Raw genomic sequence first — 55,605 nt, 5'->3', positions numbered from 1 at the left:
TCAGCTCCACCGTGATCCCCGCCGAGCTGCCCGAGGCCGTGAGCGAGAGCCTGCGCGCCATGGCACTTCAGGCCTGTGCCGCCGTCGCGGCCGAGGGGCTGGCGCGGGTGGATTTCTTCTACGACGAAGCGGCGCAGCAACTCTGGCTGAACGAGATCAACACCATGCCCGGCTTCACCAGCCAGAGCATGTATCCGATGCTTTGGGCCGCCAGCGGGGTTCCACTGGCCGACCTCGTGCACCAGTTGGTGGAGAGCGCGGGAGAATGGGACCGTGAATCATCTCGAGAGGACCCGGCGGAATGAGTCACGGCTTGCTCTGGCTGCCACTGCTGGTGGTTTTTGTGCTGCTCACGGCCCTCGGCTGGCTAGAGCGGCGCCGTCAACGACTCTTCCGCGACTGGGCGGCCGGCTCGGAACTCTCGAAACTCGATGGCTGCGGTGCGGCGCGGCTCGCCGAAGGGGTCCTGACCTGGAGCACCTTTGAGGCCGGGGTGCTCAAGCCCCAGGGATCGTTCGTCATCAGCAAGCTCGAACTGCTGGAGCTGATGTCCCTGGGCTCGGGTGATGCTCCCCTCACCGATGAAAGCCAGGGCAGCTGCCGTGTTCGGCTGGTGGGCGATGGCCAGCAAAAAGACCTGCCCTTCTCCGATGCCGAGCGGGCCCGGCGCTGGATGGATGAGCTGATGGCCCGATCCCGTTGTGAGCTGTGAGTCCCGGTCCTCAGGCGCCAGGGGTTGAGCGACGGCGGCAGCTGCGGCTGCAGCGCCGGCAGGAGCGCCTGCGCAACTTCTGGAGGCTTGTGGTCTTCTCAGCGGCAGCCGCGGGCCTTGGCTACGGACTGCTGCGCCAGGGCTGGAGCCTGAGCGGCCCGTCCCAGGTGGAGGTGAGCGGCAGCGAACGGGTGAGCCGTGAACAGGTGATCACCGCAGCCGAACTGCGCTTCCCCATGCCCCTGCTGACCCTCGACCCCCGGCGAATGCGCTCCGAACTCCTGGACGCCCTGCCGGTGGAGCAGGTGACGGTGCAGCGGCTGATCCTGCCGCCCCGCCTGCGCATCGAGCTGATGGACCGCCAGGTGGTGGCGCGGGCGGAGCGGCGGACAGCCAAGGGGAACGAGCAGGGCTACATCGACCGCCTCGGCAACTGGATCAGCAGCAGCCAGAAGGCCATCGGATCCAGCGGCAGCCAGCCCGAAACAGCGATCCGGGTGCAGGGATGGCAGGCCCGGTTCAAGCCGACCATCGTGCAGCTCATCGACCGCCGCAACGACCTTGGCAGCCCGCTCCAAACGATCCGATTCGAACCCGACGGCACCCTCTTTCTGACCACTGGCAGCCTCGGGGAGGTCAAGCTCGGTGGCCCTGACGGCGACCTCTCCCGCCGGCTGGATGTGTTGCGTTACTTGTCCGGAGAACTGCCGAAGCGGGTCAAGGGCCAGGGGGTGCGCTCCATCGATCTGAGCGACCCGAACCAACCCGAACTGGGGCTGCCAGCTGCGGCTGTCGATTCCGCTCAGCCGAAACGACCAGGGCAAGGAGTGGACTAGGGGCCACAAGCTCCCAATCGGAGCGCAAACCCTCACCGGAGCATTGCGAGAAAACCGATTTCACGCAAAAGTGCCGCATCGCACAGGAATTTTCCAGCCCGCCACAGACATAATGCTGCCCGAGATGAGTGCCAACGGTTCCCCGGGCGTACAGCTCACCGCAGGAATCCTCCCCATCCCACAAGACGCCTTACTCGGATCCCCATTGACCTCCTCGCCCTCCAGTAACGGCATTGTTCCCAGCCAGAGCGCCAGGATCGAAGTGATCGGCGTCGGCGGTGGCGGCAGCAACGCGGTCAATCGGATGATCGCCTCGGATCTCGAAGGGGTCGGTTACTGGGTGCTCAACACCGACGCCCAGGCCCTGTTGCAATCGGCCGCCCAGCGTCGGGTGCAGCTTGGCCAGAAGCTCACCCGGGGCCTGGGGGCTGGCGGCAACCCGATGATCGGTCAGAAGGCGGCCGAAGAATCCCGCAACGACCTCCAGGCAGCCCTCGAAGGGGCCGACCTGGTGTTCATCGCCGCCGGCATGGGGGGCGGCACCGGCACCGGAGCGGCCCCGATCCTCGCGGAGGTGGCCAAGGAATGCGGTGCCCTGACCGTGGGCATCGTCACCAAGCCATTCAGCTTTGAGGGACGCAAGCGCATGAAGCAGGCCGAGGAAGGCATCGCCCGGCTGGCTGAGCACGTCGACACCCTGATCGTGATCCCCAACGACCGCCTGCGTGATGCCATCTCCGGCGCTCCCCTCCAGGAGGCCTTCCGCGCCGCCGACGACGTGCTCCGTCAGGGCGTCAAGGGGATCAGCGACATCATCACCCGTCCTGGCCTGGTCAACGTCGACTTTGCCGATGTGCGCTCCGTCATGACCCTGGCGGGCACGGCCCTGCTGGGCATCGGCGTGGGCTCGGGCCGCTCTCGGGCCGTGGAAGCCGCCCAGGCCGCCATCAGCAGCCCTCTCCTGGAAGCCGCCAGGATCGACGGGGCCAAGGGCTGCGTGATCAATATCAGCGGCGGCAAGGACATGACCCTCGAGGACATGACCACCGCCTCCGAGGTGATCTACGACGTGGTCGACCCCGACGCCAACATCATTGTGGGCGCCGTTGTGGATGAGAAGCTCGAAGGCGAGATCCACGTGACCGTGATCGCCACAGGCTTCGAGGCGGGCAGCACATACCGCATCGAGCGCCCCCGCGAGAAATTTGCCGCCAGCCCCGAGCTCACCCACACCGAAGCCGAAGCCGACCAGCGCGGCGCCAAGATTCCTCCCTTCCTGCTCAACCGCCAGAGCCGTTCCACCAACCCCTGATCCGTCAGCTCGGCCAGGCCTGAGGGCTCCCGTTCTTGAAGAGGGTGACCCGGAGTCCACGCCTGCCTGGAGCATCCCGTGTGGCTGCTACCTTCCGGTCCTGACCAGATTTGGGCGTCCGGGCCGCGTGGGTCCGAGTCGAGTCAATGGTAGCAATGGAGGCCCGAGATGCTTCTGCCCGTGCCCCTGAGACCCGGTGATCTGGTGGCCCGCAAACAGGCGGGGAGGCCGATCCTGATGCTCACCGCCTGGGATGCCCTCTCGGGGGCGCTGGTGGAGGAGGCCGGTGCCGAGGTGGTGCTGGTGGGCGACTCCCTGGCGATGGTGGTGCTCGGCCATGCCACAACCCTGCCGGTGACCCTGGCGGAGATGATCGGCCACACCCAGGCCGTGGCCAGGGGTCTGCGGCGGCCCCGGGGCCAGCAACCGCTGCTGATCTGCGATCTTCCCTTCCTCAGCTACCAGTGCGGCACTGATCAGGCGGTGGCGGCCGCTGGGCGGGTGCTCAAGGAAAGCGCGGCGGCCGCCGTGAAGCTGGAGGGCGGTGAGCCGGAAACCGTGGCCGTGATCGACCGGCTGGTGCGCAGCGGGATCCCGGTGATGGGCCACCTCGGCCTGACCCCGCAGTCGGTGCACCGGCTGGGCTACCGGCGCCAGGCCAGGGACCCAATCAGCCAGGAGCGCCTGCGGCGCCAGGCGCTGGATCTGGAGGCCGCCGGCTGCTTCGCCCTGGTGCTTGAACACGTGCCGGCGGATCTGGCCGGCAGCCTGCGCCGGCAGCTGGCCATTCCGGTGATCGGGATCGGCGCCGGCGACGACTGCGATGGCCAGGTCCGGGTCACGGCGGACCTGCTGGGCCTGACCCCGAGCCAACCTCCCTTCAGCGCGCCGCTGCTGGCGGGCCGCGAACTATGCGTGGATGCCCTCAGGGGCTGGCTGCAATCGGCGACTGCGCCAGAGGCGCCTCTTGAGGTTGATGGGCGCCCCACCAGGCCAGCAACTCCCTCAGCACCGCATTGCTGAGAGCCAGCCCCTGGGGATCCGCCAGCCGCCAGCGCCGGCCCTCCACCAGCAGCAGGCCCCGCTCGCGCCAGGGGGCCATCCAGCCATGCAACGACGTGCAGTCAGCCATGTTCAGACCCGCGGCCCGGGCGAGACGCTCCAGGTTCACCCCTTCGCGCCGGCGCAGACCCACCATCAGCCATTCATCGAACGGCGGCCGCCCTGCCGGCGGGCTGGCCGCTCTGGTCTGCAGCCAGGCGGCATAGGCCTCCCGGGTGCGGGGCCTGGCCAGGCGCTGTCCGTAAGGAGCCGACGTGGCCCCCAGGCCGAAACCCCACCAACCGGCCCCACTCCAGTAGACGCGGTTGTGTCGGGAGGCGTGCCCGGGCAGGGCGTAGTTGGAAATCTCGTAGCGGCCGTAGCCGGCGCTGCGTAGCTGCTCCCCGGTGAGGTCCATCAGGTCGGCCCCCAGATCCGGATCCGGCAGGGGCAGCTGCCCGCGCTGCTGCAGGCGCTCAAACACGGTGCCGGGTTCCACGATCAGGTCGTAGACGGAGAGATGGGGCGGCTCCAGTTCCAGGGCCTGCCGCAGCTGCTGCCGCCAGTGGGACAGATCCTGCTCGGGAAGCCCCTGGATCAGATCCAGACTCCAGCTGGCCAGATCACCAGCGGCCAGGGCCTGGCGCAGCCAGCCGGCGGCCTGGAGCAGGTCCTGGCGGCGATGGCGGCGGCCCAGCCGCTCCAGCACCCCGTCATCGAAGCTCTGTCCCCCCAGGCTAACCCGATTGATGCCCAGAGCCAGCATCCCCTCCAGCCGCGGACGATCGAAGCTGGCCGGATCCATCTCCAGGGTGATCTCAGCCCCGGGGGCGAAGCCGAATCGCTGCCGCAGGCCATCCAGAACCGCCTCCATCTGCCTGGGAGTGAGCAGCGAGGGGGTGCCGCCGCCGATGTAGACGGTGGAGAGCGGGGCAGGGTTCGGGCTGGCGGCGATCTCGGCCTGCAGCAGGGGCAGATAGGCGGCGATCGAGCCGGAATTGGCCCCGTCGGCATGGTCTCCCAGTGGCACCACCGCAAAGTCGCAGTAGAAGCACCGGCGATGGCAGAAGGGGATGTGGAGGTAGGCGGCGCGGGGTGCAGTCACGGGCTGGCGTGGACTTGGGCGCGGCCGCCTTCAGGTTTCGCCACATGTCCGTAGGCAAATGTACGGATACCTTTCCCGGCCAGATGGAGTGGGATCAGCCATGCTGCGAGTTCCCGGTTCTAGGCAGCCCACAACCCATTCATGGTGGACCCGATCATCCTGCTGCTGTTCCTGATCTCCGGCGCAGCCACCGGCTGGCTGGGGGTGGATCTGCTGCCGGAGAACCTGCTGATCGAGGTGACCAACCTCGAGGGCCTGCGCTGGGTGCTGGGCGGCTTCGGGGCCTTCTTCGGGCTGCTGGCCGGATTCTTCTTTCAGCTGCTGCGGCGGCGCCTGATGCGACAGGTGCGTTCGATGCCCACCGACCTGCTGGTGAGCCGTGCGGTGGGGCTGATCCTGGGCCTGCTGGTGGCCAACCTGCTGCTGGCACCGATCCTGCTGCTGCCGCTGCCCTGGGAGGTGATTTTCGTGAAGCCGCTGGCGGCGGTGCTGAGCAACGTGTTCTTCGGGGTGTTGGGTTACAACCTCGCCGAGGTTCACGGCCGCACGCTGCTGCGGCTGTTCAACCCTTCCAGCACCGAGGCGCTGCTGGTCGCCGACGGGGTTCTGCAGCCAGCCACCGCCAAGATTCTCGACACCAGCGTGATCATCGACGGAAGAATCCGCGGGCTGCTGGAGTCGGGCTTGCTGGAAGGTCAGGTGATTGTTGCCCAGGCCGTGATCGATGAGCTGCAGCAGCTGGCCGATTCGGGCAATGCCGAGAAGCGGGGCAAGGGCCGGCGCGGCCTGAACCTGCTGGCCGCCCTGCGCGAAACCTATGGCCGCCGCCTGGTGGTGAACAGCACCCGCTACGAGGGCAACGGCGCCGACGACAAACTGCTCAAGCTCACCGCCGACACCGGCGGCACCCTGCTCACAGCCGACTACAACCTGGCCAAGGTGGCTGAGGTGCAGGCCCTCAAGGTGATGAATCTGAGCGCCCTGGTGATCGCCCTGCGGCCCGAGGTGCAGCCCGGTGATGCCCTGCAGCTCAAGATCGTTCGCGAGGGCAAGGAGGCCAACCAGGGAGTTGGGTACCTGGAGGACGGCACGATGGTGGTGGTGGAATCCGCTCGGGCCCGCATCGGCCAGCGCCTGCCCGTGACCGTGACCGGCGCCCTGCAGACCCCGGCTGGGCGCATGGTCTTCGCCCGCTGCGACCAGGAGGGACCGAAACAGCCCGCCCAGGTCCAGCAGCCGGCTGGCCCCCGCTAGGCTCCCATTCAGGCCCTGTAGAGCGTTTCCAGATGTCGGTGTCGGCCCCTTACTACGGCGATTCCGCCGTGATGCGCACACCGCCGCCCGATCTGCCGTCGCTGATGCTGAAGGAGCGGATCGTGTACCTCGGTCTGCCCCTCTTCTCCGACGACGACGCCAAGCGTCAGATGGGCATCGATGTGACTGAGCTGATCATTGCCCAGCTCCTCTATCTCGAATTCGACAATCCCGAGAAGCCGATCTTCTTTTACATCAACTCCACCGGCACCAGCTGGTACTCGGGCGATGCCATCGGCTTCGAAACCGAGGCCTTCGCCATCTGCGACACGATCCGATACGTGAAGCCGCCGGTGCACACCATCTGCATCGGCCAGGCCATGGGGACGGCCGCGATGATCCTCTCGGCGGGTGCCAAGGGCCATCGGGCCGCCCTGCCCCACGCCTCGATCGTGCTGCACCAGCCCCGCTCCGGCGCCCGCGGCCAGGCCAGCGACATTCAGATTCGCGCCCAGGAAGTCCTGCACAACAAGCGCGTCATGCTGGAGATGCTCTCCGACAACACCGGCCGCAGTGTGGAGCAGCTCTCGAAGGATTCCGACCGCATGACTTACCTCACGCCCAGCGAAGCCCTCGATTACGGACTGATCGACCGGATCCTCACCAGTCAGAAGTCCCTGCCGGTCCCCGTGGCCGGCTCGGTCTGAACCTGGCCCGCTGAGCTTGCTGATCCAAGCCAGCTCGCGACTCCTCTTTCATTGCGTCAACACCCCGTTCCACACCCACCGCCATGCCCATCGGCACCCCCAGCGTTCCCTATCGCCTGCCCGGCAGCCAGTACGAGCGCTGGGTCGACATCTACACCCGTCTGGGCGTTGAGCGCATCCTCTTCCTCGGATCGGAGGTGAACGACAGCATCGCCAACAGCCTCGTCGCTCAGATGCTGTACCTCGATTCCGACGACAGCAGCAAGCCGATCTATCTGTACATCAATTCGCCTGGGGGGTCGGTCACGGCCGGGCTGGCGATCTACGACACGATCCAGTACGTCAAGTCGGATGTGATCACCATCTGTGTGGGGCTTGCGGCCAGCATGGGTGCGTTCCTGCTGGCGGCGGGCACCAAAGGCAAGCGCCTGGCCCTGCCGCATGCGCGGATCATGATCCACCAACCCCTGGGTGGCACCAGCCAGCGACAGGCCAGTGACATCGAGATCGAGGCCCGCGAGATCCTGCGCATCAAGGACATGCTCAACCAGAGCCTGGCCGACATGTGTGGTCAGAGCCTCGAGAAGGTGACCAAGGACACCGACCGCGATTACTTCCTCAGCGCAGCGGAGGCCAAGGACTACGGCCTGATCGACCGGGTGATCTCCCACCCCGGCGAAGCCTGAGCGGTCAGGCGCGACCGTAAAGTCGCTGTTTGCCCTGCCCGATTCGCCGGATGGCCCAGCTCTTCTACGACTCAGACGCTGATCTGAGCCTGCTCGACGGCAAGACGGTGGCCATCATCGGCTACGGCTCCCAGGGCCATGCCCACGCCCTCAACCTCAAGGACAGCGGCGTGAACGTGGTGGTTGGCCTCTACGAAGGCAGCCGCTCGGCGGAGAAGGCCAGGGCCGATGGCCTTGAGGTGCTGAGCGTGGCCGAGGCCGCCGAGCGCGCCGACTGGATCATGGTGCTGCTGCCCGATGAAACCCAGAAGGCCGTCTACGACGCCGAAATCGCACCACATCTCAAGCCCGGCAAAGTGCTGAGCTTTGCCCATGGCTTCAATATCCGCTTTGGGCTGATCCAACCACCCGCGGATGTGGATGTGGTGATGATCGCCCCCAAGGGGCCCGGCCACACAGTGCGCTGGGAATACCAGAACGGCCAGGGTGTGCCTGCACTCTTCGCCATCCACCAGGACGCCAGCGGCAACGCCCGCGCCCTGGCTATGGCCTACGCCAAGGCGATCGGAGGCACCCGTGCCGGCATCCTCGAGACCAATTTCAAGGAAGAGACCGAAACAGACCTCTTCGGCGAGCAGGCCGTACTCTGCGGCGGCCTCAGTGAGCTGGTGAAGGCCGGCTTCGAAACCCTGGTGGATGCGGGCTATCAGCCCGAACTCGCCTATTTCGAGTGCCTGCACGAAGTGAAACTTATTGTTGATTTGATGGTGAAGGGCGGCCTCACCGCCATGCGCGATTCAATCTCCAATACCGCCGAGTACGGCGATTACGTGAGCGGTCCACGCCTGATCACCGCCGACACCAAGGCGGAGATGAAGCGCATCCTTTCCGACATCCAGGACGGCACCTTCGCCCGCAACTTCGTGGCCGAATGCGAGGCCGGCAAGCCTGAGATGATCAAGGCTCGCGATCGCGACGCGGCCCATCCGGTCGAGCAGGTGGGCGTGGGCCTGCGTTCCATGTTCAGCTGGCTCAAGGCCTCCTGAAGCGGGATCATCCCTACGGCGTAAACGTGGCCCCCAGGCTTAACTTGCCTGTGCTGGCCTGGGGCAGTGCCCAGGCCAGCACCAGCCTCACCCTGGCCGCCGCCGCCTGGATGGTGAGTGGCCTGAGCCCTTCACCCCTGGTGAACAGCATGCTGCCGGCCCTGGTCACCCTGCCGGCGCTGCTTCCCCTGATCCACCGTCCCCAGGCCGGGGTGATGCTGCAACTGCTGGCGGTGCTTGTGCTGCTGGGACTGGGGGTGGGCACCAGCCTGGCCGTGGGCGCCCCAGCGACCGAACTCTCGATCCCCGTGCTGCTGGCCATGGCCTCGGTGCTGGCCGTCGCGGTGGGCACCCAGATGGCGGTCCTGCCCGTGCAGCGGACCCTGCTGGCAGTGCACCAGCTGCCGATGGGACAGCTGCGGCGTGTCGGCGAATTAGGTGCCCTGCTTGGCCATGGACTCACGGCGCTGCTGTTTCCGATCGGCCGCGCCCTGCTCCAGTTCAGCCAGGCCCTGGTGCTGCTCCTGCCAGCGCTACCTCTGGCGCGCCAGGCCCGGGGGGAGTATCGCCGCCAGGGAGCAGGCGCAGGAGCCCCGCCTGCGCCTGCGGCGTTCAGCTGGCGCTGCGCCATGCAGGGTGTGCTGTTCGGCGGTCTCTTCGGGCTGCTGCCTCTGTGGGTGCGCCAGGTGGAAGCCGGCACCTGTCTGGATTTCGGCTTGGTGCTGGCCGCCTATGGACTGGGGCGCTGCCTTGGCGGGGACTGGGGTCTGGCTTGGTGGCCGATGGCCCGGCAGCTGGTGGGGCCGCGCCGCGAGGGGGCCTTCCGCTATCTGGTCATGGCCCTGCTGCTGGGTGCGACCCGCTGGCTGCCCGGCTGGGGATCGCTGCTGCTGTTTCTGCCGATGGGCGGCCTTGCCCAGGCCAGCGACCTGGATCAGGTCAGGGGTCTGACTCACCTGGGCGATGAGCCCCTGAGCTGGCAGACCCTGGCGCGATCGGGGGCTATCGGCGGCCTGATCGGCAGCCTGGCCATGGGGCTGGTGGCCCAGCTGCTCGGCCTGCCCGTTGCCCTCCCCCTTCAGCTTGGCCTCTTCATCGGCGCGGCCCTGGTGCTGCCGCCGCGGCCGTGATCTCACCGGCAGGAGCGTTCCAGCTCTGGCTCCTGGTGCTGCTGGCCGCCGGCCTGGATCGGCTGGTGGGGGATCCGATCAGCTGGCCCCATCCGGTGCAGGCGATGGGTTGGGCGATCCAGTTGCTGCGCGCGGCCGGGGAACGCTGGGCCGGAGATCACCCCCGCCGGCTCCGGCTGGTGGGACTGGGCCTCACAACCCTGGTGGTGGGCTTCAGCGGCCTGGCCGGCTGGATCATTGAGCAACTGGCACTTGGCTCAAGTTCACTCCTGCCCCTGCCGGCCCCAGTGGTCTGGCTCGGGTTGCCCGGACTGGTGGTGGCCCTGGCCAGCGCCCTGGCCGCCGGCAGCCTGGAGAAGGCCGTTCGCGCGGTGCTGGAAGCGGTCAGCGGCCCGCAGCCACCGGATGCCGGGGAGGATGGTGAGTTGGGGGAGGCGCGCCGGCGCCTGGCCTGGATCGTGGGCCGGGATGTGGACGAGCTCAGCCGGGCGGAACTGATGCGAGGGGCAGCAGAGACTGCCGCGGAAAATGCTGTCGATGGCCTCTTTGGCCCGCTGTTCTGGATGCTGGTGGGCGCTGGGATCTGGGCGGCGCTGGGGGTTGCTGATGGGGCTCCTGGCCCCCTGAGCCTGGCCTGGATGTACAAGGCCGCCAGCACGCTCGATTCCATGCTCGGCTACCGCCGCGGCCGCCTGCTCTGGCTGGGTACCGCCGGCGCCCGCCTTGATGACCTGCTCACATGGATGCCCGCCCGGCTGGTGGCGTTCACGCTGCCAGCCGTCGCGGGCCGGCTCTGGCGAGGCCTTGAGCTTGGGCGGGAAGCGCTGCGCCAGGGGCGGGCCGATCCCTCTCCCAACGCCGGGGTGTCAATGGCGGCCTTTGCCCTGGCGGGCCGGGTTCAGCTGGGGGGCTTGAACCACTACGGAGGCGTGGCCAGGGCCAAACCGATCCTCGGCCGGGGTTATCCCGCAGCCGATGCCACTGCCGTGGCCCTGATCCTGACGCTGAGCGCCCGCCTGGAGTGCCTCTGGCTGGCCCTGAGCCTGCCCATGCTGCTCTGGCTGAGCCAGCTGCGCGGGCTGGCTTACTGAGGCGAGGGGCTCAGTAGGCGCCGCGATCACGCGGGTAGAGGATCACCCCCACCGTGCGCAGAATGATCGCCAGATCCAGCTGGACAGTGCGGCGGCGGGCATAGCTGACATCAAGCTGGACCCGGGCCTTGTAGCTGAGGTTGTTGCGCCCCGACACCTGCCAGAGACCGGTGAGTCCAGGACGGACCGCCAGCACCTCATCCATCTGGCGGCCGTAGCGCTCCAGTTCATCCCAGACGATCGGCCGCGGCCCGACCACGCTCATCTGGCCCCTGAGCACATTGATGAACTGGGGCAGCTCATCGAGACTGGAGCGGCGCAGGAAGCCCCCGATTGGGGTGATGCGTGGGTCGGCCTTGAGCTTGAAGTCTTTTTTGAACTCCGCCTTGAGTTCCGGCGACTGCTCCAGCAGGGTCTTGAGGATGCGGTCGGCGTCCTTGCGCATCGTGCGGAACTTGATGCAGCCGAAACCCTTGTAACCGCGGCCGATCCGGCGCTGCACATAGAACACCGGCCCGGGCGAGCTGAGCTTCACCAGTACCGCCAGCAGCAGCAGCAGGGGACTGCCCAGGGCCAGAACCGCCAGGGAGAAGACAATGTCGCCACTGCGCTTGAGCACGCGGGAGCGCTTCGACTGCGCCCGGATCAACTGCTCGGCCGTGGGCACCGCGGTGGTCATCGAATCAGCGACCGCGGGCAGGGGAACCAGGTGCAGGGGCCGGGCAACGGGGCCGGCGGCTTGGTAAGCGCTGAGTGACGTTCCGGACATCAACGCCCCCGAGGTGTCGGAATACTAAAAATCGTTTGGTTCACTCACCAGCTTTCGCGGTCACTCACCCCAGAGGCACAGCGCTGCAGACGCCGCTGATGCCCCTGCCAGCGACGCTCCAGAACCACCTGCAGCCTCTGGCGGAACCGTTCCGGCGAAAAGCGCTCGGCCCACTGGCGCTGGCGCTCCGCCGGCAGGCGGTGCCACAACTGTCCCTGCTCGAAATACTCCAGGGCCTGGACCAGGGCTGCGGCGCTCTGCTGCTCGAACAGCAGGCCGGTGGGATGGGGGGTCCCTGAAGCCAGGCAGCGGACCGTGTCGAGCAGCCCCCCCTGACCGAGGCCGATCACAGGAGCCCCGGCGGCCATGGCCTCCACCGGGGCGATGCCGAAATCCTCCAGACCGGCGTAGAGATAGGCCCTGCAGCGCCCCATCAGATCCGTCACCCGCTCGGCAGAGCATGACCCCAGCAGGGTCACGGTGGGGCCGGCCAGGGCCTGCAGGCGGCTGCGCTCCGGACCGTCACCAACCACCAGCAGGGGAAGCCCCAGGCGGTTGCAGGCCTCGATCACCAGATCCACCCGCTTGTATGGCACCAGGCGGCAGAGGGAGAGGTAGAAGTCGTCCCTGGGCAGGTCCGGGCGGAAGCGGTCCACCTCCACCGGCGGATGCAGCACCTGGCTGGAACGGCGCCAGCAGCGCCAGATCCGCCGCGCCGTGAAGCTGGAGTTGGCCAGCAGATGGTCGACCCGGGCACTGCTGCTCACATCCCACTGACGCAGCTGATGCAGCTGCCAGCGGACCCACGGTCCCAGGGGTCCGCGGGCGATGGCGGAACCGGCAAGGTATGCATGCATCTGGTCCCAGGCGTAGCGGACCGGTGTGTGCACATAGCTGATGTGGAGCTGGTCCGGGCCGGTGAGCACCCCCTTGGCCACCAGGTGATTACTGCTGAGCACCAGGGGATAACCGGCCAGATCCAGCTGCTCGATGGCCAGGGGAAGCAGAGGCAGGTAGTGCTGCACATGGCTCACCCCCCAGGGCAGGCGCTGGATGAAGCTGGTCTGGATGCGCCGACCCTGCAGCCAGCTTCCCGGCCGGTCACTTTCCCCATCCACAAGGGCAAAGAGGCTGGCGGCGGGGCGACCCGCACCAAGCAGCCGATCGATCTGCTGCACCACCAGTTCAGAGCCCCCAACCGAGCGGGGCGTGAACCACTCATGCACGAGGGCGATCCGGCTGGGGAGTCCTGACATGGCGGCAGGGTAGAGCCCGCGCCCATGCCATCACATCACGAAAACTCTCAGCTGATTGCGTGCCCAGGCCTGGATCTGGATGCTGAACGGAGCTCAGCCAGCCATGCCGATCCGCGACCTGCTCGAAGACGCCCTCGAGGAACCCTCGATCGGGCTCACCCCATGCTTCAGCTGGCATGCCACCCCCGTGGGAATCGCCGCCCTCTGGCGTGCTGGCGCAGCACCCTCAATCCCCCCTTACGAGGCCGCCCTCAAGGAAGGGCTAGATGTGGGACTGGATCTCAGCCGTGAGGAACGGGAGTTCCACCAGTTGCGCATGGGCCTGGTGCTGCTGTTCCATTCCTGATGATCCTTAACCGATGAGCGATGCCCCCGGCAACACCGCCCCAGCGCCAGGGGCGGTGTCGATCTGGCAGCTCAAACCCTGGTGGTGCCAGCCATGGTCGATCCTGCTCACCGGTGTGCTCATGATCACCGGCAGCTGGTTCTGGCTCGGACGCTGGTGGCTTACCGTTCCAATCGCCACAGGCGTGCTGCTGTGGTGGTGGCTGTTCCTGGTGCTGATGCCCCGTCAGCTGAGCAGCCTGTCAGGACCGGATGACATCGGATGAAATGCAACCGATCCAACAGCGGCAGCGCCAGCCTTTCCGTTGGATGGTTATCCCAGCACGATGCAGAGGGCGTACGCCATTCCGTTCCTTCCCACCCGCGAGTCCCCATGAGTTACGAACCCGGTACCAGTGAATGCCGGTTGCTGATTGACAGCAAGGACCAGATCGAGGCGGTCCTCGCCAACCTGGCCAAGCTTGAGAACACCGATCACATCCGCACGCAGCTGCTGGCGGTCTACAACCAGCTGGAAGGCCTCCACGACCTCAGGCGGACCAAGCCAGCCGCTGCGTCCCCCGGCAGGGATGGAAACGCCTGAGGAACCCATCCAGCTCGATCGGTCCGCAACGCCGCCGCCAGCCCTGCTCAGCGATCGGATGCCGCCAGGCGGTGATCCGCAGCACCCAGCGCCCCTGAGGCCTGTAAACGATCAGATAGCGGTAGCGGCAATCACGGCGAAACTCCGGAGATCCCAGGGGTTCAGCCTGGAGATGGCAGCGCAGGAAACCGGCCACCAGCCCGCCGGGACCGTTCCCATCGGCCTGGCAGGCCTCGAGGGCAGCCCCCAGCCTCAGGGCCGCCCCGGCCGGATCCCCCTGATGGGGGAGATAGAGATGAACAGGTCCCCAGCCGGGAAAACCCAGGAAGGAATACACCGCGGGGATGTCCATGGCAACGGCTCGAAAAGGTCCGCTTCCCCAATGCCCCAGCTGTCCCATCGGGTGCTGGGGCGGCCACTCCCTGGGGGCCGTTCTGTTGCTGGTCCTGCTCGGCGGCGCCGGACTGGCCCTGGCCCAGCAGCGCCGGAGCGACAGCCTGGACCTGGCATCCCTGTTGCGGGTGGGTGAGCCGATCATCGCGGCCGACCAGCGGTTGCTGCAGCTGGGCTGGCGGCCCGCTCCGGCCGCCAGCGCCGATGCCCTTGACCAGGAGCGCTCCGGCAGCACCCTGGCCAGCCTCAGTGGCTGCGCCGGCTCGGGGCGGGGCTATTGCCGCTTCGACTACCGCAGGGGCGGGGCCAGGCTGGCGGTGATCACCGTGCCCGCCGGGCCTGGCAGCCCTGGCGGACCGCAGGTGCTGCGCTGGGTGGATGACGCCAGCGGCCAGCGCTGGGGGCTGTGTCAGAGCGACTCCTCCGGGGAGTTGGTCCCCTGCGCCTCGCAGAAGCCCGGGGATTGACCCGAGTGCCCCATGACGGACGAGCCGATAGGTTTGGGCCGTTGCCGCCGCCAGAGGCCGATGGGTTTGGAGAACAAGCAGCGTCCCCCCTGGCTGAACTGGGTGTTCCTGCTGATCTTTCTCTTGAGCAGCTGGCAGCTGGCAGGCTTCTGGTTCGAGCGGCTCCACTGAGCCGACCTATTGATCGTCGAGGGCCTGCCTGAGACGCGAGAGCAGTGTGCGGCGGGCCACCTCCGGGCTCAGACCCTGGTCGCTTGCGTGCTCCACCCAGTCCTGGGCACCACGGATCAGGGCCTCCAGGTCCTCGGCTCCCGAACGCAGCGCCTGAAAGGAGGCCATCAGCTCCTGGTCCAGGGCCTGGGCTGGATCCCCGCAGACGATGTACTGGCGACCATCGCTGCCCGTGTAGAGCAGGCTGCCCTCGGGACCCCGCAAGGGGGCCGTGGCGGGAACGGTCAGGGCGTCCTCGGATCCTTCGCCGGACCGGGAGGGCTGGGAGGAGTCCGGGCCCGGGGCCGGGTCATCGTCGGAGCTGATCATGGCCAGGGGGCAATGGGGCGGGAGGGCTTGGGGATTCAGTGATAAGCGTTGGGAACGAAGAACTGCTCGTTCATCGGCGGGCGGTGGTAATCACCAACAGTCTTGCGCGGAGGCAGTTCAATGGGTGCAGGGGTCATGTCCTCGTAGGGGATCTTGGAGAGCAGATGGCGAATACAGTTGAGGCGGGCTCGGCGCTTGTCATCTGCCTCAACGGTGAACCACGGCGCCTCCGGGATATTGGTATGCGCGAACATCTGGTCTTTGGCCTTGGAAAACTCCACCCAACGGTCACGTGACTCGAGATCCATCGGTGAAAGCTTCCAGCGACGAGCCGGATCATCCAGCCGGGAGCGGAAACGGACTTCCTGCTCCTCATCGCTGACTGAGAACCAGTATTTGAGCAGAACAATTCCCGAACGCACTAGCATCCGCTCGAACTGGGGGGCCGATTGCATGAACTCCTCGACCTGAGATTCCGTGCAGAAGCCCATCACCCGCTCCACACCAGCCCGGTTGTACCAGCTGCGATCGAACATGACGATCTCTCCGGCTGCCGGGAAGTGCTCGACGTAGCGCTGGAAATACCACTGGGTGCGCTGCTGATCCGAGGGCGTACCCAGGGCGACCACATTGCAGCCCCGGGGATTAAGCGGTTCGGTGATGCGCTTGATCGCTCCACCCTTGCCGGCGGCATCACGGCCTTCAAAGAGAATAATCAGGCGAAAGCCAACGTGCTTCACCCAATACTGCATCTTCACCAGCTCAACCTGGAGTTTCTCCAGCTCTTTCTCGTAGAATTTGCGGCTTAATTTGACAGCTTTATCTTCGGGGGGAGCTCCCAGATCGTCTTCACTTTCCCCCAGCAGGTGGGAGGGGTGGTAGCGATCATTCTCACCGTTGGGGGTGAATGGGGAATGGGAGCTGACCATGGCGGGGACCAGGCCGGAGTCTCCATGGCTCCCTTTCTTTCTCTTGGTCTTGGCAGAGCCGTGCTTGGCGGAGCTGCCCTTTTTACCCTCACTCTTGCTCTTGTCTTTAGCCATCAAACTCAGCTCCGAACCCCCAACGATGCCCCTTGTCTAGAGGCATCCTCTTGAACAGGCTGTGGGTTAAGGACAGATTGTTGAGGCCCTGACACGTCCAGCGACCAGGGAATGGCCGCACAGGCTGACGCAGAACGTGCCGGGAGCCTCCTGGGGCGAGAGATCCACCAGGGGCTCACCCCCCAGCCGCAATTCACCGCCATGGGTGCGGGCCACCCGCTGGGCGATTGCCAGACCCAGGCCGCAGTGGCCGTGGCCGCTGCGAGCCTCGTCAAGGCGCTGGAAGGGCATCAGCGCCTGGGAGCGCTGATCCTCAGCGATGCCCTCCCCCTGATCCCACACCTGCAGCTCGAAACCGTCGTCCTGCCAGGCACGCAGCACCAGCCTCACCGGCGGCTGCCCGTAGCTGAGGGCATTGTCGATCAGGTTGGCCACGGCTCGACCCAGGGCGATCGGCTGAACCGTGGCAGTGACCGGGGCCAGATCCAGCTCCACCGGCTGGCCGTCGTAACGGGCGGCCAGCTCCGCCAGCAGCTCCGCGAGGGGCACGTTCACCGCTGTTTCCCCTCCCCCGCCGCCGGCGAAGAGCAGGAACTGACCGGTGATCCGCTCGAGGTCATCGAGATCGGCACCGGCCCGTGCGCTGGCGGAGGCATCCCCCAGCAGCGACAGGCGCAGCCGCAGGCGCGTGAGCGGAGTCTTGAGGTCGTGGGCGATCCCCGCAAGCATCGTCGCTCGCTCCCGCTCACTCTCCTCCAGGCGCAGGAGCATTGCGTTGAAGCGCTGAGCCAGGCGGCGCACTTCGGGAGCGCCCCGCTGGGGCATCGGCTCCGGCTGGGCCTCGAGGCCCACCCGCGCCAGGGCTCTCTCCAGCTGCCGCAGCGGCCGCTGCACCTCCAGCAGCAGGAACAGGGCCCCCGCCATCAAACTGCCGCTGGCCAGCGAGAGGGTGACCAGCAGCGGGTCGGGTGGCCAGCCGAAACGGGGCCGGATGGAGGCATAGAGCCAGACCGGCTCCAGGGGTGAGGCCAGCTCGATCCAGACACCACGGGCCGCACCATGGTTCGGTACCACCTCAGGGCAGCGGGGCAGACTGCGGCAGAGCTCCAGCTGGAGCTGGTCGGCCTGCCGCTCCAGGCGAACATCATCCCCCTGGCTGAGCAGGCCCCAGCTGCGGGGACGTCGCGGTGGCTGTCCCACCCCCAGCTGCAGCCCGCTGAGCTGGGAGACCGTGGCCGGCGGGAAGCGCTCCAGCGCCAGCTCCGAGAGCCTCAGGTTCAGGGCCACCTGGGGAGCCATCTGGGCGATCTGGGCCTGGCCGATCCGGGTACCGAGCAGGACCTGAAGCAGCACCAGGCTGAGGGCCCATCCCCCCAGAAAAAACACCCCCAGACGCAACGACAGGGCAGCTGGGCGCATCACGGGGGCCATGGCTCAGCGGTTGCGGGGCTGGCCGTCGGGCACGAAGACGTAGCCGTAGCCCCAGACCGTCTGGAGGTAGCGCGGCCGGCTCGGATCGGGCTCCACCAGCCGCCTCACCCGCGACACCTGCACGTCCATGCTGCGGGTGTCGGTGTCGCTGGCGGGACCCCGGGCCAGCTCGATCAGCCGCTCCCGCGAAAGGGGTCGGTGCGGATGCTGCACGAAGGCGGCCAGCAGGCTGAATTCGCCGCTGGTGATCGTCACGGGCTGATTCTGCCGCTCCAGGGTGCGGGCGGAGAGATCCAGCACGTTGTCGCCGAACTGCACCAGCTCGCCATCGGCGAGGGGGGTGCCGGCCGGCAGGGAGCCGCGGCGGCGCAGCACCGCTTCGATGCGGGCCATCAGCTCCCGGGGCAGGAACGGCTTGGCCAGGTAGTCATCGGCGCCCTGCTCCAGGCCGATGATCCGGTCAACGGCCTCGCCGCGGGCCGTGAGCATCACGACGGGCAGATCGTCGCTGGCGTCGCGCAGGCGTCGCAGCAGGGTGAGGCCATCGTCACCAGGCAGCATCAGATCGAGCACCACCAGATCGGGACGCTGGAACTCCAGCCGGGCCATCAGCTGGCGGCCGTCGGTGAGACAGCGCACCTCATAGCCCTGGTCGGTGAGGTATGTACCCAACAACTGGCGTAATTCGGGGTCGTCATCGACGACCCAGATCGTGTGGGTTCGGCTCAAGGCGGGGGCCGCAGCTGGTCTGACTGTATGGAGCGGAACCCACCGCGCCCAGGGGCCACCCCCACGGGGCGCCTTGCCAAAGGTGACTGCCTGGCTCAGTAGACAGGTCCGGTCATGTCTTGGTCCCTGCAGCCGCCGCCGCAGGGGCTGTCCTGGCCCGCGGGCCTCCATAAGGTGATCGCCATGGCGTCGCCCACCAGCTCCAGAACGAGGCCCGACCTGGCTGAGTGCAGCAGCAGCAATCCGCTGCGGCTGGTGCTGCTGCTGGCCTCCCTGCTGCTCAGCCAGGCTGGACCGGGGATCGCCCAGGACGCCCGCTCGCTGCAGTTGTACCACCAGCGGATGCAGGCCTGGTTCGAGCGGCTGGACCGCAATGGCGACGGCAGGCTGTCGCCCCAGGAAATCCGGGGCCAGCCCTACCTGGAAACCAATTTTGAGCGGCTGGATCAGCGGGGCCGGGGCTACCTGCTGCCCACCGACCTGGCCCCCCGTCAGCCGGCCCTCCTGGGGGTGAGGTTGCACGCGGTGTTCACCCAGGCCGACCGCAACGGCGACGGCCAGCTCAGCCGCCAGGAGGCACGTTCCTTTCCCTGGCTGAACCGGCGGTTCTCCAAGATCGACCTGGACAGCAATGGCTTCATCAGCCTGCAGGAGTTGTGGGAGTCGCGGCGGTCGCTGGCGCCCCGGCCCTGAACTCAACGCTCGGGGCGATCCGGCGGCCGGATGCGCACCACCGACCAGACGAGTCGAGCCAGACCCGCAGGCAACGCCATAACTCCGCCCAGCCCCGGCATGGCCAGACGCAGCAGGCGGAACACCCCGTTGATCAGCAACAGCAGTGCGGCTATCGCCAGCCCCAGCAGCAGCAGCACGCCAAAAGTCTGGAGCAGGCCCACCAGCAGGCTGATCAGACCCATGCCGATCTGGCTCAGCCCCCGGATCAGGGCGCTGATCACCTTGCTGATCACCAACAGCGAATCCAGGCGGTCGGGGATCTGCATCATCAGCAGCAGCAGCCCCGTTCCCGCCGCCCCGTTCAGCAGAGCCAGGCCTCCCTCCCGCCAGGCCGATGCACCCCGCCGCTGGCGCGAGAACACCTTGCGAGGCAACGGGTTCTTGCGGCCAGGATCGGGCAGGTGAGTCTTCATTGAGGCGGCTTCTCAATCGAGGCTGTAGCCCGCGCCGCGCATCCAACGCTCGAACTCCAGCAGCACCAGTTCATTGGGGCAATCCACCAGGCTGAGACCCGCCACAGTGCAATCCCCCTGGCCGCCGTGGTGGAGCGAGAGGTGAAAATCCTTGCCGCTGAGGCCACAGACCTCGGGATCACTGCGCACCACCACATCCAGGGAGGCCCCCAGCCGATTCACCCGTCGGCGCAGTTCAGACCAGCTGGTGGTCATGGCTTCGTCGTCATCGCAGCGGGACCATGGAGCGCAGGATCATCGGCAACCGAATCAATGCCAACCGAATCAACACCAGGGGACTCTCCCATTGAGTGTGGCCACAGGTTCTCGATCGTCAATGGGGCAGTCACCTAGCGGGGAGGGGTGAGGGGAGATGTCGGCGTCGCTGCGGGGCTGGCAGCCGGTGTGGCCGTGGGGCGCGGCAGAGGCACCATCAGGCCCAGGGCAGCGGTGATCGCCAGGGCGGCCAGACCGGCGACAGGGGGGGCCAGGCGCTGGCGCAGGGGCACACGCTCCAGGATTTCGCGGCGCTGGAGGGGGCGATCGGGAGGCAGGCTGAACCCCAGCTGAACGCGAGGATCGAGCCGGAGCTGATCTAGACAGCGCACCAGGTCCGCCAGCTCGGCGTCGTCGAAGCTGAGCTCCAGGGGCTGGGTGTCTGGCTGGCTGCTGTGCAGGCGCAGGCGGTGGGCCGGGCGGTTGCGCAGGCCAGCCCTCGTGGAGGAGATCGGCTCCATCTGCACCGGATCCGTCGCCCCCCCCATCGGCCGCGGCACGGAACTCACCAGGTGACGGGCGTAGGGCAGCACCGCGGCCAGCAGGGCCTGGAGGTGATCGCGTTTGCCCTCCAGAGTGGGATGACCGGCCAGATCTAGCTCCCAGGCCGAGAGGATGCCGATCACCTCAGGGCCATGACCGGCGGACAGATCAGGGAGTCCGTCGATGCGCAGACGGCAGCTGGTCTGCTCGAAGCGATAACTGAGTTTCATGCCGCGGCATCCATCAGGCTGGCCTTGAGACGATCGAAGCCACCCCGGCCGGAGCCGAAGGCCAGACCCTGCACCAACTGCCGCTGCAGACGGGGACCCTCCTGGTGATCCAGCAACTTCTGCACACCGCCCCGACGGGGATTGAGGCGCTCGCGCACCAGCTCATCGAGCCGGGTGCGGAACAGCTGCCAGCGCTGCTGGGTGACCGGTTCAGGCTCGGAGGCCGAGAGCAGTTGGCGCAACATCGGATAGAGCCGATCGGCCATGGCACAGAGCAGGCTGATCAGGGCATCGGTTTCAGCTTCGCTGAGCACGCCCCGCCGGCAGGCCAGCCTCAGTGGGTTGTAGCAGCGCCGCTTCCACAGCTCCACACGATTGGGGAAAAGGGAGCCGAAGCCGAGCTGGTTTGCCATCCAGACCATGGCTTCGCCGCCGTTGAGATCAAGGGCTTCGACGCTGAGCAGCATCAGGTCGAGCCGCTCGAGTCCTCGGCGACTGAGGCGGGCAGAAGGCCGTGGCGGCGGGGGCTGCTCCACAGCAGCTTCCGCGTTAGGAGCGGTGATCGTGACGTCGGCCATGGCTGCGATGATGCCAGCGCCTGCGCCGATCCGTCACCCGATCGCTCTTTCATGGCCCTGAGCACCGCATCCCCCGAGTTGGGCGAGCCCATTGATCTGCGGGAGCTGGTCAGGGATGTGCCCGATTTCCCCAAGCCCGGCATCCTCTTCCGCGACCTGACCCCGCTGATGCGCGACCCACGCGGCTGGAAGGAAGTGGTACGCCAGCTATCCGGACTCTGCGAAGAGCTGCGCCCCGATCTGATCGTGGGTATCGAATCACGGGGCTTCATCGTGGGAACGGCCCTGGCCACGGCCGTGGAAATCGGCTTCGTGCCGGTGCGCAAGCCCGGCAAGCTGCCCGGCCAGGTGCATGCGGTGGAGTACGCCCTGGAATACGGCCACGACCGCCTGGAGATCCAGCACGATGCTCTCTCAGGCGGCCCGCGGGTATTGATCGTCGACGACCTGCTGGCCACCGGCGGAACCGCTGCGGCCTGTGCCCAGCTGGTGCTCGAAGCCGGCGGCGACCTCTGCGGCTATGGCTTCGTGGCGGAGCTGGCGGGCCTGGGGGGACGGGCACGCCTGCCGGGGGAGCACCCGGTGGAATCCCTGATCATCTACGCCTGAGCTTGGTTGTCGACGATCAGGTCTGCTGGTCCTGCCAGGCCAGCACCTGATCGAACTGATCCAGGCTGATCAGCCCGAAGCGCCAGAGGATCACCGGCAAGGGAGCCTGCTCCTGATCGGCCTGGCGAATCCCCAGCGCCAGGGCGCTCTCGCTCAGACCCTGCTCATGGCGCAGATAACGCACCAGGGCGGAGGAGGGAATCGGCTGGGGCGAGGTGCTGATCACCATCGGATCACTGGAATGCTCAGACTCAATGGGGCCGAAGCCGGGCTGTCCTCACTCTGACCAGCGAGCCGCAAGCCGGCAAGGACCCAGAGTCATGGCCTTGAGGCTGAGGTGCCTCAAAGCGCTGGAGCGGCCCATCAGGCCGAGAGCCAGGCGGCGGCCCCTCAGCAGCAGCGGCTGCCGGTTGGAGAAGATCCGCACCAGCAGGTCGGTGCTCAGCAGGGTGAGCAGCACATCAGGCCAGCGGCGGCGCCCATAGGCTGCGGCCACCGCGGCAGGCGACAGATGTCCAGCGGCCGCCCGCAGGGCCTGACGCTGCAGTTCTTCCACATCCCGCCAGCAGAGATTCATCCCCTGGCCGCCCACCGGATGGCAGCGATGGGCCGCCTCCCCCACCAGCGCCAGCGAGCCGCGGTGGAAGCGGCGGGCGAGCTCGAGAGCCACAGGGAAGGCCCGTGGCCGCTCGAGCAGGGCCTCGGGCTGCAGGCTGTCCGGAAGCGTGGCGGCGAGGGCATCGAGGAAGGCCACTGGATCAAGCGCTTCCAGCTGTCGCAGGCGCCCGGCAGGAGCACTCCAGACCAGCTGGGCCGTGCCGTCGCCGAGGGGGAGCACGGCGAAGGGACCCTCGCGACGAAACAGCTCCCAGGCCTGATCGGGGGCCGGGCTGCGCAGGCGCACCTGGGCGGTGAGGCAGCCCTGGCCATAGGGCAGACGCCAGCGCCTGATCCCTGCCGACTCCCGGGTTGGCGAGGCGCTGCCATCGGCAGCAACCACCAGATCAGGCGGACCGGGACTGTCGGACTCAGGGGATGGCGCCCCACGGGATTCGGCCTCCCCCAGCCTGAGTCTGATGGCGGGGTGATCCTCGAGTCGTTCGAGCAGAGATCGCATCAGCGGCTGATGCTGCAGGATCCAGCCCACGGCACCCGCCTCCTCGGGGCTGGCGGCGCCGAAGCCCACCTCGGCCGGGCCGAAACCGATCGCTCGCCCCGCCTCCAGATCACACAGCCGCAGCGAGCGGAATGGAATCGCCAGCTCAGCCAGCTGCTGCCAGAGCCCCAGGCGTTGCAGAAACAGGCGACTGGAGTGGCTGAGGGCATAAGCGCGACGGCGGTCCTGCAGCTGAGCGCCGCTGAGCGGATCAGTGAGCTGCACCCGCCAGCCCGCCTGGGCCAGGGCCAGGGCCGTCAGGGCACCGGTGGGTCCCCCGCCGAGCACGCGGGCCCGAGGCATGGTCGACCACTCAGAAATCAGAGGACGAGGCGAGGCCAGCACAGGGGCCGGGGCAAGGGCGCTCATGGGCTCAGCGGCGGCCACAAAAAAGCCGCAACAGAAATTCTGCTGCGGCCAGAAGGGGAATGCGAAGAAAGGGCTCAGCCGATGCCGAGCAGGCCGCGGGTGAAGGCCTCGCCACCCAGGGCGAATTCGGTGGCCAGCAGGGCGATGAAGCCGAGCATCGCCATGCGGCCGTTCAGCTTCTCGGCGCGCTCGTGGAAGCCCCAGCCGCTCTCGGCGCTCACCACTTCCATGCGTGGCTCGGTGGCGAAGGCATTGAGGCGACCACCGTCTTCGGTGGTGACGGTGGCGCCGCGGATGGTGGCGCGCTCGCTGGCGTTGACAGGAGCCGAACTGGGGGCGGTGGCGGTGGCTTGGGCCATGGGGTTTCCTCGGTTGATGAATTCAATGTAACACATTGTTGCGGAACGTAAACGTCCGCTGAAGGAAGCAGCTCCAGGGGCGCGCCCGGTTGCGAGCCGCTTCAGCGCAGGCGTCGCAGGCAGAGCTCCTCGAATGCCGGCCGCAGCAGGTAGGGGTACTCACCCACCCAGACCTTCAGCTGCGGGATCCAGGCGTCGCTCATGGCATCGATCCGGGAAAAATCAGGTCTTTCGCTCAGCACCAGTCCGCGAATGACCATGCCGCGGCGGATCGTCTGATGCTTCTTGTCCATCGGGAAGCGCACTGAGCCCAGGTAGCCGTCGTCGTCTTCCAGCTCCAGCGACAGCCAGGTGCGGCGGTTCTCCACCAGCTCCAGACGGCCGCGCTGATCCGCCTGCTCCTTGCGTTGCTCCACCAGCTCCTTGGTGAACAGATCACCCACCCGCGCCTCATAGATCGCCGCCCGCGGGTAGCGCCGCAGGGTGGCGTTTCGTCGTCCGGCCTCCAGGATCGGGCCCCAGAGCACGTAGAGCAGCAGGACAAAGCCCGCCACCAGCCAGACCGAGCCGAAGCGATAGGAGAACTGGCTCTGGGCGATCAGCAGCGAGATAACCCCGCCGATCACCGAGATCAGCACCCGCTGCAGGATCTTCTGGGGATTGCCGCTGCAGAAACTGAACTGGGGTCCGGTGGCCACCGCCGGAATCAGGCGCTGCAGCTCACCTGGCTTGAGGGGGATCAGCATCGCTTCAGATCAGGCGCTCGAGCCCGTACACCAGACCCTGGAGCTGGCGCACCCGGCGCAGGGTCAGCAGCACGCCGGGCATGTAGGCGGAGCGTTCGATCGTGTCGTGCCGCAGGGTGTAGGTCTCCCCTGGGGCGCCGAACATCACCTCCTGGTGGGCCACCAGCCCGGGCAGCCGCAGCGAATGCAGCCGCAGACCACTCTCCCGCTGACCACCGCGACAGCCCGCCAGCGTTTCGTGCTCCTCCACCTGGGGCTGATTGAACGTCTTGCCCAGCTCCTCGATCAGCTCGGCTGTCTTGAGGCAGGTGCCGCTGGGAGCATCGGCCTTGCGGTTGTGATGGAGTTCGGTGAGCTCGGCGAAGTCGTAGAAGCGGGCGGCGGCCGCGGCGGCCTGCTGCAGCAGCACCATGCCCACCGAGAAGTTGGGAATCACGGCACCGCCGATGCCGGCCTTCTCGGCAAAGACCGCCAGCTCACCCAGTTGCTTGGGGCTCAGGCCTGTGGTGCCGATCACCGGATGGACGCCGTAGGCGATCGCAGCACGGGTGTGCTCGTGGACCACCGAGGGATGGGTGAAGTCGACCAGCACCGCGCCAGCTCCTGGGCCATCACTCCGCACCGCCTGGCTGGCCTGGCAGAGGCAGCCCTCGAAGTCTGCGGTGATCGCCACCTCCAGTTCCCCCAGTCCCAGCTCCAGCCCCACGTCCGCCCCCTCCTTGCCGGGGGTGGTGTCGATCGCGCCAAGCAGGCGGCAATCCCCTGCAGCCGTGACGGCTTTGACCACTTCAGCCCCCATCCGGCCAAGGGCACCGGCCACCACCACCGGGATCGAAGCAGGGAGCGCATCGGTGGGGGGCATGGGCCGGGCGTGATCGCGACTTTGGGGGAGCCTATGGCGGCGATTCCGGCCCCGCACACGCTCCTGTAACGCCTTGGGGCGCAAAGTCGCGCGGCTGGAGCAGGTTTCGTAGGCTCCTTCACATTGCTCAAACCCAGCGCCGATGTTCACGCAGGTACGCTCCGCCAACCGCCGGGTCACCCCTGGCAACGGCGAGGCTCCCGCCGGCAGTGAGGGTCGGGACGTGATGCGTGCGGTGTACGTGGTGCTCGAGCCCCAGTACCAGAACGCCCTGACACAGGCGGCCACCAGCCTCAACGCCACCAACCCGGCCTTGGCGGTGGATCTGAGCGGCTACCTGATCGAGGAGTTGCGCGATCCGGAGAATTACGCCGCCTTCTGCGCCGATGTTGCCGAAGCCGATGTGTTCATCGCCTCGCTGATCTTCATCGAAGACCTGGCCCAGAAAGTGGTGGAGGCGGTGGCACCCCACCGGGACCGGCTCAAGGCCGCCGTGGTGTTCCCCTCCATGCCGGAGGTGATGAGGCTCAACAAGCTCGGCACGTTTTCCATGGCCCAGCTGGGCCAGAGCAAGAGCGCCATCGCCAGCTTCATGAAGAAGCGGAAGGAAGCCAATGGCGCCGGCTTCCAGGACGCCATGTTGAAACTGCTCAACACACTGCCCACGGTTCTCAAGTACCTGCCGGTCGAGAAGGCGCAGGATGCGCGCTCGTTCATGCTCAGCTTCCAGTATTGGTTGGGCGGAACGCCGGACAACCTGCGCAACTTCCTGTTGATGCTGGCCGACAAATACGTGTTCCCCCGTGGCGACAGCGGCCGGCCCGAACTGCAGGTGGCCGAACCTGTGGTGTTCCCGGATCTGGGCCTGTGGCACCCCATGGCTCCTGGGATGTTCGAGGACCTCAAGGAATATCTGAACTGGAGCGCCAGCCGCACCGACCTCAGCGCGAAGGCCAGAAGCGGTCCGGTGATTGGCCTGGTGCTGCAGCGCAGCCACATCGTCACCGGCGATGAGGCCCACTACGTGGCGGTGATCCAGGAACTGGAATACCGCGGCGCCACGGTGATCCCGGTGTTCTGCGGCGGGCTTGATTTCTCCAAGCCCGTGAAGGCCTTCTTCTACGACCCGCTTGACCCCGACCAACCGATCGTGGATGGGGTTGTGAGCCTCACCGGCTTTGCCTTGATCGGTGGTCCGGCCCGCCAGGACCATCCCCGCGCCATCGAAGCGCTTTCGAAGCTGAACCGGCCCTACATGGTGGCCCTGCCGCTGGTGTTCCAGACAACCCAGGAATGGGAGGAGAGCGACCTGGGTCTGCACCCGGTGCAGGTGGCGCTGCAGATCGCCATTCCCGAGCTTGATGGCGCCATCGAGCCGATCGTGCTCAGCGGCCGCGACGACGCCACCGGCAAGGCCCACACCCTGCAGGACCGGGTGGAGGCGATCGCCGAGCGGGTGATCCGCTGGGCCTCTCTGCGCACCAAACCCCGCTTCGAGAAGAAGCTGGCGATCACGGTGTTCAGCTTCCCGCCCGACAAGGGCAATGTGGGCACCGCCGCCTACCTGGATGTGTTCGGCTCGATCCACCGGGTGCTGGAGGAGATGAAGCGCAAGGGCTATGACGTCCAGAACCTGCCGCGGGATTCCAAGGCGTTGATGGAGGCGGTGATCAACGACCCGGAGGCGCTCCAGGGGGCACCGGAGCTCGCGATCGCCCACCGCATGAGCGTGGAGGAGTATGAACGCCTGACCCCCTATTCCGAGCGGCTGGAGGAGAACTGGGGCAAGCCTCCCGGCAGCCTCAACAGTGATGGCACCAACCTGCTGATCTACGGCCGTCACTTCGGCAACGTATTCGTGGGGGTGCAGCCCACCTTCGGTTACGAAGGGGATCCGATGCGGCTGCTCTATTCCCGCAGCGCCAGCCCCCACCACGGCTTCGCCGCCTATTACACCTATCTGGAGAAGGTGTGGGGTGCCGACGCGGTGCTGCATTTCGGCACCCACGGCTCGCTGGAGTTCATGCCTGGCAAGCAGATGGGCATGAGTGACACCTGCTATCCCGATTCCCTGATCGGCGCCCTGCCGAACCTCTATTACTACGCGGCCAACAATCCCTCTGAGGCCACGATCGCCAAGCGGCGGGGTTATGCCGCCACGATCAGTTACCTCACACCACCTGCCGAAAATGCCGGTCTATACAAGGGACTCAAGGAACTGGGCGAACTGGTGGGCTCATACCAGCAGCTGCGTGAGAGCAGCCGGGGTGTGCAGATCGTCAACGCGATCGTGGAAACTGCCCGCCAGTGCAACCTCGACAAGGATGTGACCCTGCCGGAGGTGGACGCGAGCGAACTCGACCTAGACGGCCGTGACGGGGTGGTGGGTGCTCTCTACAGCCAGCTGATGGAGATCGAGAGCCGGCTGCTGCCCTGCGGCCTGCACACGATCGGCAAGCCGCCCACCGCCGAAGAGGCGATTGCCACCCTGGTGAACATCGCCGCCCTGGAGAGGGAGGAAGAGGGGTACCGCAGCCTGCCGGCTCTGCTGGCCGAAAGCCTGGGCCGCACGATCGATGAGGTGTATCGCGGCAACGACGCCGGGGTGCTGGTCGATGTGGAACTGAACCAACGGATCACCGAGGCCTGCCGCGCCGCCGTGGCCTCGATGGTGCGCGCGGTCACGGGCAGCGATGGTCGGGTGGATCTCAAGGGCCGCTTCGGCTGGTTCTTCGCTCTGCTGGAGCGCTTCGGCTACGAGCGGCCCAGCCCGTGGCTGAGTTCCTGCCGTGCCTCGGGCTTCGCCGCGGTGGAGCCCACCGAGCTCGACAAACTGTTCGGCTACCTGCGCTTCTGCCTGGAGCAGATCTGCGCCGACATGGAGATGGAGAGCCTGCTGCGGGCACTTGATGGCGAATACGTGATTCCCGGCCCCGGTGGCGATCCGATCCGCAACCCGGGTGTGCTGCCCAGCGGCAAGAACATCCACGCCCTCGACCCCCAGGCGATCCCCACCCGCGCCGCCATCGCCGCGGCCAAGGTGGTGGTGGATCGGTTGATCGAGCGTCAGAAGGCCGAGCAGGGCACCTGGCCGGAAACGATCGCCTGCGTGCTCTGGGGCACCGACAACATCAAGACCTACGGCGAATCGCTTGCCCAGATTCTCTGGTTCATCGGTGTCCGCCCCGTGCCCGATTCGCTCGGGCGGGTCAACAAGCTGGAGCTGATTTCCCTGGAGGAGCTGGGCCGTCCTCGCATCGACGTGGTGGTGAACTGCTCCGGTGTGTTCCGCGATCTGTTCATCAACCAGATGGGCCTGATCGACCAGGGCGTGAAGATGGCGGCTGAGGCCGAGGAGCCTCTGGAGCTGAACTTCGTGCGCAAGCACTCCCAGGAGCAGGCGGCGGCACAGGGCATCAGCCTGCGCGAGGCCGCCACCAGGGTGTTCTCCAATGCCAGCGGCAGCTACAGCTCGAACGTGAACCTGGCGGTGGAGAACAGCACCTGGGAGGAGGAGGGCGACCTGCAGGAGATGTACCTGTCGCGCAAGACCTTCGCCTTCAACGCTGACAACCCCGGTGAGATGAACCAGAACCGTGAGGTGTTCGAATCGGCGATGAAAACCGCCGATGTGACCTTCCAGAACCTGGATTCGGCTGAGATTTCGCTCACCGATGTGAGCCACTATTTCGATTCCGATCCCACCAAGCTGATTGCCGGCCTGCGCGATGACGGCAAGGCCCCGACCAGCTACATCGCCGACACCACCACCGCCAATGCTCAGGTGCGCTCGCTGAGCGAAACGATCCGGCTGGACTCCCGCACCAAGCTGCTCAATCCCAAGTGGTACGAGGGCATGCTCAATTCCGGCTACGAGGGGGTGCGTGAGGTGGCCAAACGGCTCAACTTCACCCTGGGCTGGAGCGCCACCAGCGGCGCGGTGGATAACTTCGTGTATGAGGAGGCCAATGACACCTTCATCAACGATCCCGAGATGCGCAAACGGCTGATGGAGCTCAACCCCCACAGCTTCCGCCGCATCGTGGGCACCCTGCTGGAAGTGAACGGCCGCGGCTACTGGGACACCAGCGATGAGAACATCGCCCAGCTGCAGGAGATCTACCAGGAGATCGAAGATCGTATTGAAGGGGTCACCACTGCTGAATCCAGCTGATCACCGAACCTGTCGGGCGTGATGCGTGATGCCAGACGGGTTGATGCTGGGATAGCTCTGGACGTCCTGGGGCCGATGGATCTGCTGCCATTGGCCCAAGCGTTGCGATCCTGAGAGGGTCCTTCCGTTGAAGGGGTGACCATGCACGAGCGCGGATGCTCGAGCCAGGAGAAGGCTCTGGAGCTGCTGGCCGAGCTCACCACGGCCGAGAAGCTGGAGCTGCTCGACGGTGACACCCCGTTCTGGTCCGGCATGGTGGACATCGCCCTCCATCAGGCCTCCCACCGCCATCCCTGGCCGGCGGCGCAGGTGCCCCGTCTTGGCCTGGCGGGCCTTCAGTTCGTCGACGGCCCCCGCGGCGTGGTGCTCGAGGGTGGAGCCACCACATTCCCCGTGCCGATGGCCCGGGGGGCCTGCTGGGATCCAGACCTGGAGCAGCGCATCGGCGAGGCCATCGCTCGTGAAGCCCGATCCTTCGGCGCCAACTGGGTGGCCGGAGTCTGCATCAACCTCCTGCGCCACCCCGGCTGGGGCAGGGCCCAGGAGACCTATGGGGAGGACCCGGTGCATGTGGGCGCCATGGGAGCCGCCATGACCCGTGGGTTGGAACGCCATGCCGTGGCCTGCGTCAAGCATTTCGCGCTCAACTCGATCGACAGCTCCCGGTTCCTGGTCGACGTGCAGGTCAGCGAGCGGGTGCTGCATGAGCTCTATCTCCCCCACTTCCGTGACTGCGTGGAAGCCGGCGCCGGTTCGCTGATGAGCGCCTACAACCAGGTCAACGGCCACTGGTGCGGCCAGCACCCGCAGCTGCTGCGACGGATCCTCAAGCAGCGCTGGGGATTCCGCGGCTTCGTGGTCAGCGACTTCATCTTCGGCGTGCGTGATGGCGTCGCCGCCGTACTGGCGGGCCAGGACCTGGAAATGCCATTCCGGATGGTGTTCGCAGGCTGCCTGCCGGAGGCCGTAGCCGACGGCCGGGTGCCGATGGGTTGCATCGACGAGGCCGTGCTGCGACTGCTGCAGGTGCAGCTGAAAATGCCCCCAGGAGTTTATCCGGCGTCGCTTCGCTCCTGCGAGACGCACCGTGCCCTGGCCCGCGAGGCGGCCACCAGCTCGATTGTGCTGCTGCGCAACGAGGGGCAGGTGCTGCCCTTCGAAGGCCTGAGCTCCCTGGCGGTGATCGGCCGGCTGGCGTCGATCGCGAACCTGGGGGATCGAGGATCCTCGGACACCCGGCCTCTGCCGGGATCGGTGGTGACACCGCTGGATGGGCTGCGGGCCGCGGCTCCCGACCTGCGTATCGAGCAGGCCAGCGGCAGCAGCCCCCTGGCAGCGGCCGCGCTGGCGGCCCGCTGCGACGCCGCTGTGGTGGTGGCCGGCCTGGACTGGCGCCAGGAAGGGGAGCACATCCATCCGGGAGATATCGCCCCGATCCTGCGCCTGATTCCTCCACCCGAATGGATGCTGCGCCTGGTGGGGCGGCGCAGGCTGATGCCGTTCTGGCGACCCCTGGCCCACCTGCTCGCCTGGATCACCAGCTACGCCTCAGCCCGGCAGGGCGGCGACTTTGCCGCCGGTGATCGCACCGACCTGAACCTGCCCGCGGATCAGGTGGCCCTGATCCGCCAGGTCGCCAGCGCCAATCCACGCACCGTGGTGGTGCTGATGGGCGGTGGCGCCATGCTGATCGAGGACTGGCGGCAGCTGGTTCCGGGCCTGCTGCTGCTCTGGTATCCCGGAGAGCAAGGGGGTGCTGCCCTGGCTGATGTGCTGCTCGGTCGGGTGTCACCTTCCGGCCGCCTGCCCTTCTCCATGCCGACTCAGGCCTGCCACCTGCCGCCCTTCGAACCCCGAGCTCGACGCGTCGTATACGACTTCTGGCATGGCTACCGGCGCCTCCAGCGTGAAGGCCATGCCGCGGCGTTTCCGTTCGGCTTCGGGCTCTCCTACAGCCAGTTCACGGCTTCCGAGCTGACGGCCGAGTTCCAGCGCGCTGATGGCCGGATGGATCACCTGCAGACGAGCGTCACGATCACCAACACCGGCGGGATGGAGGCGGCCGACGTGGTGCAGCTTTATCTGGAACCCCCAGCCCGGGGGCTGGAGCGACCGGCTCGAACCCTGGTGGCGTTCCAGCGCCTGCACCTGGCCGCCGGGGAAGCGAGGCGCATCACGCTGGCGGTCCCCCTGCGCAGCCTCGCCAGGTTCGATCCAGCCCAGGATGGCTTCGTGACCGAAGCCGGCACGCACAGGCTGGTGGTGGCCAGGCACGTGGAGGATGTCGGCCTGGCGGTTGCGCTGGAGATGGAGGCGGCGCGTGTGGGCAGCTGACGGGTGAGGTCCACTCTCAGCGCAAGTGCTCAGCGGCCCAGCTCAGGGCGCCTGCTGGAGAGCTGCCTCAGCGTCTCTCCTAGGCGCAGACGGTTGTAGCGCTGCAGCAGCACGCAGGGCAGGTTGAACAGGGTCGCGAAAACCAGGTTGATCAGCACGCCAGCCGGCGGCAACCACAGGGCCGTGACCATCCAGGCGGGCCAGAGCGCCCAGTGCACCAGCTCCGCCCGACGGGTCTCCAGGCTCAGCCGTCGCAGGGCCAAAGGGTCGCGACGGGCCAGGCTGGCCTTGCGGATCCCCCCCGGCAAGGCATGGCCGCCGTCGGGAATCCAGCGCTTCCAGACCCTGATGCCCAGCCAGCGTTCGTAGATCCGCAAGCAGGCCTCACCGCCGTGGTCGGGCCGCTCGCCATCGCGCCAGGCCAGCAGCCGCTCAGGCAGCTGATTGGCAAGCGCCCCGACCAGAAGCGACCAGAGCAGCCACAGACTCGCCGAGGCTGCCACCGCACCCAGACCAACGGAGTTGGCCATCAGCGGGTGCTGAATGTGCGTCCCTTCCACTGCACCTTGCCGCGCTCGAGGTTGAGGATCGCCAGCAGAAACACCCCGAGAAAGAACAGCACCGGAATGGGAAAAAGCAGGTTGATCCAGGCGAAGCGACCCACGGGGCGGGTGATCACCAGCAGCTGGAGCGCATAGGCCCCATAGACCAGCGCATTGCTGAGCACGGCGCGATCACCCACCAGCGGCCAGCCCAGCAGCGAGGCCGGCAGGCACCAGGCGGCCCAGAACAGGCCGGAGAGCCAGAGCAGCACGGCCAGCATCCAGCTCCAGCGCACCTCACCGGCAGCGGTGGCAAAATTTTTGTTGAACCCCACCACCATGTCGCGCAGTCCGCCCGGGTACATGCGGTAAGCGATCCGGCCGAAGCCGAGAAAAGCGCTCACAGGCAGATCGGCCCGTTCGTAGGCATGGGCAAGGAACCAGTCCTCCACCACCTTGCCGGCAACGGCTGCGTGACCGCCGCTGCGGTCATAGTCGGCGCGGCTGGTGGCCAGCGCCGGCCCGAAGGCCACTCCGCAACCGGGCCCCAGGGGCACGGCCATCAGCCCCACCATGTTGAACAGCAGCGAGAGCTGTTCGTAGGGCTTCTCCGTGCGGTGGTAGGGCTGCACCGAAACCAGTCCACCGAGCTGCTGGTGCGCCGCCACCAGGCACTCCAGGAAGTCAGGACCGGGTTCGGTGTCGGCATCGAGAAACACCAACAGCTCACCGCGGCTGGCCAGCACACCGTTGTGCAGCGCCCAGGTCTTGCCGCACCACCCCTCCGGCAATGGCAGCGAGGCGAGCACGGCCACCGGCAGGCCAGCCCGGGGCTCAGCGGCGATGGCGGCCGTGCGATCACTGGAGTGGTCATCCACCACGATCACCTCCAGGGGCTTGAGGGTCTGGCTGGCAAGACCATCGAGCAGATGGGGAAGCGTCGACTCCTCGTTGCGAGCGGGAATCAACACCGACACCGTGGGCGGTTCAACAGGTGAGGCGGCTGGGAGGAGGGGTAGGCGCAGGCCCAGGACCCAGCCCAGCAGCCAGCGCACCAGCATGGAAACGCCAACCCAGCCCATTGTGCGCACAAGTCCTCCAACCACCAACGCTATGGGCAAGAAGCCTCAGGCGCACGGGATCACGGCCTGAGCAATTCCCTGGTCAGCGGGCCGATGGCAGCCGGATCACGCAACAGCTGGGGGTGTGTCGCCACCGGCAGCTCCGTGCGGGCGCCGATGGGCAGCACGGCGCGCCATCCCGGCAGCACGGCCAGATCAATGGCGGAATAGAAGCTGTGGCACTCAATCCGGTGCAGGGTGTCGAGGTTGCCGTTCAGGCGCTCCAGCAGGCCGCTGCCCCACTTCAGACCAGCGATGCCCTTGAAGACGCGCCCAGGCCAGGGCTGGGCCGTGAGTGTGCCCTGCTGGGGACTGCCGACGCTGATGAAGCGTCGTGTGCGCTGGTGCCCACCCATGAGCTGAATCCATGTGCGGGCAATGACGCCCCCGATCGAAAAGCCCAGCAGGTCGATCGGCTCCTCCAGCCCCAGACTCGCCCGGATGTGGCCACCGAGCAGCTCAGCAGCCTGTTCGATCGGGGTAAGGCCGAGGCGCAGGGGCAGGGCAGGGATCAGCAGATTGGGCCGTCGTTCTCCCAGCTCACGCCTGAGTCTGTTGAACACCGCTGGGCTGTCGAGCAGCCCATGAACCAGAACCAGGGGGGGACTCGGAATCGGAGAACGTGCTGATACCACCAACCAATTAAAACCAGCGGCGGCTCCAAATGAGAGCCGTGGTGACCGACCGCCCTGGTCAGCGTCACGTCGGGGCAGTCATGAGCAGTTTCCCGCCAGCAATCAACAACACAGCGGCGAGAATGCGCTTGATGGTGGTGTGAGGAAATCGGTGACTGCCGAAATGGGCTCCAGCGAAACCTGCCGCGACAGCGACAATCGCCAGAGGGATCGTGAAAGTCGGAAAGTTTTTCGTGCTGCTCACATTGCCCAATAAACCAGCCACTGAATTCAGCAAGATAAACAATGCAGACACGGCTGCAGCAGATTTGACTGTTGACCACCGCATCATAAGTAGCAAAGGAGTAAGGAAAATACCGCCACCCGTGCCCGTCAGCCCTGATAACAATCCAAGGCAAGCACCGATTGGAATTGCGCAGGCAATTGCCGGTGGCGAGCTTGGCGTATCAGCACTTTGACCAACAATGAATCTTACAGCCGACAGAACAAGCACGACTCCAACTATTAGCCTGAATGCGGTTACCGGAATATTGAGGTAGCCACCAAGAAACGCCATGGGCACTGCCAACACAGCAAATGGCCAAAATAGTGGCCATGAAAAGTGGCCGCGTCGTGCGAACTGCCATGTGGCTATCGTCGCCACAAGAATGTTGAGCATCAGCGCGGTTGGCTTGATGGCACTGGGCGACAACCCGGCCAGCGACAAGATGGCGATATAGCCGGAAGCGCCTGCGTGACCGACAGATGAGTACAAAAACGCCACTCCACCGATGGCGATGCACAACAGCAGGATGTGATCAGTATTCATGGACAGAGGACGCTGCAGATTGCAAACATGGTCCACGATTCAACGCAGGTCACCCTTGCAAGAGGTCAATGCAAACTTGTCAGGCAGTAGATCGTTCTCTCTTTAGCAGCAGGCAAGCTATAACGGCGCCAATCATAGCCAGAACTGCCATCGGATAGAAGACAAGATCATAACTCCCGAACAGATCTCGAATATGACCAGCCAGTAAAGTTCCAATCAAGGCGCCAGCTCCATAGGCAGTAAAAACAATTCCATAATTCTGGGCATACTTTTCGGGATTGAAAAAGCGGAGAGTAATGGTTGGAGCCATGGCCAACCACCCGCCAAGACAGAACCAGAACAGGCAAAAGGCAGCCAGATATGTGGCAATCTGGCCAGCTTCAGCATTGATCATCAGCACGCAGGCAACTAGGATCAGTGCGTAGGACAATATGGCAACATAGTGAGGCTTGAACCGATCACTTAACCAGCCAAACAGCGGACGACTGACGCCATTAAAAAAGGCGAATAAAGAAACACTCCAGGCTGCTACAGTCGGATTGATATCAATGATTTCTTCCCCGACTGAACTGGAAATACCAATGGCGGTCAAGCCGACCAGGGTTCCGATCGCGTAACAGAGCCATAACCCATAAAACGATCGATTATGGAATATGTTTCGGGTATCGACCAAGGCTGAGCCAGCAACAGCAGCGGCATGGTGTCGAGGATGCCAGCCCTTAGGCGGCAACTTCATCACCAGAGAAAGAGCCAGGATGATGAACGTAAAAGCAATGCCAAGCAGGCGCAAGGTGGGGCGGACTGTGTAGGCTTCAATCAATTTATTGGTGAGAGGAGCCGTAATCAAGGGCGAAAGCCCAAAACCAATGATCGTCAAGCCCACAGCGAGGCCTTTTCTATCAGGAAACCAGCGAGAGACGACCACGATGGGAACACCATAGACAATGCCCACACCTGTTCCAGCGATCATCCCGTAGGTGACAACGAGAGCTCCAACGTGAGTAGCAAAACTTGAAAGCATATAGCCCAAGCCTACGATAATACCTCCGATAGCAGTTGTGACGCGGGTACCAATACGAGGAATGTAAAAACCTGCGATTGGCATCATGCCAGCATAAAAAACCAAGCCAAATGTAAATGGAAGCAGGCTTTGAGTGGCACTGATTCCAAGCTCGCCTTCCAAGGGAGTCCTGAAAATACTCCAGGAATACACACTTCCCAAGCAAAGCAGGATAATGATTCCAAAAGGAATCAGAAGCCATCGGCTTTGCTCAGCAGGTTGCCCTAAAAACTTGAGTTGAGGCTGATGGTGAGTTGTATGAAGAGTCACTGTGACCAGCGAGACAGACGCAACAACAAAAGCGACATTCGCAATGGCAGACTATCGACTCCGATCACCTTCCTGCCAGAAGATGGCAGCCGTGTCAGCAAGCCAGAGCAGACGCAACAGGCACATCGGCTTGCAGAGCCCGATCTTCTCATCATGACAGCCCTGCATCAACCAAGCAAGAATCAGGCAGAACTCCGGCAAAGAGACCCCTGGAAACCGTAAAAAGGCTGGCCAATGTCCTCCGGCCTGCCGAGATCAGCCACAAGATCGGCAATAGCTTTCTGGTAACGGAGACGCAGAAACGGGGTGAGCTTGTCCAGGGCCAGCCCCTGCACACCCATGGTCAAGTAGTGCTGCAGCACCAAATCCAGAAAGAACTGTTGCTTGCAGATGAACCTGAAGTGGATGTACCTGCGGGCATGCTCTGCTCGGGAAACTGGGTTGAGGTACAGGCGCAACTCAGCGCCGGGGATGGCGGCTTGTATCTCAACGGCGATCTAGCTCAGAAGCGCCTGAGTAAGCACGTTGCTGGACTCATCGGAGCAACCGGACATCGATTCAGATGTTGACGGTTCGGCCGAAAAACCAGGCTCGAGCTGACCTCAAGATGCAATTTCCAGACCTGATGATGCAATTCCTGCACCTGGCTGGATCCCAGGACTATGATCTGCGCAGACTGGCTCTCCCACCGAAACTTCTCCATACGAAAGCAGCCGATTAACATAGCTCATATTCGTGCAAACATCATATCTACACAAAGACAATATCCACAAGAAGATCATATCTTAATGAAGATCATATCCAGGCAATGATCATTTCCGAGCGAACATGACACCCCAAATTCTGAGTTGCCCAGCAGCCAGGTAGCACCCTCATCAGCTCGCGCGGGAAAGTCCTGGATGGCTGAGCCCACGGCAAGGTGCAAGCCCTAAGGGATATGACGCAGAGGTTCCGCAGGGCGGTCGTCTGCCTAGGTTCCGAACAGGTGAACTCCTTCCAATACCAACAGGAGACGGACGATGACGGCCATCAGCCAGTGCCCATTCGCAGGCCGCTCCGGGGCCCCCACCACCGCCGGGGACCAATCCAACCGGCACTGGTGGCCCCACCAGCTCAACCTGGCCATCCTTCACCAGCACGCGCCGGCCTCCAATCCGCTCGGGGCTGAATTCAACTACGCCCAGGCGTTCAACGAACTGGATTTCGCCGCCGTGAAGCGGGATCTGCACGCGCTGATGACCGATTCCCAGGACTGGTGGCCGGCCGACTGGGGCCACTACGGCGGGCTGTTCATCCGCATGGCCTGGCACAGCGCCGGCACCTACCGCACCGCCGACGGCCGCGGCGGTGGCGGCACCGGCAACCAGCGCTTCGCGCCGATCAACAGCTGGCCCGACAACGGCAACCTCGACAAGGCCCGGCGGCTGCTCTGGCCGATCAAGCAGAAGTACGGCAACCGCCTCTCCTGGGCTGATCTGATCATCCTCACGGGCAACTGTGCCCTCGAGTCGATGGGCTTCCCCACCTTCGGCTTCGGCGGCGGCCGCGAGGACATCTGGCAGCCGGAGGAAGACATCTACTGGGGCAAGGAAACCACCTGGCTCGGCGATGAGCGCTACAGCGGCGATCGGGAGCTGGAGCTTCCCCTGGGGGCAGTGCAGATGGGTCTGATCTACGTGAATCCCGAAGGCCCCAACGGTGAACCAGACCCTGTGGCCTCCGGGCGGGACGTCCGCGAAACCTTCGCCCGTATGGCCATGAACGACGAGGAGACCGTCGCCCTGGTGGCCGGTGGTCATACCTTCGGCAAGGCCCACGGCGCCGGATCGCCGGATCTGATGGGGCCGGAACCGGAAGGGGCCCCGATCGAGGAGCAGGGGCTGGGCTGGCACAACCGGTTCGGCAGCGGCAAGGGGGCCGACGCCACCACCAGCGGCATCGAAGGGGCCTGGAAGCCCAACCCCACCACCTGGGACCGGGGCTATTTCGAGATGCTGTTCGGCTACGAGTGGGAACTGGAGAAAAGCCCCTACGGCGCCTGGCAGTGGCGGGCGAAGGATGTGCGCGAGGAGCACCTGATCCCCGACGCCCACGACCCCAGCAAGCGGCACCGGCCGATGATGACCACGGCCGACCTGTCGCTGCGTTTCGATCCGATCTATGAACCGATCGCCCGCCGCTTCCACCAGGATCAGCAGGCCTTCGCCGACACTTTCGCCCGCGCCTGGTTCAAGCTCACCCATCGCGACATGGGGCCCAAGTCGCTCTACCTCGGCCCTGAAGTGCCCGCGGAGGATCTGATCTGGCAGGACCCGCTCCCCGCCGTCGACCATCCCCTGATCGGACCCGCCTCCATCGCCGAGCTCAAGGCCCGGGTGCTGGCCTCCGGGCTGACCACGGCGGAGCTGGTGGCCACGGCCTGGGCCTCGGCCTCCACCTTCCGCGGCTCCGACAAGCGGGGGGGCGCCAACGGCGCCCGCCTGCGCCTGGCGCCCCAGAAGGACTGGGAGGTCAACCAGCCCGAGCAGCTGGCAAGGGTGCTGGGCGTGCTCGAAGGGATCCAGCAGACCTTCAACACCGCCCAGGTTGATGGCACCCGGGTGTCCCTGGCGGATCTGATCGTGCTGGCGGGTGGAGCGGCTGTGGAAGCCGCGGCGGCCGCCGCTGGCCATGCCGTGGAGGTGCCCTTCAGCCCGGGCCGAACCGACGCCACCCAGGAACAGACCGATGCCGCCTCCTTCGCGGTGCTGGAGCCACAGGCCGACGGCTTCCGCAATTACCAGAAGCAGGCCTTCAGGGTGCGGGCAGAGGAGCTGCTGATCGACCGGGCCCAGCTGCTCACCCTGAGCGCACCGGAGCTGACGGTGCTGGTGGGCGGGCTGAGGGTGCTGGGTGCCAACACAGGCGGATCAGCCCATGGCGTGTTCACCCACCGCGTCGGCACCCTCAGCACCGACTTCTTCGTGAACCTGCTCGACATGGACACGGTATGGACGCCCAGCTCAGAAGCCGGTGACAGCTTCGAAGGACGCGACCGCCGCACAGGCGAGCTGCGCTGGAGCGGCACCCGGGTGGATCTGGTGTTCGGCTCCAACTCCCAGCTGCGGGCCCTTGCGGAGGTGTACGCCCAGAACGATGGACCCGCCAAGTTCGTGGCCGATTTCATTTCGGCCTGGAACAAGGTGATGACGCTCGATCGCTTCTCCTGAAGCTCCCGCGATTCAATCCGGAACCGGCGGCGAGGAGCGCACGATCGCATCCACCATCCGGGCGGTCTGCGCAATCGGCCCCACATCGTGCACCCGCAGCACATCGGCACCCTGCGTGATCGCCTGGGCGCAGACAGCCGCTGTGCCCCACAGCCGCGTGCGAGGTCTGGGCTCGTTGAGCACCGCGCCGATGAAGCGTTTGCGCGATGGGCCCACCAGCAGGGGGAAACCTTCGTGGCGCAGGCCCGCCAGCCCCCGCAGCAGCGCCAGGTTGTGCTCGGTGGTTTTGGCGAAGCCCAGTCCCGGGTCCCAGATCAGCTGATCAGTCCGCACCCCCGCAGACAGCGCCGCCTCGCTTGCGCGCAGCAACTCCTCGCGCACCTCGGCTACCACATCGGCGTAGGTGGCCAGCCCATCCATGCTGCGGCTGTCGCCGCGACAGTGCATCAGCACGTAGGGACAGCCGAACTCCGCCACCACCGAGAGGATCTCGGGGTCACGGCGACCGCCGCTGACGTCGTTGATCCAGTGGGCGCCGGCCGCCAGAGCAGCCGCGGCCACCGGGGCCCGGAAGGTGTCGATCGAGAGCCGAGGACCTCCTGCCTCGGTGCAGGCCGAGCGAATCAGCTCCAGGGCCGGCAACACCCGCCCAAGTTCCTGCTCGGCGCTGATCTCCACCGCCCCAGGCCGGGTGCTCTGCCCCCCCAGATCGAGCAGTTCCGCCCCCTGGCGCAGCATCACCCGGGCCTGGCGCAGGGCGGCAGCGGGCCGATCGAAGCGGCCACCATCACTGAAGGAATCGGGGGTGAGATTGATCACCCCCATCACGTAGGTGCGCAAACCCCAGGGGAGAGCGCCCCACCGCTGACCTGGATCAGACCCCGCCGGGTCAGCCGCTGGATCCGACGATGCTTTGCTGAAGGCCATGGTCGGCACTGCCGTCGGCGCGCCCCATCCTCAGCCCCCGCCGCATCGTTCGGGGTTCCATGGGAAACTGACCAGGTCACCGGTCCCTGGACCGATGGCAGCCCCATGGAGGGGTGGTCGAGTGGTTGATGGCTCCGGTCTTGAAAACCGGCGAAGGGAAACCTTCCGCGGGTTCGAATCCCGCCCCCTCCGTTGCCTGCAAGCTCTCCTGGCGAGATCGCTGGAGAGCTGCGGAAACTGCCGCTAACGTCGGCCGGCTTGTGATCCGAACGGCGCCATGAGACGAACACGTTGGCTGCTGCCGGTGTTGTTGCTCTGCGGACTGCTGCTGGCGATGGTGCCGGCCCTGCCCGCCCCCAGTGCCGCCCAGGCCACCCGCAGCGAGATCCGCGGCGTGTGGATGACCACCAACGACATGAGCACCATGCGCGATCGCACCAAGTTGCGGGCCGCGATGGACCAGCTGAAGGAGATGCATTTCAACACTGTTTATCCGGTGGTCTGGAACTCCGGCTACGCGATTCACACCAGTGAGGTGACCCGGGCGCGAAAGATTCAGTCGTTTTCCTACAAGGGCCTTGAAGGCCAGGACATCCTGGCGGATGTGATCAGTGAGGGCCACACCAAAGGGATGCTCGTGATCCCCTGGTTCGAATTCGGCTTCATGGCTCCCCCATTTTCGGAGCTGGCCCAGCAACACCCCAGCTGGCTCACCCAGCGGCAGGACGGCAGCCGCACCTCGATCAGCGCTGCCGGAGAAGTGGTGTGGCTCAACCCCTTCAGGCCGGAGGTGCAGCAATTCATCACCGAGCTGGTGCTGGAAGTGGTGGGCAACTACGACGGCGATGGCATCCAGTTCGATGACCACATGAGCCTGCCCAATGAATTCGGCTACGACAGTTACACCAAAGCGCTCTACACCAAGGAGACCAAGCGTGCGGTGCCCAGCAACCCCATGGATCAGGCCTGGATCAAGTGGCGAGCCGACAAGATCACGGCCTTCATGGTCCAGCTGGACAAGGCCGTGAACGCCAAAAAGCCCAAGTCGATCGTCTCCGTTTCCCCCAACTACTACGACTTCGCCTACAAGCTGCAACTGCAGGACTGGCTGGGCTGGGTGCGGCGCAACATCGTCGATGAAGTGATCGTGCAGCTTTACCGCCCCGATGTCGCCAGCTTTGCGGCGGAGGTGGCGCGCCCCGAGCTCGCAGAAACCCGTAAGAAAATCCCCACCGCGATCGGCGTGATGACAGGGCTGCGCACCAAGCCCGCTCCGATGCAACTGATTCAGGACCAGGTGCAGACGGCCCGGCAGAACGGCATGGGAGTGGCCTTCTTCTATTTCGAATCGCTCTGGACTGCCACCGCCGAAGCGGAAGACCTGCGCCGCGAGGGCTTCCTGTCCCTGTTCCCCAGTCCTGCGCCACGCACGCCGCTCTGAGGCCCCAGGTGAAGGAACGTCTCAGGAGCTAAGGGGCCAATCAGCTCAGCTGGCTGCGGAAGCGCGAGACACTGATGGCCATCAGCAGCGTGGCCATCACCAGCAGGGCCAGGGCATGGGGCCAGAGTGCCTCGAGACCGACACCCTTCAGCAGCAGACCTCGCAGGATGGCGATGTAATGGCGCAGGGGATTGAGCAGGGAGAGGGCCTGAAAGAAGGCCGGCATGCTCTCGATCGGCGCGATCGCGCCGGAGGTCTGCACCATCGGCAAGGTGATGAAGAAGGCCGTGAGCATCACCTGCTGCTGGGAGCGGCAGACCGTGGCCAGCATGATCCCCACGCCGATCCCCACGAACAGATACAGCCCCGAGAGGGCCAGCAGCAATAACGGATCGCCCCGGATGGGCACGCCGAACACCAGCCGGCCTAGGCCCAGGGCCAGCAGCACATCCCCCATCAGCAACACGACCAGGGGCAGGATCTTGGCCAGCAGGATCTCCCAGGCGCCAGCTGGGGTCATCAGCAGCTGCTCGAGCGTGCCACTGTCCTTCTCGCGCACCAGCGTCACCGCCGACACCAGGGTGGCGATCAACGTGAGCACCAGGCCGATCACCCCAGGCACGAAGAACCAGCTGCTGGTCAGACCGGGGTTGTAGAGAAAGCGCACCTGGGTGCGCACCGGCGGAGTGGGCGGCAAAACCCCCGCCTCCGGCCGGAACCGGCGCAGGATCTGCTGGATGTAACCGCTGGCGATGCCGGCGCTGTTGGCGTCGACCCCATCGATGAACACCTGCACCCGGGCGGTGTCACCGGTGGCCAGCCGCTTGCTGAAGTTCGGTGGGATCACCAGGCCGGCCGTCAGCTCTCCGCGCTCCACCTGCCCGGCCAGCTCCTGTTCGCTGCGGGGATAGGAGCTGGCCAGGAAGATCCGGTTGGCGGTGAGGGCCGACACCAGCTCCCGACTCGCCGCAACCTGGGCGTAATCGACCACCCCCAGCCTGAGGTTGTGCACCTCTGGGTTGAGGGCGAAGCCGTAGATCAGCAGCTGCAGGGTGGGGGGAATGATCAGCAACTTGATCAGCTGTCGGTCGCGCAGGATCTGCTGGACCTCCTTGCGCAGCAGGGCCCAGAGGCGACTGGCCGTCAACACTCGCCAGCCGTGCCACACGATCCTCACGGCCCGCCCCCGCCGCCATCGGCCAGCTGCAGGGAACCCAGGGAGCGCCGCGTGACCAGATAGAGCAGTGCCGCCAGGGCCAGGATCATCAGCACATCCAGCCAGACACCGACCCAGCCCGTTCCTCTCACGAAGGCATCACGGCTGATCACGATGAAGTAGCGCGCCGGGATCAGGGCCGACACCAGCGAGAGCGGTGGGGGGATGTTGCTGAGCGGATAGATGAAGCCCGAGAGCAGCAGGGCGGAAAGGAACCCCACCAGCGACACGCCCTGCACAGCCGCATTCTGGTTGGCGCTGCGCACCCCCAGCAGCAGCCCGAAGAGCACGGCGGCGGCCAGATAGAGCGTGGTGCCCACCAGCAGGGGCGTCGGGTCGCCGGCGAAGCCGAGCTGGAAGATCAGCCCCCCCAGCCCCATCACCACAACGGCCATGCTCAACCCCACCAGCAGGTAGGCCAGGGCCTTGCCCAGCAGCAGCTCCGGCGCACGGATCCCCGATGCATAGACCTGCAGGATCGTGCCCTTGTCCTTTTCCTTCACCATCGCGATCGCGGCAAGCAGGGAGGGAAAGATCCAGAGCACCACGGCATAGACCCCCGGCACGATGTACAGCGATTCCTTGCGACCGGGGTTGAACCACAACCGCGTCAGCGCCTGCACCGGCGGCGGGTTCGTGAGCAGCTCCTTCTCGGAGAGAAAGAACGCCGTCGTGCCCTGGATGCCGTTGCGGATCACCCGGGCATTGTTGGTGTCGGTGCCATCCACCAGCACCTGCACCTCCACCGGCTGGCCGGCCTTGAGGCGGCGGCTGAACTCCGGCGGGATGATCACCGCCGCCTTGGCCAGGCCCCGATCGATCGCATCGGCCACCGGGTCGTCGCCCCGCCATGGGGCTGGCCTGAACTGGTCGGTTGCGAAGAGACGGTCGGTGTAAGCGGCGCTGAGGGGACTGCGGTCGAAGTCCTGCACCACGATCGGAATCACCTTGGTTTCAAGGCGGATGGCGAAACCGAAGATGAGCAGGGTGAGCAGGGGCAGCAGAAAGGCCAGACCCAGCGTGAGCCGGTCACGGCGGAACTGCAGCAGCTCCTTGCGGCACTGGGCCAGGACTCGCCTCATCTGGCCCCCCCTTCTCGCGCCTGGGCCCGCTGCACGGTGCCGATGAAGGCATCTTCAAGGGAATGGGGCACACGGCGCAGCCCCTCCAGGCTGAGCTGGGCCTGGCTCAGCAGCAGCTGCAGGCCCTCGACCTCCCGCTCGGGATCATCCAGCACCAGATGGAGGCGGTCGCCGAAGCGACTGACCCGCCAGGGTTGCCAGTGGCGGCGCAGCAGAAGGGTGGCGATCTGGAGCTGATCCTGCGGCAGCACCAGTTCAAGCACCTGGCCCGGCTGGGCAGCCTTGATCGCGCCTGGGCTGCCCTCGATCACGTTTTCGCCGGCCACCATGAAGCAGAGCCGGTTGCACTGCTCCGCTTCCTCCAGGTAGTGGGTGGTCACGAGGATGGCGGTGCCCCGGCGGGCGAAGGCGTTGATCAGGCTCCAGAACTGCCGCCGCGCCAGAGGATCCACCCCAGAGGTGGGCTCATCCAGGAAGAGCACCTCTGGATCGTGCAGCACGGCGGCGCCGAAGGCCACTCGCTGCTTCCAGCCCCCGGGCAGCCGTGCGGTCAGCATCTGCTCCTGACCCTGCAGCCCACAGCTGGCGATCACCCAGTCGATACGGGGCTGACGCAGGGGACCCGGGATGCCGTAGACACCGGCGTAGAACTCCAGGTTGTCCCGGATCGAGAGGTCGTCGTAGAGGGTGAACTTCTGGCTCATGTAACCGATCCGCCTCAGCAGATCCGGCCCGCGCAGCCGCTCCGACTCACCCGCCAGCACGATCTCACCGGAGCTGGGGGCCAGCAGGCCGCAGAGCATCTTGATCGTGGTGGTCTTGCCGGCGCCGTTGGCCCCCAGCAGACCGAAGATCTCGCCGTAGCGGATCTCCAGCGTCAGCTGGCGCACGGCCTCGAAAGGCCCGAAGCGGCGGCTGAGGCCCCGGGCGGCGATGGCGGGATCGGCGCGGCGCGGGCTGCTGCCCTGCACCCGTGGGAAGGGCAGCAGTGGCAGCTCCCCAGTGCGGCGGCGCTGGCGGATCACGACCACGTTCTCGAGGGTGGGGGCGGTGACCAGCAGTTCCTGCAGCGGCAACCCCTGACGGCGGAACAGCTCCCGCACCTGGGCTTCTCCCGTGGCCGCATCGTTCACTAGCAGATCGAGCCGGTCGCCGAAGGTCTGCACATCGACGATCGCTCCACCACTGAGCAACGGTTCGGCCGCAGCCGACGCGGCCCCCCTCAGCTCCAGCCGACTCAGCCCCAGCCCCCGCTTCAGGGCGGCCGGCGTATCCAGGCTCTCGATCTTCCCCTGCTGCACCAGGGCGATGCGGTGGCAGCGCTCGGCTTCCACCAGATCGGGGGTGGCGATCACGATCGTGACCCCCTCCTCCGCCAGGGTGGCGAGCACGTCCCAGAAATCGCGGCGCGAGATCGGATCCACCCCGGTGGTGGGTTCGTCGAGCAACAGCAGGCGTGGCCTGTCGATCAGGGCGCAGCAGAGGGCCAGCTTCTGCTTCATGCCACCGGAGAGCTGGCTGGCCAGGCGATCGGCGAAGGGCTCCAGACCCAGGCGCCTGAGCAGGGGAGTGCGCCGCTCCCGCCAGAGAGCTGGGGACACCAGCCGCAGGCCGGCCACGTAGCGCAGGTTTTCCTCGACGCTGAGGTCGGGGTACTGGGAGAACTGCTGAGTGAGATAGCCGACCCGCTGGCGGGCCTCGCGGGGAGGGAGGCCAAGCACCCGCACCTGGCCCCCGCTGGGCTCGATCACCCCGGCGAGGATGTGGAAGGTGGTTGTCTTGCCGGCGCCATCGGGGCCGATCAGGCCGAAGATCTCGCCTTCGCTAACCCTGAAGTCCAGGCCGGCCACGGCCGGGCGCTTGCCGTAGAACTTGTGCAGATCCTCCACGCTCACAACAACGCCGGCCGCGCTCCGGCTGGCGTTGTGGTGAGCGGGATCAGGGGGTGAGGATCTCGGCATCGGCAGGCATTCCTGGTTTGGCGTAACCGGCCGGATCCTCGATGGCCAGCTTCAGGCCGAACACCTGCCTGACGCGGTCGCGCTGGAAATAGATGGTCTCGGGGGTGAAGGAGGCCTGGGCATCGACTTCCGCCACCCGCGCCGCCAATGGCCGGCGGGGGTCCGAATCCAGGTAGATCCGGGCCTGCTGCCCCAGGCGCACCCGCCCGATCTCCCCCTGGGGAATGAAGCCGCGCAGATACACCGTGGCGGGATCCAGCAGGGTGAGCAGGGTGCGGCCGCTGGCCACCACGGCGCCGGGCTCGACACTGCGGGAGATCACAACGGCAGCCAGGGGCGAGTGGATCCTCAGGTAGGCGGCTTCCGCCTTCACCTGCTGCTCGGCCGCCTGGGCACTGCGCACATCGCTCTCAGCAGCCCGCACCCCGGCCAGGGCGCGCTGGCGCTGCTCGCTCAGGGCCTGAAGCTGGGCCGAGCGGATGGAGGGATTCAGTCCCGTCGAGGCCGCCAGCGCCACAGCACCGCGGGCCGCCTCCACCTGGCGCCGCTGGGCGTTGACCACAGCCTCGGCGGTCTCCAGGGCCGTGCGGTCCTGATCGAGGGACTGGGGCGAGGCCGCACCCTCCCGCACCAGCGATTCGGTGCGGCCCAGGGTGACCTTCGCCAGCCGCTGCTGGGCCTGGGCCTGGGCCAGCTGAGCTTCGGCGCTGGCCAGATTGGCTCTGGCCTGCTCCACTCGCCCCAGGTTGTCCTGCTCGGCCTGGGCCACCGTCAGACGGGATTCGCGGATCTGGCTGTCGAACACATCGACCTGAGAGCGGGCCTGGTTCAGCTGCTGACGGGCGGCGGCCAGCCGGGCCTGGGCGCCGCGCAGGCGGGCACGCACCTCATCGTCGTCGAGGCGAACCAGCAACTGCCCAGCCTTCACGAGCTCCCCTTCCCGGACCGTGACCTCAGCCACACGGCCACCGATCCTGGCGCCGAGATCGGTTTCGTAGCCCTCGATCCGACCGCTCAACCTCAGGGGGCCGGGGCTGGACCGCCCCAGCCACAGCCAGCCCGCCAGGCCGGCGGCCGCTAGGGCGAGGCCGGCTGCGGTCAACAGCTGCTGACGCCGGGACCAGGCCAGGGGCCGCAGCTTCAGGCGCACCCCAAGTGGTCCGCGGGCAGACGGGCTCCCTCCAGGCAGGCGCCGCCCAGATCGGTGCCGCCCAGCTGACAGTCGCGCAGGTCACAGCCGCTGAGATCGGCACCGGTCAGGTCGGCGTCGCGCAGGTTGGTGCCGTAGAGGCAGGCCACGCGCAGGCTGGCGCCGCGCAGCTGGGCACCCTGGAACTGGGCGTAGCTGAGATCGGCCCCCTCGAAGTCGGCGCCGCCCAGATCGGTGTGCTGATCAAGCCCGGAGCGGAAATCGGCCTCCACCAGCCGAGCCTCGCGCCAGCGGCTGTTGGCGGCCACCACTCCGCGCAGGCAGCAGCGGTGGAGCAGGGCACGGCTGAAATCGGCCCGCTGCAGGCGGGATCCCGAAAGGTCGGCCTCCTGCCAGCTGGAACCAGCGGCCTGCAGACCGGAGAGATCGGCACCCCAGATCAGGGCCTGCTGCAAGCTGGCGCCTTCGACACAGGCCTCGCGCAGAGACGCATGGCCGAAGCGCGCCTCGCGGAAGCAGCCCAGGCTCAGATCGCAGCCGGAAAGATCGAGGTGGAGGCCGTCGACATCGGGCAGGCGCAGGCCGATGAAACTGCGGCGGCCACCGGCAAGGGCCTGGCGCAGCTCCTCGATTGAAGTGGGCAGCGGCGGCGGCGGGGTAGCTGTTGTGGTCATCAGAAGATCGCCGCCAGATCATCGAGTTGCTGGCGGCGGGCCGCCAGCAACAGCTTTTCGGCCTGGGCCATCAGCCGGAACACCCCCTTGTCGATCACGTCGTAAAACACAAGGCTGCCTTCTGGCCGGCGACGCACCACACCGGCGATCATCAGCAACTTGAGGTGCTTCGAGACCAGTGCCTGACTGAGGCCGGTCTTCTCCACCACCGCGGTGACATTGAGGGCTCCGGAGCGCAGGGCCTCCAGAACCGTGAGGCGGTTGGGCTCGGAGAACACCTTGAAGTAGTCGGCAAGGGCTTCCATGGCGGCGTCACGCGGGAGCACAGGCTGCAATGAAACTTTAGCGCGCTGCCGCGGCAGCGCTGGAATGCAAAGACGGCTTTTCGTAGTATCATGCTGTCGTTATGCATTTCGCGTCAGAGCGCACCCCCGCCGATGACCACCGCCACTGCAGCCCCGGCCACCACTCCGCACCTGCGCGAGGACCTGCTCACGCCGCGCTTCTACACCACCGAGATCGAGAAAGCGGCCCGCACCGACCTCAATGGCCAGCGGCCGGCCTTCGAGGCGATGCTCAACGAAATGGAGGCCGACTACAACCGCGACCACTTCGATCGCAAGGCGCCGCTGGACCGTCTCAAGAACCTCAGCCCGGAGGAGAAGGAGGCCTATGAGAGCTACCTGGTCCGATCCTGCGTGTCGGAGTTCTCGGGGTTCCTGCTGTTCAAGGAACTCTCCAGGCGCCTCTTCCAGGCGGAGCGCCCCGAGCTCGGACGCCTGTTCCAGCTGATGGCGCGGGATGAGGCCCGCCATGCCGGCTTTCTCAACCGCGCGCTGGTCGCCGAGGGCATCACACTCGATCTGCCCAAGCTCAGCACCAGGCGGCCGATCACCTGGTTCCCGCTCAGCTGGGTGCTCTACAGCGTGTTTCTTTCCGAGAAAATAGGCTACTGGCGCTACATTCTGATCGATCGCCATCTCAAGGCGAGTCCGGGTAATAATTTTACGCCGCTGTTCGATTTCTTCGAACCCTGGTGCCAGGACGAGAACCGCCACGGCGACATCTTCAACATGCTGATCCGTTGCTGGCCCGGCCTGCGCCATGGCCTGCGCGGACGGCTGCTCAGCCGCTTCTTCCTCTGGAGTGTGTTCCTCACCCACAGCCTGACGGTGTGCGAGCGGGGCGACTTCTACCGTCTGCTGGGCATGGATCCGGCCGCCTTCGATGCTGAGGTGATGCGCCAGACCAACCGCACCGCCCGCCGCGCCTTCCCCTGGGTGTTCGACCTTGAGGGCAGCCGCTACCTGGAACTGCGCGACCGGATGGTGGCCTGCCATCGCGAGCTGCAGGCCGGCAAGGCCGAGGGGGCAGGGCTCCTGAGGCAACTCGGTCGGCGGCTGCGCTTCGGGCAGCTGCTGCTCCAGCAATTCCTGCAGCCGATGGTTCCGGCTTCGGCGGCATGACCCACGACCTCGACGGCGCCCCAGTGGCGCGGGTTTTCATCGGCTACGACCCCCGCGAAGAGGTGGCCGTGAACGTGCTCACCGCCTCGTTCCAGGCCCACGCCAGCATCCCGGTGCAGATCGGCCAGGTGCGGCTTGATCAGCTCAGGGGCGTGTACACCCGTGAGCGTGACCCGAAGCAGAGCACCGATTTCTCCTTCAGCCGCTTCCTGGTGCCATGGCTGGCCGGCTACCAGGGCTGGGCCCTGTTCATCGACGCCGACATGCTCTGCCTGGGCGACATCGCCGAACTCTGGGCGCTGCGCGACGAGAGCATGGCGGTTCAGGTGGTGAAGCACCAGCACGAGTGTGAGGAGGGGCTGAAGTTCCAGGGCATGCCGCAGACGCCCTATGGCCGCAAGAACTGGTCGTCGGTGGTGCTGTTCAACTGCGAGCGCTGCACGGCGCTGACGCCGGAGTTCGTGAACACGGCCACGGGGCTGGAGCTGCACCAGTTCCGCTGGCTGGCGGATGGGGAGATCGGCGAACTGCCGCCGGAGTGGAACGTGCTGGTTGGGGTGCAACCGGTTCCGGCCGCAGCGAAGGTGCTGCACTACACGCTCGGCGGCCCCTGGTTCGACGACTGCCTGGACATGCCCGAATCCCAGCGCTGGCTTGTGGCCCGCGAGGCCATGAACCGTCCCCTGGTGGCACCCCCTTCGCCATTCACGTCTCACGCTTCACCGCCTGATCCCCTTGTCAGCAGCTGCCATGACCGTTCCTGAACTGACCGCCACCTACCGCAACGCCTACAGCCGCATCAACGCCATGGTGATCGTCGGCGAAGGCCTGGCGGACCGGCATTTCCGGCTCTTGGCCGATGCCCTGCCGGACGATCGACAAGAGCTGGAACGGCTGGCGGCGATGGAAGGCCGCCACGCGCGCGACTTCGTTGGTTGCGGCCGCAACCTGGGCATCCGCCCGGATCTGCCTCTGGCTCGGCGGTTGTTCGCTCCCCTGCACGGGCTGTTCCGCCAGGCGATCCATGCCGGCGATCTGGTGAGCGCATTGGTGATCCAGTGCCTGATCATCGAGAGCTTTGCCGTGGCTGCCTACCGCTGCTACCTGCCGGTCGCCGATGCCGAGGCCGTACCGATCACCCAGGCAGTGCTCGGCGACGAAGAGGAACACCTCGACTACGGCGAACGATGGCTTGCCGCCTGGTATCCAGAAGTGGCTGCACCGATCACGACATGCTGCGAGCGGGCGGTGCCTGTGGCCATGGCCATGCTCCACAGCCTGGGCGACGACCTCAGAGCGATCGGCATCGATCCAACGGAGCTGGTGGTTGAATTCGTGGGCCGATTTCAAGACGCGCTGGCGTCGATCGGCTTCGAGCCCCGCCAGGCGCGGGGGTTGGTGGCGAGGCTGGCCGGTCGCGTGGCTGGGGTGCAACCAGCGAACGAACCCGTAGGTGTGGTCTGATCGTTCCAGGCCATTGAGATGGCAGATGATCCCTGATCGCACTCACGCATGTGGATCTCATGCGTGAGTGCTCTCATCCCATCACCATCCCATCAGCATCAGCGTGAAGGTGGATCCGAGATCCTCCCCCTTCCCAACGCATCTTGAAGCGGGGCAGCTCCAGCTGAGCTGCCGGGAGGGGCTGCCAGCGCAGTGAGCAGAAGCAGAGCAGCCGGCAGGCGGGTAGGCAGCAGGTGTGAAATGGCTCCGGCGGTGATGTCGTCGAGGCTCGTCAGCCCAGCAGTCCCTTGACGTGGCTGATGATCCCCTCGGGATCGAGGCCCTGGTGGGGGAACTGCTCCCAGAGGCCGCCGCAGCCCTCCTTGTGGGTGCCCAGGTGGCCGTAGCGGGGGGTGAAGCCCCGCTCCAGCAGCCAGGTGCCGTAGCGGCTGCCGAGGCCGGTGCGGCGGTTGAAGGATTCCACCACCAGCACGAAGGGAGAGGCGCCCGCCCTGGCGATCATCGCTTCATCCACCACATTGAGGGTGGGCTTGTTGATCAGACCCACGTCGAGCCCTTCCGCCCGCAGCCGCTCCACCGCATCGAGGGCGCGGTAGAGGCACTCACCGAAGCTCACCACATAGCCGGCACTGCCCTCGCGCACCAGCTCATCTTTGCCACTCTCAAAGCAATAGCCCTCGCCGTGCAGTTCGTTGCCGGCGGCATCAAGAAGATTGGGCACCTTCGAGCGGGTCGAGAAGATGAAGCGCAGGCCGGGATCAGCGAACACGGCCTTCACGCAGGCCTTCATCTGGGCCGCATCAGCCGGGAAATAGAGCCGGGTGCTGTCGTTCTCCTCCAGTCCATTGTCTGCAAAGCAGTTGTTGAGACCGAAATGGCAGGTGTTGTCGGCCATGTCGTCGATGCCGGCATGGGAGAAGTGACTCAGCACATTGGCCCCATTCAGCCGCGCCATGGTGACCTCGGAAATGATCATCTCCAGGAACGCGCTGAAGGTGGCGAAGATCCCCTGGCGGCCGGCCTCCATGCCGAAGCCGGCGGCCGCCGAGAAATTGGCCCGCTCCATGATGCCGCCGCTGACGAAGATCTCCGGATAGGCCTTGCGGATCTGGGCCAGACCGCAGGAGCCCTCCAGGTCGCTGTCCACCACCAGCACGCTGTCTTTACGGCTTTCAGGCGTCATGCCGCCCAGGATCTCCACCACCGCATCGCCGAACACGTTGCGGTTGGCCTCCAGACGCTGGCCTGAACCGAGGAAGGTGGCGGGATTGGCGGGTTTGACGATGCCCTTGAGATAGGTGGCGGCTCCGTCCTGGCCGCGCTGCTCCAGGTAAGCGATCGCCAGGTCCACCGGGATCACGTCGTGTCCGTGGGTTGTGCCCTCCAGGCCCTCGATTCCAACCGCCATCGGTCGCTTGTTGATCACCGCAACGGGGCCGTTCGTGCCCACAGCTCGGCAGAGGCGGCCATGCAGATCGTCGAGGTCCTCACCGTCGCCGCACAGGGTGGCCAAACCATGGCCGCCAAGGGTGCGCTCCAGGTCGTAGCCGGGCTGGTACTGGGAGGGGTGGCCGGCGATCGTCACGTCGTTGTCATCGATCACCAGCTTCACGTTCAGCCCGTGGGCCACCGCGAAGCGGGCCGCCTCGGCGTCATCGCCCTCCTGCTGGGCGCCGTCGGAGCCGAGGCAGAACAGGGTTTTGCCGGGGTGGGCCAGGGCGACGCCGTTCACGAACGGCCAGAGGTGACCGAGCCGGCCCGAGCTGAACTGCACACCAGGGGTGAAACCCAGCTCCGGATGGCCAGGCAGCCTGGAGTGGGCGGCGCGGTATTGCAGCAGCGCCTCGGCCGGCAGCTCGCCCCGCAGCACGCTGATCAGGTATTGGGTGGCCACCCGGTGACCGGCCTCATCGAAGAACACCGGCAGGAAACGATCCGGCGCGCCGCGGAAGAAGGCATCAAGAATCATCACCTCCGGCACCGTGTCGAAGGGACCGCCACTGTGACCGCCCACGCCCCGGGCCGCACCGGTGGCCGTGAAGAAGATGATCGCGTCGCGGCAGAGCTGGATGTTGGCGCGGAGCGCCTCCCGCTGGCTGGCGCTCAGGCTGGGCTGATCCGGATCGAGGGCAAGCGGCTGGAAGGCGGCCAGATCGATCGGAAATGGGGTTGAGATCGTGGCGGTCATGGCTGCGCTCAGGGAGTGGCCGCATTCCAGCACTTCTGGGCGAGCTCGCCGCTGAGGTCAGAAGATGAAGTCGTCACTCACCGGCCGACGGTTCAGGGCATGGGATCGACAACCATCTGGAACGGCCGCAGCGCGCCCCTTGGCGCCACGGTCTGGGGGGGTGGGGTCAACTTCAGCGTCTATTCGAAATACGCCACTGCGGTGGAGCTGTTGCTGTTTGAGCGTGAAGATGCGGCGGAAGCCACTCGGGTGGTGCGGCTGGATCCCACCCGTCACCGCACCTACCACTACTGGCATTGCCTTGTCGATGGCATCGGCGCCGGCCAGCTCTATGGCTATCGGGTCTCAGGACCCCATCGGCCGGACCTGGGCCTCCGCTTCGATGAGCGCAACCTTCTGCTCGATCCCTATGGGCTGGCGGTCGTCACCCCCCCTGGTTACAGGCGCGCCCAGGGCCGCTCCAGCGCCGATGGTCATGCCACCGCGATGAAGAGCGTGGTGGCCGACCCCGCTCTCTACGACTGGGAGGGGGACCGGCCGCTGCAGCGCTCCCATGCCGAGACGGTGATCTACGAACTGCATGTGAGGGGCTTCACCCGTCACCCCAGCTCCGGCGTGGCCCCGGAGCTGGCCGGCACCTACGCCGGCCTGGTGGAGAAGATCCCCTATCTGGTGGATCTGGGCATCACGGCGGTGGAGTTGCTGCCGGTGTTCCAGTTCGATCCGCTCGATGCACCCGTTGGGCTCAGCAACTACTGGGGCTATTCACCTGTTTCCTTGCTGGCTCCCCACAGCGGCTACTGCTCCAGCCGGGATCCGCTGGCGCCGCTGGACGAATTCCGCGACATGGTGAAGGCCCTGCATCGCGCCGGCATCGAGGTGATTCTCGACGTGGTGTTCAACCACACCGCCGAAGGGGATGAGCGCGGGCCCAGCTTCTGCTTTCGGGGGCTGGCCAATGAGTCTTATTACCACCTGGAGGCCGACCGCAGCCGCTACGCCAATTTCAGTGGCTGCGGCAACACGCTCAATGCCAATCATCCAGTGGTTCGCCGTCTGATTCGCCACAGCCTGCGCCACTGGGTGCAGTGCATGCATGTGGATGGGTTCCGCTTCGATCTGGCTTCGGTGCTCTCTCGCGATGAAACCGGGCAGCCGCATCGGCTGCCGCCGGTGCTGTTCGACATCGAGACCGATCCGGTGCTCGCCGGAACCAAGCTGATCGCTGAGGCCTGGGATGCGGCGGGGCTCTATCAGGTGGGCAGCTTCATCGGCGACAGCTGGCAGGAATGGAACGGCCAGTTCCGCGACGATCTGCGCCGGTTCCTCAAGGGGGACCCCGGGCAGGTGCCCAGGGCGGCGCTGCGGCTGCTGGGCAGCCCCGACCTCTACGGCCACGAGGAGCGGGAGGCGGAGCAGAGCGTCAACTTCATCACCTGCCACGACGGCTTCACCCTGGCCGATCTGGTGGCTTACAACGAGAAGCACAACGATGCCAATGGCGAAGCCAATCGCGACGGCGCCAGCGATAACGCCAGCTGGAACTGCGGCGTGGAAGGCCCCAGCGACGACCCAGGCGTTCAGGCGCTGCGCCAGCGGCAGATCCGCAACTTTCTGGCTGTGCTGCTGCTGGCCATCGGCTCCCCGATGCTGGCGATGGGCGATGAGGTGTGCCGCAGCCAGGCCGGCAACAACAACGCCTACTGCCAGGACAATCCGCTCAGCTGGTTCGACTGGTCGCTGCTGGAGCGTCACGCTGACGTCCATCGCTTTGTGAAGCAGCTCGTGGCTGCGCGGATGCACAGAGATGTGGTTATCGATCAACGCCGGCTCAGCCTCAACGACCTGCTGCGCGAAAGCAGGATCGACTGGCATGGGGTGGCGCTGGACCAGCCCGACTGGAGTGAGTCGTCGCGCTCCTTCGCCCTGACGATCCGCAGCATCGCCAACCGCTTCCGGGTGCACCTGATGGTGAATGCCTTCTGGGAGGCTCTGTCCTTCGAGCTGCCGCCGGTCGAGGGTTGGGGCACGCGCTGGCGATGCTGGATCGACACCGCCCAGCCCAGCCCTGACGACATTCACGACTGGGGTTCCTCCCCTGCGTTGACGACGACCCATCAACGGGTCGAACCGCGCTCGCTGGTGGCCGTCTTCGCCCTCCAGGAACAGGCGGAGCAGTGAGCCGATGAACCGCCAGCGTGGGATTTCGATCGAAGCCCTCGAGTCCGAATTGGAGGGCGACATCGACCTCAATGGGTTCCTCGGTCTCAATCCTGCTGTGCCGAAAGGTTTTACCGAGATCCGTGCCAGCTTCCGGGTGAACGCTCGCCCCGAAGATCTGCCGCGGATCCGGGAGCTGGCTGAGTTCTCCCCTGTGTTCAACGTGCAGTCGAACTGAAGAGTGCGGGGGAGTGAAGCGTCTTAGGAGTTTGCTGAAAAACCCGCCCACCCTGCGAAAATGGGGCAACCGCACAGCCGTGATGCGAGGTCAGCAGGAGCGCAGCGGCTCACTGTTCTCCTACGTCTCGATCGAGGAGCGGATCCCGGCCAGT

57 protein-coding genes, 1 tRNA gene and 1 other RNA gene (1 of these 59 only partly in view) are annotated in these 55,605 nt (G+C 66.1%); 27 read left to right on the top strand and 32 right to left on the bottom strand.

All coding sequences use genetic code 11. From position 1 onward, the window contains the following. The 4 genes from KBY77_RS02985 to ftsZ all read left to right on the top strand — a co-directional run. Positions 1–305, top strand: partial view of a D-alanine--D-alanine ligase family protein gene (locus tag KBY77_RS02985; RefSeq protein ID WP_255102122.1) — the final stretch only. Its footprint begins 817 nt before the window's first position; the window shows 305 of its 1,122 coding nt (coding positions 818–1,122); the start codon falls outside the window, past its left edge; the stop codon is at positions 303–305. Continuing rightward, positions 302–712 carry a hypothetical protein gene (locus tag KBY77_RS02980; RefSeq protein ID WP_255094342.1) on the top strand — a complete coding sequence of 137 codons (411 nt, stop codon included), beginning with the start codon at positions 302–304 and terminating at the stop codon, positions 710–712. The genes KBY77_RS02985 and KBY77_RS02980 overlap by 4 nt, the downstream gene beginning before the upstream one ends. After that, complete coding sequence (locus KBY77_RS02975; RefSeq protein WP_255102121.1) at positions 709–1,548, top strand: FtsQ-type POTRA domain-containing protein; 840 nt, start codon at positions 709–711, stop codon at positions 1,546–1,548. The genes KBY77_RS02980 and KBY77_RS02975 overlap by 4 nt, the downstream gene beginning before the upstream one ends. Positions 1,549–1,753: 205 nt before the next feature. Then, positions 1,754–2,860, top strand: a complete 1,107-nt coding sequence (gene ftsZ, locus KBY77_RS02970) for a cell division protein FtsZ (protein ID WP_255102120.1) — start codon at positions 1,754–1,756, stop codon at positions 2,858–2,860. Between the two features lie 43 nt (positions 2,861–2,903). On the opposite strand, the gene ffs is transcribed toward ftsZ, so the two are convergent. Continuing rightward, an RNA gene (gene ffs, locus KBY77_RS02965) (signal recognition particle sRNA small type) lies at positions 2,904–3,000 on the bottom strand. Between the two features lie 28 nt (positions 3,001–3,028). Between ffs and panB the strand changes: the two genes are divergently transcribed. After that, the gene (panB, locus tag KBY77_RS02960) at positions 3,029–3,883 is read left to right on the top strand and encodes a 3-methyl-2-oxobutanoate hydroxymethyltransferase (protein ID WP_399212111.1); all 855 of its coding nucleotides are present in this window, start codon (positions 3,029–3,031) and stop codon (positions 3,881–3,883) included. On the opposite strand, the gene hemW is transcribed toward panB, so the two are convergent. Next, positions 3,786–5,006, bottom strand: a complete 1,221-nt coding sequence (gene hemW, locus KBY77_RS02955) for a radical SAM family heme chaperone HemW (RefSeq protein WP_255102119.1) — start codon at positions 5,004–5,006, stop codon at positions 3,786–3,788. The two genes, panB and hemW, sit on opposite strands and share 98 nt — an antisense overlap. A 141-nt stretch (positions 5,007–5,147) precedes the next feature. On the opposite strand from hemW, the gene KBY77_RS02950 reads away from it, so the two are divergent. The 6 genes from KBY77_RS02950 to cbiB all read left to right on the top strand — a co-directional run bounded on the left by KBY77_RS02950 (position 5,148) and on the right by cbiB (position 10,920). Further along, the gene (locus KBY77_RS02950) at positions 5,148–6,260 is read left to right on the top strand and encodes a PIN/TRAM domain-containing protein (protein WP_198949625.1); all 1,113 of its coding nucleotides are present in this window, start codon (positions 5,148–5,150) and stop codon (positions 6,258–6,260) included. 32 nt (positions 6,261–6,292) lie between these two features. Further along, positions 6,293–6,967: an ATP-dependent Clp protease proteolytic subunit gene (locus tag KBY77_RS02945; protein WP_255102118.1), complete on the top strand. Its 675-nt coding sequence runs from the start codon at positions 6,293–6,295 to the stop codon at positions 6,965–6,967. An 83-nt stretch (positions 6,968–7,050) separates the two neighbouring features. Further along, a complete protein-coding gene (locus KBY77_RS02940) occupies positions 7,051–7,653 on the top strand; it encodes an ATP-dependent Clp protease proteolytic subunit (RefSeq protein ID WP_255102117.1) in 603 nt (200 codons plus the stop codon). Positions 7,654–7,703: 50 nt separating this feature from the next. Next, positions 7,704–8,699, top strand: a complete 996-nt coding sequence (gene ilvC / locus KBY77_RS02935; RefSeq protein WP_255102116.1) for a ketol-acid reductoisomerase — start codon at positions 7,704–7,706, stop codon at positions 8,697–8,699. A 26-nt stretch (positions 8,700–8,725) separates the two neighbouring features. Next, positions 8,726–9,829 (top strand): hypothetical protein, encoded by a 1,104-nt coding sequence (locus KBY77_RS02930; RefSeq protein ID WP_255102115.1) that lies wholly within the window; start codon positions 8,726–8,728, stop codon positions 9,827–9,829. Further along, a complete protein-coding gene (gene cbiB, locus KBY77_RS02925; RefSeq protein WP_255102114.1) occupies positions 9,826–10,920 on the top strand; it encodes an adenosylcobinamide-phosphate synthase CbiB in 1,095 nt (364 codons plus the stop codon). The genes KBY77_RS02930 and cbiB overlap by 4 nt, the downstream gene beginning before the upstream one ends. A 10-nt stretch (positions 10,921–10,930) precedes the next feature. Here the strand turns inward: cbiB and KBY77_RS02920 are convergent, their stop codons facing one another. Beyond that, positions 10,931–11,599 carry a sugar transferase gene (locus tag KBY77_RS02920; protein WP_255102440.1) on the bottom strand — a complete coding sequence of 223 codons (669 nt, stop codon included), beginning with the start codon at positions 11,597–11,599 and terminating at the stop codon, positions 10,931–10,933. A 134-nt stretch (positions 11,600–11,733) separates the two neighbouring features. Then, positions 11,734–12,945, bottom strand: coding sequence for a glycosyltransferase (locus KBY77_RS02915; RefSeq protein WP_255102113.1), 1,212 nt, complete (start codon positions 12,943–12,945; stop codon positions 11,734–11,736). A gap of 103 nt (positions 12,946–13,048) precedes the next feature. Between KBY77_RS02915 and KBY77_RS02910 the strand changes: the two genes are divergently transcribed. The 3 genes from KBY77_RS02910 to KBY77_RS02900 all read left to right on the top strand — a co-directional run bounded on the left by KBY77_RS02910 (position 13,049) and on the right by KBY77_RS02900 (position 13,873). Further along, a complete protein-coding gene (locus tag KBY77_RS02910) occupies positions 13,049–13,291 on the top strand; it encodes a hypothetical protein (protein WP_094554397.1) in 243 nt (80 codons plus the stop codon). Between the two features lie 13 nt (positions 13,292–13,304). Beyond that, the gene (locus KBY77_RS02905) at positions 13,305–13,556 is read left to right on the top strand and encodes a DUF6737 family protein (RefSeq protein WP_255102112.1); all 252 of its coding nucleotides are present in this window, start codon (positions 13,305–13,307) and stop codon (positions 13,554–13,556) included. A 107-nt stretch (positions 13,557–13,663) separates the two neighbouring features. Continuing rightward, positions 13,664–13,873, top strand: coding sequence for a hypothetical protein (locus KBY77_RS02900; RefSeq protein WP_255102111.1), 210 nt, complete (start codon positions 13,664–13,666; stop codon positions 13,871–13,873). Here KBY77_RS02900 and KBY77_RS02895 read toward each other — a convergent pair. Then, positions 13,821–14,225, bottom strand: a complete 405-nt coding sequence (locus tag KBY77_RS02895; RefSeq protein WP_255102110.1) for a hypothetical protein — start codon at positions 14,223–14,225, stop codon at positions 13,821–13,823. The genes KBY77_RS02900 and KBY77_RS02895 overlap by 53 nt on opposite strands. Positions 14,226–14,310: 85 nt before the next feature. Here KBY77_RS02895 and KBY77_RS02890 point away from each other — a divergent pair, with 85 nt between their 5' ends. Next, complete coding sequence (locus KBY77_RS02890; RefSeq protein ID WP_255102109.1) at positions 14,311–14,733, top strand: hypothetical protein; 423 nt, start codon at positions 14,311–14,313, stop codon at positions 14,731–14,733. A 177-nt stretch (positions 14,734–14,910) separates the two neighbouring features. Here the strand turns inward: KBY77_RS02890 and KBY77_RS02885 are convergent, their stop codons facing one another. The 4 genes from KBY77_RS02885 to KBY77_RS02870 form a co-directional block, all read right to left on the bottom strand. Then, positions 14,911–15,273 (bottom strand): hypothetical protein, encoded by a 363-nt coding sequence (locus KBY77_RS02885; RefSeq protein ID WP_255102108.1) that lies wholly within the window; start codon positions 15,271–15,273, stop codon positions 14,911–14,913. Positions 15,274–15,308: 35 nt separating this feature from the next. Then, entirely contained in the window at positions 15,309–16,202 is an 894-nt protein-coding gene (ppk2, locus tag KBY77_RS02880) for a polyphosphate kinase 2 (RefSeq protein ID WP_255111863.1), read from the bottom strand. Positions 16,203–16,382: 180 nt separating this feature from the next. Next, positions 16,383–17,747 carry an ATP-binding protein gene (locus tag KBY77_RS02875; protein WP_255102106.1) on the bottom strand — a complete coding sequence of 455 codons (1,365 nt, stop codon included), beginning with the start codon at positions 17,745–17,747 and terminating at the stop codon, positions 16,383–16,385. A 3-nt stretch (positions 17,748–17,750) separates the two neighbouring features. Then, complete coding sequence (locus tag KBY77_RS02870) at positions 17,751–18,476, bottom strand: response regulator (protein WP_255102105.1); 726 nt, start codon at positions 18,474–18,476, stop codon at positions 17,751–17,753. A 183-nt stretch (positions 18,477–18,659) separates the two neighbouring features. On the opposite strand from KBY77_RS02870, the gene KBY77_RS02865 reads away from it, so the two are divergent. Further along, on the top strand, positions 18,660–19,169 hold the full coding sequence (locus KBY77_RS02865; RefSeq protein WP_255102104.1) for an EF-hand domain-containing protein: 510 nt from the start codon (positions 18,660–18,662) through the stop codon (positions 19,167–19,169). Between the two features lie 2 nt (positions 19,170–19,171). Here KBY77_RS02865 and KBY77_RS02860 read toward each other — a convergent pair whose 3' ends face one another. From KBY77_RS02860 to KBY77_RS02845, 4 genes are all read right to left on the bottom strand, one after another. Then, complete coding sequence (locus KBY77_RS02860) at positions 19,172–19,624, bottom strand: hypothetical protein (protein WP_255102103.1); 453 nt, start codon at positions 19,622–19,624, stop codon at positions 19,172–19,174. Positions 19,625–19,636: 12 nt separating this feature from the next. Continuing rightward, positions 19,637–19,879: a hypothetical protein gene (locus KBY77_RS02855; RefSeq protein ID WP_255102102.1), complete on the bottom strand. Its 243-nt coding sequence runs from the start codon at positions 19,877–19,879 to the stop codon at positions 19,637–19,639. Between the two features lie 134 nt (positions 19,880–20,013). After that, a complete protein-coding gene (locus KBY77_RS02850; RefSeq protein WP_255102101.1) occupies positions 20,014–20,652 on the bottom strand; it encodes a DUF4335 domain-containing protein in 639 nt (212 codons plus the stop codon). Further along, entirely contained in the window at positions 20,649–21,230 is a 582-nt protein-coding gene (locus KBY77_RS02845) for a DUF3038 domain-containing protein (RefSeq protein WP_255102100.1), read from the bottom strand. Before KBY77_RS02845 ends, KBY77_RS02850 begins: the two co-directional genes overlap by 4 nt. A gap of 51 nt (positions 21,231–21,281) precedes the next feature. Between KBY77_RS02845 and KBY77_RS02840 the strand changes: the two genes are divergently transcribed. Next, the gene (locus tag KBY77_RS02840; RefSeq protein WP_255102099.1) at positions 21,282–21,839 is read left to right on the top strand and encodes an adenine phosphoribosyltransferase; all 558 of its coding nucleotides are present in this window, start codon (positions 21,282–21,284) and stop codon (positions 21,837–21,839) included. Between the two features lie 16 nt (positions 21,840–21,855). Here the strand turns inward: KBY77_RS02840 and KBY77_RS02835 are convergent, their stop codons facing one another. From KBY77_RS02835 to dapB, 5 genes are all read right to left on the bottom strand, one after another. Then, positions 21,856–22,068, bottom strand: a complete 213-nt coding sequence (locus KBY77_RS02835; protein ID WP_094554236.1) for a DUF2949 domain-containing protein — start codon at positions 22,066–22,068, stop codon at positions 21,856–21,858. A 48-nt stretch (positions 22,069–22,116) separates the two neighbouring features. Beyond that, complete coding sequence (locus KBY77_RS02830; protein WP_255102098.1) at positions 22,117–23,298, bottom strand: FAD-dependent monooxygenase; 1,182 nt, start codon at positions 23,296–23,298, stop codon at positions 22,117–22,119. 140 nt (positions 23,299–23,438) lie between these two features. Next, the gene (locus tag KBY77_RS02825) at positions 23,439–23,723 is read right to left on the bottom strand and encodes a high light inducible protein (protein WP_255094373.1); all 285 of its coding nucleotides are present in this window, start codon (positions 23,721–23,723) and stop codon (positions 23,439–23,441) included. A gap of 101 nt (positions 23,724–23,824) precedes the next feature. Next, positions 23,825–24,469: a hypothetical protein gene (locus KBY77_RS02820; RefSeq protein WP_255102097.1), complete on the bottom strand. Its 645-nt coding sequence runs from the start codon at positions 24,467–24,469 to the stop codon at positions 23,825–23,827. Between the two features lie 4 nt (positions 24,470–24,473). Next, positions 24,474–25,331, bottom strand: a complete 858-nt coding sequence (gene dapB, locus KBY77_RS02815) for a 4-hydroxy-tetrahydrodipicolinate reductase (RefSeq protein WP_255102096.1) — start codon at positions 25,329–25,331, stop codon at positions 24,474–24,476. A gap of 142 nt (positions 25,332–25,473) precedes the next feature. Between dapB and KBY77_RS02810 the strand changes: the two genes are divergently transcribed. Both KBY77_RS02810 and KBY77_RS02805 read left to right on the top strand, forming a co-directional pair. Next, the gene (locus KBY77_RS02810; RefSeq protein ID WP_255102095.1) at positions 25,474–29,505 is read left to right on the top strand and encodes a magnesium chelatase subunit H; all 4,032 of its coding nucleotides are present in this window, start codon (positions 25,474–25,476) and stop codon (positions 29,503–29,505) included. 141 nt (positions 29,506–29,646) lie between these two features. Beyond that, entirely contained in the window at positions 29,647–31,839 is a 2,193-nt protein-coding gene (locus tag KBY77_RS02805; protein WP_255102094.1) for a beta-glucosidase, read from the top strand. A 29-nt stretch (positions 31,840–31,868) separates the two neighbouring features. On the opposite strand, the gene KBY77_RS02800 is transcribed toward KBY77_RS02805, so the two are convergent. The 6 genes from KBY77_RS02800 to KBY77_RS02775 form a co-directional block, all read right to left on the bottom strand. Continuing rightward, positions 31,869–32,369: a hypothetical protein gene (locus KBY77_RS02800; protein ID WP_255102093.1), complete on the bottom strand. Its 501-nt coding sequence runs from the start codon at positions 32,367–32,369 to the stop codon at positions 31,869–31,871. Next, a complete protein-coding gene (locus KBY77_RS02795) occupies positions 32,369–33,442 on the bottom strand; it encodes a glycosyltransferase family 2 protein (RefSeq protein WP_255102092.1) in 1,074 nt (357 codons plus the stop codon). Before KBY77_RS02795 ends, KBY77_RS02800 begins: the two co-directional genes overlap by 1 nt. A gap of 80 nt (positions 33,443–33,522) precedes the next feature. Further along, a complete protein-coding gene (locus KBY77_RS02790; protein ID WP_255102091.1) occupies positions 33,523–34,137 on the bottom strand; it encodes a triacylglycerol lipase in 615 nt (204 codons plus the stop codon). 64 nt (positions 34,138–34,201) lie between these two features. After that, positions 34,202–34,945, bottom strand: coding sequence for a sulfite exporter TauE/SafE family protein (locus KBY77_RS02785; RefSeq protein WP_255102090.1), 744 nt, complete (start codon positions 34,943–34,945; stop codon positions 34,202–34,204). Positions 34,946–35,024: 79 nt separating this feature from the next. Beyond that, a complete protein-coding gene (locus tag KBY77_RS02780; RefSeq protein ID WP_399212098.1) occupies positions 35,025–36,128 on the bottom strand; it encodes an OFA family MFS transporter in 1,104 nt (367 codons plus the stop codon). 329 nt (positions 36,129–36,457) lie between these two features. Next, positions 36,458–36,733, bottom strand: coding sequence for a hypothetical protein (locus KBY77_RS02775; protein WP_255102089.1), 276 nt, complete (start codon positions 36,731–36,733; stop codon positions 36,458–36,460). Positions 36,734–37,294: 561 nt separating this feature from the next. Between KBY77_RS02775 and katG the strand changes: the two genes are divergently transcribed. After that, a complete protein-coding gene (gene katG, locus KBY77_RS02770; protein ID WP_255102088.1) occupies positions 37,295–39,484 on the top strand; it encodes a catalase/peroxidase HPI in 2,190 nt (729 codons plus the stop codon). Positions 39,485–39,496: 12 nt separating this feature from the next. Here the strand turns inward: katG and folP are convergent, their stop codons facing one another. Further along, positions 39,497–40,309, bottom strand: coding sequence for a dihydropteroate synthase (gene folP, locus KBY77_RS02765; RefSeq protein WP_255102438.1), 813 nt, complete (start codon positions 40,307–40,309; stop codon positions 39,497–39,499). A gap of 209 nt (positions 40,310–40,518) precedes the next feature. On the opposite strand from folP, the gene KBY77_RS02760 reads away from it, so the two are divergent. After that, positions 40,519–40,603 (top strand) — tRNA-Ser (locus KBY77_RS02760). 85 nt (positions 40,604–40,688) lie between these two features. Continuing rightward, positions 40,689–41,852 carry a glycoside hydrolase family 10 protein gene (locus KBY77_RS02755; RefSeq protein WP_255102087.1) on the top strand — a complete coding sequence of 388 codons (1,164 nt, stop codon included), beginning with the start codon at positions 40,689–40,691 and terminating at the stop codon, positions 41,850–41,852. A 40-nt stretch (positions 41,853–41,892) separates the two neighbouring features. On the opposite strand, the gene KBY77_RS02750 is transcribed toward KBY77_RS02755, so the two are convergent. From KBY77_RS02750 to KBY77_RS02725, 6 genes are read right to left on the bottom strand one after another with little or no spacing between them, the layout of a single operon-like run. Next, positions 41,893–43,002, bottom strand: coding sequence for an ABC transporter permease (locus KBY77_RS02750; protein WP_399212240.1), 1,110 nt, complete (start codon positions 43,000–43,002; stop codon positions 41,893–41,895). A 23-nt stretch (positions 43,003–43,025) separates the two neighbouring features. Further along, positions 43,026–44,150, bottom strand: coding sequence for an ABC transporter permease (locus tag KBY77_RS02745; RefSeq protein ID WP_255102085.1), 1,125 nt, complete (start codon positions 44,148–44,150; stop codon positions 43,026–43,028). Next, entirely contained in the window at positions 44,147–46,111 is a 1,965-nt protein-coding gene (locus KBY77_RS02740) for an ATP-binding cassette domain-containing protein (RefSeq protein ID WP_255102084.1), read from the bottom strand. Before KBY77_RS02740 ends, KBY77_RS02745 begins: the two co-directional genes overlap by 4 nt. Continuing rightward, entirely contained in the window at positions 46,089–47,261 is a 1,173-nt protein-coding gene (locus KBY77_RS02735) for an HlyD family efflux transporter periplasmic adaptor subunit (protein WP_255102083.1), read from the bottom strand. Before KBY77_RS02735 ends, KBY77_RS02740 begins: the two co-directional genes overlap by 23 nt. Then, positions 47,252–47,935 carry a pentapeptide repeat-containing protein gene (locus KBY77_RS02730; RefSeq protein ID WP_255102082.1) on the bottom strand — a complete coding sequence of 228 codons (684 nt, stop codon included), beginning with the start codon at positions 47,933–47,935 and terminating at the stop codon, positions 47,252–47,254. The genes KBY77_RS02735 and KBY77_RS02730 overlap by 10 nt, the downstream gene beginning before the upstream one ends. Further along, a complete protein-coding gene (locus KBY77_RS02725) occupies positions 47,935–48,240 on the bottom strand; it encodes a helix-turn-helix transcriptional regulator (RefSeq protein ID WP_255102081.1) in 306 nt (101 codons plus the stop codon). Before KBY77_RS02725 ends, KBY77_RS02730 begins: the two co-directional genes overlap by 1 nt. A 132-nt stretch (positions 48,241–48,372) precedes the next feature. Here KBY77_RS02725 and acsF point away from each other — a divergent pair, with 132 nt between their 5' ends. From acsF to KBY77_RS02710, 3 genes are read left to right on the top strand one after another with little or no spacing between them, the layout of a single operon-like run. Then, positions 48,373–49,401 (top strand): magnesium-protoporphyrin IX monomethyl ester (oxidative) cyclase, encoded by a 1,029-nt coding sequence (acsF, locus tag KBY77_RS02720; RefSeq protein WP_255102080.1) that lies wholly within the window; start codon positions 48,373–48,375, stop codon positions 49,399–49,401. Then, positions 49,398–50,165, top strand: coding sequence for a glycosyltransferase (locus KBY77_RS02715; protein ID WP_255102079.1), 768 nt, complete (start codon positions 49,398–49,400; stop codon positions 50,163–50,165). Before acsF ends, KBY77_RS02715 begins: the two co-directional genes overlap by 4 nt. Then, entirely contained in the window at positions 50,152–50,865 is a 714-nt protein-coding gene (locus KBY77_RS02710) for a long-chain fatty aldehyde decarbonylase (RefSeq protein WP_255102078.1), read from the top strand. The genes KBY77_RS02715 and KBY77_RS02710 overlap by 14 nt, the downstream gene beginning before the upstream one ends. 271 nt (positions 50,866–51,136) lie before the next feature. Here the strand turns inward: KBY77_RS02710 and KBY77_RS02705 are convergent, their stop codons facing one another. Then, positions 51,137–53,053, bottom strand: a complete 1,917-nt coding sequence (locus KBY77_RS02705) for a transketolase C-terminal domain-containing protein (RefSeq protein WP_255102077.1) — start codon at positions 53,051–53,053, stop codon at positions 51,137–51,139. Positions 53,054–53,152: 99 nt separating this feature from the next. Between KBY77_RS02705 and glgX the strand changes: the two genes are divergently transcribed. Then, the gene (gene glgX / locus KBY77_RS02700) at positions 53,153–55,234 is read left to right on the top strand and encodes a glycogen debranching protein GlgX (RefSeq protein ID WP_255102076.1); all 2,082 of its coding nucleotides are present in this window, start codon (positions 53,153–53,155) and stop codon (positions 55,232–55,234) included. Between the two features lie 4 nt (positions 55,235–55,238). Beyond that, entirely contained in the window at positions 55,239–55,451 is a 213-nt protein-coding gene (locus tag KBY77_RS02695; protein WP_255102075.1) for an OsmC family protein, read from the top strand. Positions 55,452–55,605 lie beyond the last annotated feature (154 nt).

The sequence above is a fragment of the Synechococcus sp. Cruz-7E5 genome (assembly GCF_024345995.1).
GTDB lineage: Bacteria > Cyanobacteriota > Cyanobacteriia > PCC-6307 > Cyanobiaceae > Regnicoccus_A.
Note: the sequence above shows the minus strand (reverse complement) of the source record. Positions and strands in the feature narration are given on the sequence as shown.

Coding starts and splice junctions, on each gene's coding strand:
- KBY77_RS02980 (WP_255094342.1), top strand. CDS start 302: ATGAGTCACGGCTTGCTCTGGCTGCCACTGCTGGTGGTTTTTGTGCTG.
- panB (WP_399212111.1), top strand. CDS start 3,029: ATGCTTCTGCCCGTGCCCCTGAGACCCGGTGATCTGGTGGCCCGCAAA.
- KBY77_RS02950 (WP_198949625.1), top strand. CDS start 5,148: ATGGTGGACCCGATCATCCTGCTGCTGTTCCTGATCTCCGGCGCAGCC.
- KBY77_RS02945 (WP_255102118.1), top strand. CDS start 6,293: ATGTCGGTGTCGGCCCCTTACTACGGCGATTCCGCCGTGATGCGCACA.
- KBY77_RS02940 (WP_255102117.1), top strand. CDS start 7,051: ATGCCCATCGGCACCCCCAGCGTTCCCTATCGCCTGCCCGGCAGCCAG.
- ilvC (WP_255102116.1), top strand. CDS start 7,704: ATGGCCCAGCTCTTCTACGACTCAGACGCTGATCTGAGCCTGCTCGAC.
- KBY77_RS02920 (WP_255102440.1), bottom strand. CDS start 11,599: ATGACCACCGCGGTGCCCACGGCCGAGCAGTTGATCCGGGCGCAGTCG.
- KBY77_RS02915 (WP_255102113.1), bottom strand. CDS start 12,945: ATGTCAGGACTCCCCAGCCGGATCGCCCTCGTGCATGAGTGGTTCACG.
- KBY77_RS02910 (WP_094554397.1), top strand. CDS start 13,049: ATGCCGATCCGCGACCTGCTCGAAGACGCCCTCGAGGAACCCTCGATC.
- KBY77_RS02905 (WP_255102112.1), top strand. CDS start 13,305: ATGAGCGATGCCCCCGGCAACACCGCCCCAGCGCCAGGGGCGGTGTCG.
- KBY77_RS02900 (WP_255102111.1), top strand. CDS start 13,664: ATGAGTTACGAACCCGGTACCAGTGAATGCCGGTTGCTGATTGACAGC.
- KBY77_RS02895 (WP_255102110.1), bottom strand. CDS start 14,225: ATGGACATCCCCGCGGTGTATTCCTTCCTGGGTTTTCCCGGCTGGGGA.
- KBY77_RS02885 (WP_255102108.1), bottom strand. CDS start 15,273: ATGATCAGCTCCGACGATGACCCGGCCCCGGGCCCGGACTCCTCCCAG.
- ppk2 (WP_255111863.1), bottom strand. CDS start 16,202: ATGGTCAGCTCCCATTCCCCATTCACCCCCAACGGTGAGAATGATCGC.
- KBY77_RS02875 (WP_255102106.1), bottom strand. CDS start 17,747: ATGGCCCCCGTGATGCGCCCAGCTGCCCTGTCGTTGCGTCTGGGGGTG.
- KBY77_RS02865 (WP_255102104.1), top strand. CDS start 18,660: ATGGCGTCGCCCACCAGCTCCAGAACGAGGCCCGACCTGGCTGAGTGC.
- KBY77_RS02860 (WP_255102103.1), bottom strand. CDS start 19,624: ATGAAGACTCACCTGCCCGATCCTGGCCGCAAGAACCCGTTGCCTCGC.
- KBY77_RS02855 (WP_255102102.1), bottom strand. CDS start 19,879: ATGACCACCAGCTGGTCTGAACTGCGCCGACGGGTGAATCGGCTGGGG.
- KBY77_RS02850 (WP_255102101.1), bottom strand. CDS start 20,652: ATGAAACTCAGTTATCGCTTCGAGCAGACCAGCTGCCGTCTGCGCATC.
- KBY77_RS02845 (WP_255102100.1), bottom strand. CDS start 21,230: ATGGCCGACGTCACGATCACCGCTCCTAACGCGGAAGCTGCTGTGGAG.
- KBY77_RS02840 (WP_255102099.1), top strand. CDS start 21,282: ATGGCCCTGAGCACCGCATCCCCCGAGTTGGGCGAGCCCATTGATCTG.
- KBY77_RS02835 (WP_094554236.1), bottom strand. CDS start 22,068: ATGGTGATCAGCACCTCGCCCCAGCCGATTCCCTCCTCCGCCCTGGTG.
- KBY77_RS02830 (WP_255102098.1), bottom strand. CDS start 23,298: ATGCCTCGGGCCCGCGTGCTCGGCGGGGGACCCACCGGTGCCCTGACG.
- KBY77_RS02825 (WP_255094373.1), bottom strand. CDS start 23,723: ATGGCCCAAGCCACCGCCACCGCCCCCAGTTCGGCTCCTGTCAACGCC.
- KBY77_RS02820 (WP_255102097.1), bottom strand. CDS start 24,469: ATGCTGATCCCCCTCAAGCCAGGTGAGCTGCAGCGCCTGATTCCGGCG.
- dapB (WP_255102096.1), bottom strand. CDS start 25,331: ATGCCCCCCACCGATGCGCTCCCTGCTTCGATCCCGGTGGTGGTGGCC.
- KBY77_RS02810 (WP_255102095.1), top strand. CDS start 25,474: ATGTTCACGCAGGTACGCTCCGCCAACCGCCGGGTCACCCCTGGCAAC.
- KBY77_RS02805 (WP_255102094.1), top strand. CDS start 29,647: ATGCACGAGCGCGGATGCTCGAGCCAGGAGAAGGCTCTGGAGCTGCTG.
- KBY77_RS02800 (WP_255102093.1), bottom strand. CDS start 32,369: ATGGCCAACTCCGTTGGTCTGGGTGCGGTGGCAGCCTCGGCGAGTCTG.
- KBY77_RS02795 (WP_255102092.1), bottom strand. CDS start 33,442: ATGCTGGTGCGCTGGCTGCTGGGCTGGGTCCTGGGCCTGCGCCTACCC.
- KBY77_RS02785 (WP_255102090.1), bottom strand. CDS start 34,945: ATGAATACTGATCACATCCTGCTGTTGTGCATCGCCATCGGTGGAGTG.
- katG (WP_255102088.1), top strand. CDS start 37,295: ATGACGGCCATCAGCCAGTGCCCATTCGCAGGCCGCTCCGGGGCCCCC.
- folP (WP_255102438.1), bottom strand. CDS start 40,309: ATGGGGGTGATCAATCTCACCCCCGATTCCTTCAGTGATGGTGGCCGC.
- KBY77_RS02755 (WP_255102087.1), top strand. CDS start 40,689: ATGAGACGAACACGTTGGCTGCTGCCGGTGTTGTTGCTCTGCGGACTG.
- KBY77_RS02745 (WP_255102085.1), bottom strand. CDS start 44,150: ATGAGGCGAGTCCTGGCCCAGTGCCGCAAGGAGCTGCTGCAGTTCCGC.
- KBY77_RS02740 (WP_255102084.1), bottom strand. CDS start 46,111: ATGCCGAGATCCTCACCCCCTGATCCCGCTCACCACAACGCCAGCCGG.
- KBY77_RS02730 (WP_255102082.1), bottom strand. CDS start 47,935: ATGACCACAACAGCTACCCCGCCGCCGCCGCTGCCCACTTCAATCGAG.
- KBY77_RS02725 (WP_255102081.1), bottom strand. CDS start 48,240: ATGGAAGCCCTTGCCGACTACTTCAAGGTGTTCTCCGAGCCCAACCGC.
- acsF (WP_255102080.1), top strand. CDS start 48,373: ATGACCACCGCCACTGCAGCCCCGGCCACCACTCCGCACCTGCGCGAG.
- KBY77_RS02715 (WP_255102079.1), top strand. CDS start 49,398: ATGACCCACGACCTCGACGGCGCCCCAGTGGCGCGGGTTTTCATCGGC.
- KBY77_RS02710 (WP_255102078.1), top strand. CDS start 50,152: ATGACCGTTCCTGAACTGACCGCCACCTACCGCAACGCCTACAGCCGC.
- KBY77_RS02705 (WP_255102077.1), bottom strand. CDS start 53,053: ATGACCGCCACGATCTCAACCCCATTTCCGATCGATCTGGCCGCCTTC.
- glgX (WP_255102076.1), top strand. CDS start 53,153: ATGGGATCGACAACCATCTGGAACGGCCGCAGCGCGCCCCTTGGCGCC.
- KBY77_RS02695 (WP_255102075.1), top strand. CDS start 55,239: ATGAACCGCCAGCGTGGGATTTCGATCGAAGCCCTCGAGTCCGAATTG.